The following is a 57,671-nucleotide window of genomic DNA, read 5'->3' as shown; positions in this document are numbered from 1 at the left end:
GCAAAGCGAATGCACCCTGCAAGCGCTGAAAGTCGCCCTGGAAAAAGCCGGCAGCTCGATGGACCGGGTGATGCACCTGACCATCTACCTGACGGACATGGCCGATCGGGCGGCGTTCAACGAAGTCTACAAGCGCTTCTTCGCCAAGCCATGGCCGGTGCGGGCGGCAGTGGGCGTGGCGTCCCTGGCCGTAGACGGCATGCGCGTCGAAGTCACCGCCATGGCCGCAAAAGCCTGAACCTGTGGGAGCGGGCTTGCCCGCGATGACGGTGTGTCAGTCAAAGCTATATTCACTGAACCACCGCCATCGCGGGCAAGCCCGCTCCCACAGGGAATGTCATTGGCTCCAGCGCCCTGTGGTAGGTGCCCCCCCAGCGTTTCACAGCTACAATGCGCGCCTCAACCGTGACAAGCCTGACTAAAAAAACTATGTCCTTGCCCAAGCATCACCTTGAATTGCTCAGCCCTGCCCGCGATGTCGCCATCGCGCGCGAGGCGATCCTGCATGGCGCCGACGCCATCTACATCGGCGGCCCGAGCTTCGGCGCCCGCCACAATGCGTGCAACGACGTGAGCGACATCGCCTCGCTGGTGGAATTCGCCCGCCGTTACCACGCCCGCGTGTTCACCACGATCAACACGATTCTGCATGACAACGAGCTGGAACCCGCGCGCAAGCTGATCCATCAGCTCTACGACGCCGGCGTCGATGCGTTGATCGTGCAAGACCTGGGCGTGATGGAGCTGGATATCCCGCCCATCGAGCTGCACGCCAGCACCCAGACCGACATCCGCACCCTGGGCCGCGCGAAGTTTCTCGACCAGGCCGGCTTCTCCCAGCTGGTATTGGCCCGTGAGCTGAACCTGCAAGAGATCCGCGCCATCGCCGACGAAACCGATGCCGCCATCGAGTTCTTTATCCACGGCGCCCTGTGCGTGGCGTTCTCCGGGCAGTGCAATATCTCCCACGCGCAGAACGGCCGCAGCGCCAACCGTGGCGATTGCTCCCAGGCCTGCCGCCTGCCGTACACCTTGAAAGATGACCAGGGCCGCGTCGTGGCCTTTGAAAAGCACCTGCTGTCGATGAAAGACAACAACCAGAGCGCCAACATTCGCGCCCTGGTCGAGGCCGGCGTGCGTTCGTTCAAGATCGAAGGCCGCTACAAGGACATGGGCTACGTGAAGAACATCACGTCCTACTACCGCCAGCGCCTCGATGACGTGCTGGAAGACCGCCCGGACCTGGCCCGCGCCTCCAGCGGGCGCACCGTGCACTTCTTCCTGCCCGACCCGGAAAAAACCTTCCACCGGGGCAGCACCGACTATTTCGTCACCGACCGCAAGGTCGATATCGGCGCCTTCGACACTCCGACCTTCACCGGCCTGCCGGTGGGTGTGGTGGAAAAAGCCGGGAAACGCGACTTGCAGGTGGTCACCCATGAGCCGCTGTCCAACGGCGATGGCCTCAATGTGCTGGTCAAACGCGAAGTCGTAGGTTTCCGCGCCAACATTGCCGAGCCCAAGGGCGAGTTCGAGGAAGACGGCGAGAAGCGCTACCGCTACCGCGTCGAGCCGAACGAAATGCCGGCCGGCCTGCACCAGCTGCGCCCGAACCACCCGCTGAACCGCAACCTGGACCACAACTGGCAACAGGCGCTGCTCAAGACCTCATCCGAACGCCGTATCGGCCTGACCTGGGCCGCGCGCCTGCGGGAAGAACAGCTGGAAGTCACCGCCACCAGCGAAGAAGGCATCAGCACCAGCGTCACCCTGCCCGGCCCGTTCGGCGTGGCCAACAAACCGGAACAGGCGCTCGACACCCTGCGCGACCTGCTCGGCCAACTGGGCACCACCGAATACCACGCCACCGACATCCAGCTGGATGCGCCGCAGGCGTTCTTCATCCCCAACTCGCAGCTCAAGGCCTTGCGCCGCGAAGTGATCGAAGCGCTGACCGCCGCCCGTGTGGCCGCGCACCCGCGTGGTGGGCGCAAAGCCGAAACCACGCCGCCGCCGGTGTACCCGGAAGCGCACCTGTCGTTCCTGGCCAACGTCTACAACCAGAAGGCCCGCGACTTCTACTACCGTCACGGCGTGAAGCTGATCGACGCCGCCTTCGAAGCCCACGAAGAAACCGGCGAAGTGCCGGTGATGATCACCAAGCACTGCCTGCGTTTCTCGTTCAACCTGTGCCCGAAACAGGCCAAGGGTGTCACGGGGGTGAAGACCAAGGTCGCGCCGATGCAGTTGATCCATGGCGATGAAGTGCTGACCCTGAAGTTCGACTGCAAACCCTGCGAGATGCACGTGGTGGGCAAGATCAAGGGGCATATCCTCGGCCTGCCGCAACCGGGCAGCGCCGTGGAGCACTTCAACCCGGAAAACATCATTTTCCAGGGTACGCACTAGCCCTCCGGGAGCGGGGCCACCACCAGCCCCGCTGCAACCCGGCCGCCGCCAGCAGAATCGCCACCACCCCCAGCCACTGTTGCCAACCCAGGCGATGCCCGAAGGCGATCCAATCGACGAAGATCGCCGCAATCGGGTAGATAAATGACAAGGCGCCGGTCAATGCGGTCGGCAGTTTCTGGATCGCGCCGTACAGCAACACATACATCACCCCGGTGTGCACCACGCCCAGGGTCACCAGCGCCGCCCAGGCAGTGGGCGCCACGGGCACGCTGCCCCATGGCACCAGAGGCGCCAGCAACACCGCACCCGTCGCTACCTGGATCAGCGCCATCAGGTGGGGCGGCACGGCCTTCAAGCGCTTGATGATCAGTGCGGCAATCGCATACAGAAACGCCGCGCCCGACGCCAACGCGATCCCCGCCAGGTAATCCCCACCGCTCTGCTGCGAGCCATGGGCGGTGACAATCGCCAGCATCCCGATAAACGCCACGCTCAACCAGGTGATTTTTTGCACGGTGATCTTCTCGCCGAGAAACACCGCCGCCAGCATCACCAACATGAACGGCTGCACGTTGTACACCGCCGTGCTGATGGCGATGGACGCGTGGGAATAGGATTCGAACAGCAGCAACCAGTTGCCGACAATCGCCACGCCACTGAGCATTGCCAACCCGAGCTTGGCCCAGTTCAGCAGGTCCAGGCGCAGGTAACCCAGCAAGGCGCACACCAGCAACAGGCTCAGCCCGCCGATCACGCAGCGCCAGAACACCACTTCGATTACCGACACGCCTGACACCAGCACAAACCAGCCGATGGTCCCCGAAATCAGCATGGCGGCGACCATTTCCCACGAACCACGACGGATGGATGTATCCACGATTGTTGCTCCTCAAGTGAGGCTCAATTATGGCAATCTGCTGGGCAACGCTTCCAGCGACTAAAAAAGGCCAGAAGGCCGAATCACCTTTTCTTATTAGGCAAATACCATGATCGACAGCATCGACCAGCAACTGATCGCCGCCTTGATGGACGATTCGCGCCTGTCCCTCAAGGCCCTGGCAGGCATCACCGGGCTGTCGTCGCCCAGCGTCGGCGAACGCCTGCGCCGCCTCGAAGAGCGCGGCGTGCTGACCCACTACACCGTGGACATCGACGCCAAGCACTTCGGCTACCTGCTGCAAGCCATCGTGCGCATCCGCCCCTTGCCCGGGAAGCTGCAGGAGGTTGAGCGCCAGATCCAGGCCATCCCCGAGTTCACCGAGTGCGACAAGGTCACTGGCGATGACTGCTTTATCGCGCGCCTGCATGTGCGCACCATGGAGCAACTGGACACCCTGCTCGACCGGCTCAATGTCAATGCCGAGACCAACACGGCCATCGTCAAGAAAACCCCGGTGAAACGGCGCTTGCCACCGTTGGGTGGAGGGGATTGAGGATCGAGGTGAGCCCATCGCAGGCAAGCCAGCTCCCACAGTTGATCGGGTTCACACGGTCAAGATGTGGGAGCTGGCTTGCCTGCGATGGCGGCAGCGAGGCTTGCGCGCGAAATTCTATCCAATTGAGGGTTTATCACTGAAACCAAGACATCAAAACGCCACAATCTCTGCTACTGTCAAACCACCTCATCTCCTCCTCGTCGCCTCACCGCGATCTTCTGTGAGCATGCTCTGCGCCCTCGTCGGCTGACGATGGCGGGCCTGAACCTCATGGAATGACCCAGCGATGGACACACCGTTACCCGGCCCCGCGCAATCACGCGCCGAAAAGATCGTCGAGTTCAAACGCCAGAAAACCCTGCTCAAGGCCGGCGCCCTGCAGGATGCGATTTTCAACAGCGCGTACTTTTCCAGCATCGCCACCGATGAAAAAGGCGTGATCCAGATCTTCAATGTCGGCGCCGAACGCATGCTCGGCTACGCCGCCTTTGATGTGGTCAACCGCATCACCCCGGCCGACATCTCCGACCCCGTCGAGCTGATCACCCGCGCCGCCGCCCTCAGCCAGGAACTCGACACGCCCATTACACCGGGCTTCGAAGCCCTGGTGTTCAAGGCCTCGCGGGGCATCGAGGACATCTACGAGCTGACCTATATCCGCCAGGACGGCAGTCGCCTGTCCGCGATGGTCTCGGTGACCGCCCTGCGCAACCGCCATGACACGATCATCGGCTACCTGCTGATCGGCACCGACAACACCGCGCGCAAGCAGGAAGAAGCCGAGCGCAAAGGCTTCGAACGCGCCCTGGAAGAAAAGAACCTGGAGCTGGAACACGCCAGCCACATGAAGTCCGAGTTCCTCGCCACCATGTCCCACGAACTGCGCACGCCATTGAATGCGGTGATCGGTTTTTCCGAAGCGCTCAAGGATGGGTTGGTGGGCGATATGACCGAGACCCAGCGCGAATACATCGGCGATATTTTCACCAGCGGCCAGCACTTGCTGTCGTTGATCAACGACATTCTCGACCTGTCCAAGGTCGAGGCCGGGATGATGGAGCTGGAACTGGAAGCGGCCGAGCTGCCGGGGTTGTTGGCCAACAGCTTGCTGATCGTGCGGGAGAAGGCGGCGTTGCAACGGATCCAGTTGAAGCTCGACAGCCCCGACGACTTTGGCCCCCTGGCGCTGGACCTGCGCAAGACCAAGCAAATCATCTACAACCTGCTGGCCAACGCAGTGAAATTCAGCGAGCACGGCAGTTGCGTGACCCTGGCAGTGCGCGAGGTCAAGGCTGATCAAGTGGGCAAGATCCCCGGTGATTGGCCGGTGCGCGGCTTTGACGTACAGCCCGGCGCGCATCAGGCCTTTTTGCAGTTCAGCGTCAGCGACACCGGCCTGGGCATCGCCGCCGACGACATGGGCAAGCTGTTCAAGGCGTTCAGCCAGATCGACAGCAGCCTGGCGCGCAAATTCGAAGGCACCGGCCTGGGGCTGGCGATGGTCAAGCAGTTGGCCGACCTGCATGGCGGCAGCGTCGCCGTGGCCAGCCGCGAAGGCCTCGGCGCACGGTTTGTGGTGTGGCTGCCGGTGCGGCGGACCACCCACCTGGAGGGCCCATGGCCGATATCCTGATCGTCGAAGACAACGAAGCCAACATGCGCCTGGCGCGCTTGCTGCTGACCAATGCCGGGCACTGCGTGCGCTGGGCCGCCGATGCGGAAAGCGGCCTGACCCTGGCCCGCGAACACCAGCCCGCGCTGATCCTGATGGACATCCAGTTGCCGGGCATGGACGGCCTGGCGGCCACCGCCCTGCTCAAGCACGACCCGCTCACCGCACACATCCCGGTGATCGCCCTGACCGCCATGGCGATGAAGGAAGACCGGGAAAAGACCCGCCTGGCCGGCTGCGACGCCTATGTGACCAAGCCCTTGCGCTACAAGGAGCTGTATCAGGTGATCGATGCGCTGCTTGACACCCCCCACTCAGATGAGTCCCCACTATGGCCACGCTGCTGATCGTCGATGATGAACCCCAGGTACGCAAGCTGCTGGAAACGCTGTTGCAATACGAGGGCTACCACACCCTTAGCGTCGGCTCCGGCGAGGAAGCCCTGGCCCTGGTGGCAGAACAACCGCCCGACCTGATCCTGCTGGACATCATGATGCCCGGCATGGACGGTTATGCCGTGGCCAACCAGCTCAAGGACAACCCGGCCACGGCGAACATCCCGATCATCATGCTCTCGGCGCTGAGTGAACCCAGTGCGCGCCTCAGTGGCCTGCAAACCGGGGCCGAAGAGTTCATCAGCAAGCCCGTGGAGCGCGTGGAATTGTGGCTGCGGGTGCGCAACCTGCTGCGCCTGAAGTCCTATGGCGACCAGTTGAAAAGCCACAGCCTGATGCTGGAACAGCAACTGCGCGAGCGCGGCAGCGAAACCGCAAAGATGAATGTGCACGACCTGGCATTGCTCGACCTGGAAAATGCCTTGCGCCAGGCCGTGACGGCGCGTGAATTCACCTTGCACTACCAACCCAAGCTGGAGTTGGCCAACGGCCGGATCAGTGGCGTGGAAGCGCTGCTGCGCTGGGAACGCCCCGGCTATGGTGCGGTGTCGCCGGGGATATTTGTGCCGATCCTTGGAGCGCTTGGGGTTGATCGTCACCGTGGGGCGCTGGGTGATCGAACAGGCGTGCCTGCAGATCGCGCGATGGCAACGTTCGGGCATCGGCGCGATGGAGGTGTCGGTGAACGTGTCCGGCCATCAATTGATCGAAGGTGACCTGATCACCGATATCGGCCAGCTATTGGCCGACGCCGGGGTGGAACCCCACTGGCTGGAGGTTGAACTCACCGAAAGCTCCTTGATGGAAAACACCCCGCACACCATCACCAGCCTGCAACGCCTGCGAGCGATGGGGGTGAAGATCGCCATTGATGACTTTGGTACCGGCTACTCCAGCCTCGCTTATCTGCGGCGCTTTCCCCTCGACACCTTGAAGATCGATATCGCGTTTATCCGCGAAGTCACCAGCAACCCTCAGGACGCAGCGATTGCCCGCACCATCATCGAACTGGCCCACAGCCTGGGCCTGCGTGCGGTGGCCGAAGGGGTGGAAACGCCAGCGCAGTTGGCGTTTTTGAAAGAGGCCGGCTGTGATCAGCTGCAGGGGTACCTGTTCAGCCAGCCGCTGCCGGTGGCGGCGCTGGAGCGATGGTTCTGGAGAAGGCGCGGCGTCTAGCCAGGGATCACGTCGACCTGGATATGAGCGGCAACGAAAAACAAACCCGTGACTGGGATCATCAATCGCGCATTTGACACTCAGATTTATCCGAGAGGCGACCAATGAATGCCTCAGCGATAAACCTGCCAATCACATGATGAGCGACGAGCGATGATCCATTCAAACAGTGCGATTTTTCACCACACAATCCCGCCCGTACATTCCACCCCACAGCGCCGCGCCACTGATACGCCGCCCCAGGCCACCTCCTCGCTCGTGGACATCCCCGCCAATTCGACCTTCGGACAATGGTGGAACCAACTGAGGCAAGCGTTTCAGTCCCCTGACGTCCAGCAGTGGATGCAAGACAGGGGCATGAACCCCAACTCGATAAAAATCGACCCGACGTCCGGCCAGATCAAGTTCACGGTTAACGCAGGCCCTGGGCAACGGATCCATACCGTGGGCCTCGACGACCCAGGCTGGGCAGCCGTCAGTGGCCTGATCCTGAATGCCGCCCGTGTCATCGTGGCCGACGGTACGTTCACAACGTTTTCCCCGCCGTTGTCAGCCTCTGCCAATAGCGTTCCGTTCAAATTGATGGACCATTTCTACAGGGCATCGCCACTCTTTTCAGCGCAAAACGAGCGCCGCAGTGAGGAATGGTTAGCCGAACAACAGGCGCAACTGGCCGATATCCGCAATCGCTACCAGGCGGCTTTCGATTTGCGGCACCTGGCAGACTTTGTCAGAGAAGGCACTCGGGATGAGTCTGATATCTCCCACGAGTTGAACACCCGTGTTGTCTATGTAGACCGCGCAGGCACTTACCTACCGGCCAACGCCGGCGACCACAACAGCGTGAGCGTGAAGCAATTCATCGAAGACCATGGCTGGCGCCTGCCCACCAACCGCAATCAATTGGACAATCTCGTCAGCGCTCTACTGACGCCCTCCCCCAAGGCACCCGCCAACGGCAACTACGGCGGTGCACGCGCATGGCCCGTGCCGCTGGATAGCGAGAGTGCGCGACAACTGAGCGCCGATATCCTGCAGGGCAAGATCGGCGCGATTGACCTCCACCCCTCCACGAGCGTGTTGGAATACTTGCTCGATGGCGCACAGGTGCTTGCTTCACACACCGCTGATCCCAGGCGTCTGATCGATCGTCTGATCGCGTCGCCCAAGGGCCAGGCATTAGGCCAGGCCATTCAGGCGCAATTCGCAGCGCGATCGCTCAAAGGCAGTCCCAACGACTGGTTGCTGGCGGCCCTGACCCTGGACGCGTCCAACCCGGCAGAGGCCACCCCGCGAACCGGGCCAACGGTTATCGCGGGTTACACGTTGTTATCCCCACAGAATGCAGCCAAGACCGCCACGACGGTCTTGAGGGAGTTGACGGCCGAGCTGGCCAAGGCCGGCAAGGGTTCGTCGCTTGAGCAGGCGGCGATTCAAGCCACGCTGATGTTGTCCAGCCGAGCACCGGAGTTTCTGGTCAAGGACATTCCGCAGGATCTGACCGTGGGCACCCACAGCTGGGTCAGCTTCACCACCGCTGTCGCCCGTATCGAAGCACTCGCCCCTGGAGCGACATCGACAATGACCTACGCCCAAGTGATGCTCCAGGCGAGCATCGCGCCGGTATCCGAAGCGGAACAACGCATCGAGTTTGTCGCCCAGGACGCAGCGATCAAGGCGTGGGCAGCCGCCAATGGCATGCCCTATCCGACCACCGACGCCGCGTTGAAACGCGTGCGCGAGGCGTTCTCAACACAAGTCGACGAACTCCATAAGGCCTCCCAGGCCTCCACGGCAGCGATGCCGACCGCCAAGGGCATGGCAGTGGAGCAGCTGAAAAAGGCTCTGCCGGATCTGGACCCGAAGCTCTTCGAAGAAAAAAGCATCAGCGTCCAACCCGCCAACCGATATTTTCCGGGGCCCTATTCGATACTGGATTTGTACATGGATGGCCGCGGGATTCCGAAGGCACCTGATGCTGCCGACAACTGGGGGGAAACGGGCAGAAGCCTAGTGCGACATTTCTCATTTGGCGTGGTGGACTTACCCGATGACGGCCGGCCGGGTGCGTGGGTTTCGTCTTCGGCGGCAGTAGACATCAACGCCGTCATGCAAACGCTTGAACAATTGCCGCGGCTGTCCGAGGCATTCGATACAGCGTTTTCGACCTATTCCGAGGCGATCAAGACAGCCACTGCAGCGCACATCAAACACATGGTATCGAAACTGCCCTTGGCGGATCGTCAGAACTTCGAGTTCGGGAAAATCACCATCGCCAAGGAAGTCCATTATGAATGGGGCGGCGTCACCGTCAGTGAGCGCAACAAAACCACCGAAGGTTGCCTGCACATCAAGATCGAGCGCGATGGCCAGCTCCACAACTATCAACTGGACCGCCTGAGCGGAACCATCACCCAACGTCCAGACCTGGGCGACTTCAAGACCGGGCAGCCTTATTACAAGGAGTCGCGGCCCTTTAACGAATTCAAGGTGGTCACCCCCAAGGGCAAATACCCGGCCGGGCTGGCCGACGAGGCCAAAGGCGCGACCGGTATCCCTGACAGCTTCGCCAGCGCGAGAACCGCCTACCTTGCCGACGCTGTCCTCGAAGACATGGATCTGCCCGGGGTGAAAAGATCGGCCCAGGGGCAAACCACCTTTGATACCGAGGTACCCACCCATGAAAAGGTGGGGGAATTCGCCCTCAACCTCATTCCATTCAGGTCGGCGATCGTCAACTTCCAAAAGGGCAACCTTGCCCAGGGGCTGGGGGATTTGTCGTGGGATATCTTCGGCTTCCTCGTCGGCTTCGGCGCGGGGGTCAAAGGCGCGAAAGCATTGGCCAGCGGGGCATCCGCACTGGCCAAGCTCGGAAACACCCTCAAGATCGTCGGACGCGCCGCAGTGGGGGCGCTCAACCCGGTGGGCGGGGTCGATGATCTGGCGCGTGGCGTGGTAAGTGGCACGGCCCGCGTGGCCAAGGCCGGGTACAGGGGCGTCAAGCATCTGAGGACCTACCGCAATGTCGACCTGCTCAAGTTGGCCAAAAGGCCGGACATCGCCGAAGGCACCTACAAGACCCTCAACAGCAGCATTGAAAGCAAAGCCCTGGGCAAATTCGACGAGGCGTCAGGCAAGTGGTACGCCGTAGACCCACGCACCCAGCAAACCTATGGCAAACCGCTGGACGACTTCGTCGCCGACGCCCCGGGCGCCGCCACTTCCGACAGCTTGCAAGCGATCGGCAGCGCGGATGGAGTGGCAAGCGCCAGCCGGCAACACGGCCTGGCGGCCAGTGGAAAGTTCAAGGATGGGCAAGAAGCGGTCGAAGGCACCGCGGTCATGTTCCAGGGCAATTGGCACCGCTACGACCCAATCAAGAAACAACCCTTCGCCTCGCCCCTGAAAGACTTCACGCCCAGCCGGATTGCCGTCGGCGGTGAGGTCAGGCCCCTGGACACGACACTACTGGGATATGAAGCCAAGTACATTGCCTCGGATGAACTCGCGACCAAGGGGTTGCAAGGCAATGTGTATGTGGGCGGCAGCCAGAAGGAATATGTGAAGATCGACGGCCTGCTGTATGAGTCCCGGCTCAAGGACGGCCAGCGCATCATCCGACACCCCACGGGCGCCGGCCCCGATATTCCCGTCCGGGATCTGGGGGCTTCGGGATGGGAGCCCTCAAGCCGGTCCACCCGTTTGCTCGGTGGCGCAAGCGACGCCACTTCGCCCTGGAAACTGACGGACAGCACCTATGTGGTGCCGATGGACGACATCAATGCGGTGGAAAACTCGACGACGCCGTTCAGGCTGAACTACTTGGGCGTGGATCATGACGTCATCTTCGACAGTGCGGCGGGGGCCTGGAAAGAGGCCAATCTTGCCACCGGGGTCGATTCGTTCAATCACCAATACTTCTGGCGAGCCGACAAGGGCAAATGGGCGCGAGGGCCGTACAGCGATTTCCTGAAAGCCAAAAAAACGGAGGCGCATCATTATGCGTTTGTGGATGTCATGCCCGCGTCAGCGTTGAAAATCCCGAGCGATGCAAAACCGATCCCCAAGAACATCCATTATTTCTGGGCGGGTCAGGACATACCTTCCAAGCTGGCGGACAACATCGTCAACAACGCTTCCCAGGCCCCCGGGTACACCTCCATCCTGCACGTGGATGCTGACACACCAGCCCTTTTTCAACAGATAAAACAGAAAATGGAACGCAAGGTCCAGGGTATCGAGGTGAGGAACCTTCAAGAAGATGACGTCTTCAAGCAATTGAAAAACGACGAAATGTACGATTACTTCCGACAGGGGCAAGGGAAAAACCTGGCCGCCGCCTCAGATGTTGCGCGCTACCCCATTACCAATAAATACGGGGGGTTCTATCTCGATACCGATGATGTGATTCAGGCAAAAGTCGGCGCCGAAGTGGTGAATGCAGGCGCCAATGATGTGCTGCTCAACCGGATGGTTAGCCACAGCCTCAGCGACAACACGCTTTTCTACAACACCAGTAATTTCGGCACGCAGGCCAACAACCCGATCATCACCGCCATGATCACTGAAATGAAAAAGCGTTTCGCGGCCAACAAAGACTATTTCACGGCCAACCGCCCCACTGCGACCAGGTACGACAACGGTGACGTGCGCTACACACCTGAGTTCAATACCTACGAACGCAAGATTTTTGAAACGGTCGGCCCCACGTTATTCAACGACAACCTTAAGCTCAAGCGACCGGACATGTACGACTTGGGCTTCGACGGGCTGACCAGGGAGTACAAGGTGGTCGACTCAAAACTCGTACCGCACGGCACCATAGTCAACCTTGAAAACGATGTTCGCCGGTCATACATCGGCAGCGGCATCGTCCCCCCCGACACACTGGGTAAGCAGCTGGAAACGCTGAAGCAGCATTACTTGCCGCTTCAGCACCGGTTCAAGGTCGATATTGGCGCTGAGCACTCCTGGATCGATTCCTGATCCAGGCGGCCTTCCTTTAGCGGCACCTCGGCATCATCCATAAGCGAGCCCGGGTCTTCGTTGCCCGGGTCGTTGAGTTCCTCGTCCGGTTCGTCCTCACCTTCGTCTGACATGATCTGCACCTCTATGAACCCGGGTTATCCACCTGGATATAAAACGCATACGCCCCCAGCAACAACCAGAACACCATGAATAGCCACGGCGCACGCATTGAGAATAGCAGTGACTTGCGATAGCCCTTGTGGGACGACTCGGTCTCGCAGAACAGTGGCGAATCGTCATACGCCAGGCCCATCACCGGTTCGCTGCGCAGCAATTCACTTTGCTTGTAGTGCCAGTGGTCGATGATGTCGTACGCCGCACGAATCCCCGGCCAGGCATTCAGCGAGCTGAGGATGCCGAGCAAGACCAGGAACACCGGCACTACCAGGGTGAACAGCTTGCCCCACTCGGGGTTGAGGTTGCCCATGCCCGAAACAAAGGCGATGACCAGGAAGGATTGTGCGGTGAGGTAGGCGTCGGTGCGGTTGGCCAGGATGCTGGTTTCGTACTGGATCTCGCGGCGGTAGAAGTCCAGGCGGTCCTTGGGCGAGCCGAAGATCTTGGCATTGTGTTCACTGTGGTCGGTCAGGGCCGTTTCCGGGGACTGAGGCGAGATGATTCTGGGCACGGCGGTGCTCCAAGAAGATTCGAGAGACGTTAGAAGAACGGGCGGGATGTGAAGTTCAAGTTTGTTCACGCACCAATTTGAAGCGGCACACGCCCCCAACTGTGGCGAGGGCGCTTGCTCCCGCTGGAGTGCGCAGCGCTCCCCAGCTTTTGGGGCCGCTGCGCAGCCCAGCGGGAGCAAGCGCCCTCGCCACAACAAGCGCCCTCTACACAACAAGCCCACTCACCGTAGGTTTCGGCACAGGCATTGCTTTAGCCCTTCAGCACTGCCCGCACACAGGAGCGTTCGTTACCCCCCGACCCAGAGCCGACCCCATAAGAAAGTAAGGACCAGGCCCAGTGGCACCCTTAGCCACGGGCTCATAAAAACATGCGTTTTTCAAAGCGGCAGTGCCACCCAAGCGTCCCTCGGCACTGACAAGGTACTGGAATGGCTCGATCTTTCTTCGATGAAATGAATGACGCAAACGGCGTGTGCCGTGCGCATTATCAGGAATTCTCCCGCTGGCTGGCCAACACGCCACCGGAACTGCTGGCCCAGCGTCGCCGCGAAGCCGACTTGCTGTTTCACCGCGCCGGGATCACCTTTACCCTCTATGGCGACGAGCAGGACACCGAGCGCCTGATCCCCTTCGACATCATCCCCCGCAGCATCCCCGCCAGTGAGTGGCGCGTGATCGAACGCGGCTGCATCCAGCGCGTCACCGCCTTGAACATGTTCCTCGCCGACATCTACCACGACAGGCGCATCATCAAGGCCGGGATCATTCCCGCCGACCAGGTGCTGGGCAACGAGGGTTACCAGAAGGCCATGGTCGGCCTCGATCTGCACCGCGACATCTACTCGCATATCTCGGGTGTCGACCTGGTGCGCGACGGCGACGGCACCTACTACGTGCTCGAAGACAACCTGCGCACCCCCAGCGGCGTGAGCTACATGCTCGAAGACCGCAAGATGATGATGCGCCTGTTCCCGGAAGTGTTTGCCAAGCAGCGTATCGCGCCGGTGGACCACTACCCCAACCTGCTGCTCAAGACCCTGAAAAGCTCCAGCCGCCTGGACAACCCCAACGTCGTGGTGCTCACCCCTGGCCGCTTCAACAGCGCGTTTTTCGAACATGCCTTCCTTGCCCGGGAAATGGGCGTGGAACTGGTGGAAGGCGCCGATCTGTTCGTGCACGACCTCAAGGTGTTCATGCGCACCACCGACGGCCCTAAGGCCGTGGACGTGATCTATCGGCGCATCGACGACGCGTTCCTCGACCCGCAGGCGTTCAACCCCGACTCGATGCTCGGCGTGCCCGGCCTGGTCGCCGCCTACTGCGCGGGCAACGTGGTGCTGGCCAATGCCATCGGCACCGGCGTGGCCGACGACAAGTCGATCTACCCCTATGTGCCGGAAATGATCCGCTTCTACCTCGACGAAGAACCGGTGCTGCAAAACGTGCCGACCTTCCAGTGCCGCAAGCCCGATGAGCTGTCCCACGTACTGGCGCACCTGCCGGAACTGGTGGTCAAGGAGACCCAGGGCTCCGGCGGCTACGGCATGCTGGTGGGCCCGGCGTCCAGCGCGGCCGAGATCGAGGACTTCCGCCAACGCATCAAGGCGCGGCCCCACGCGTATATCGCCCAACCCACGTTGAGCCTGTCCACCTGCCCGACCTTTGTCGAAAACGGCATCGCCCCCCGGCATATCGACCTGCGGCCGTTCGTGCTGTCGGGCAAGGAAACCCGCCTGGTGCCCGGTGGCCTCACGCGCGTGGCCTTGCGTGAAGGCTCGCTGATCGTCAACTCGTCGCAAGGCGGCGGAACCAAGGACACCTGGGTGGTGGAGGACTGATTATGTTGAGTAGAACCGCCGCAGATCTGTACTGGATGTCCCGCTACCTGGAGCGCGCCGAGAACCTGGCACGCATGCTCGAAGTCAGCTATTCACTGTCGCTGATGCCCCAATCCGGGCGCAGCGATGGCCTGGATGAACTGGCGATGTCATTGCTCAGCAGCGGCACCCTCGACAGCTACCTGGAACGCCACAAGGAACTGGACGCCGAACGTATGTTGCACTTCTTCGCCCTCGACGAAGAAAACCCGGCAAGCATCTACAACTGCCTGCGCGCCGCCCGCGGCAATGCCCATGCGGTACGCGGGCGCATCACCGCCGACATGTGGGAAAACCTCAACGCCACCTGGCTGGAAATGCGCAGCATCGCCGCCGGCGGCCTGGCGCGTCACGGCATCAGCCACTTCTGTGATTGGGTCAAGCAGCGTTCGCACCTGTTCCGTGGCGCCACCTCGGGGACGATCATGCGCAACGACGCCTACCGGTTTATCCGCCTGGGCACCTTTGTCGAGCGCGCCGACAACACCTTGCGCCTGCTGGACGCACGCTATGAGATGTTTGGCGAAGAGTCGGAGGAAGTCAGCGACGTCTCGGCGCGCGGCTATTACCAGTGGAGCGCCCTGCTCCGCGCGTTGTCGTCGTTCGAGGCGTATACCGAGCTGTACCCGAATGCGCTGAATGCGCGCTCCGTTTCCGAACTGCTGTTGTTGCGCAGCGACGTACCGCGCTCGTTGCATGCGTGTATCGAGGAATTGAGCCATATCCTCGCCGACTTGCCCGGCAGTTATGGGCGCACGGCGCAGCGTCTGGCGGCGGAGTTCGAAGCGCGGCTGCGGTATACGGGGATCGATGAAATCCTCGAGGACGGCCTGCACAGCCGCCTGACGGACTTTATCGACACCGTGCGCGAGCTGGCGCGGGCGATACACAGCTCTTACCTGGAAGTGGTCTAAGAAGTCTGAACCTATAAGCTGGCTTTTGTGGAAACTGGGCTTTTTGTGGGAGCTGGCTTGCCTGCGATGGCATCCCCTCGGTCTTACTGACAGACCGAGGTGTCTGCATCGCAGGCAAGCCAGCTCCCACAGAGGCCAGTTCATACATCAGGCTTTGCGGTGTTACTGGTTTTTCACCAAGGTCGGCTCAGCGCGGTACTGCTCGGGAAACAGCGTTTTCAACTGCGCCACCTTTGGCAAGTCATTGATCACGATGTACGGGTAAGACGGGTTCTCGGTAAGAAAATCCTGATGATAGGCCTCCGCCGGATAGAACGGCTTGCCCATTTCAATCGTGGTTGCGATGGGCTTGTCGAAGGACTTGGCGGCATCCAGCTGCGCGATATAGGCCTGGGCCACCTTCTGCTGTTCGGCATCCTGCGCAAAGATCGCCGAGCGGTACTGCGTGCCGGTATCCGGGCCCTGGCGGTTGAGTTCCGTGGGGTTGTGAGCCACCGAGAAGTAGATCTGCAACAGCTTGCCGTAGCTGATCTTGCTCGGGTCATAGGTAACAGAAACCGCCTCGGCATGGCCGGTATCGCCCGCGCTGACAGACTCGTACTGCGCCGTGCCGGCCGCGCCGCCGTCATAGCCGGAGACTGCGTTTTTCACCCCCTGCACGTGCTGGAAAACCCCTTGTACGCCCCAGAAGCAACCGCCGGCGAAGACCGCCGTTTGCAGGTTGGCCGAGGCTGGCAGGTCCAGGGCGGGGGGTGCGATGACGACGGCATCGTCAGAGGCGCCAAAGGAGAACGCCTGGGCCTGGCCGATAAAGGCAACCAAAGCCAACACTGGTAAACATCTCAACATCTTCATAGATCTCACTCCAGAGCACGGTCAACTGTGGGAGCTGGCTTGCCTGCGATAGCGGTGTATCAGCACCACATAAGGTGGCTGACCTGCCGCCATCGCAGGCAAGCCAGCTCCCACAAAAGCCAGCTCCCACAGTTATAGGGTTGTCGAATCAGCCAAAGGTGAAGGCGTAGGCCGCCACGTTCGGATCGAGGAATTCAATGCTGAAGGTACGGTCCTGCACCTCACCCGGCTGGCGCACCAGTTGATACAGACGCTGCTCCGTCACCGTACCGCTGCCATCCGGCGCCACATCCGTGCCGTGGGCAGCCCCCGGAGCCTTGCCGTCGACGGTGACCTTGAAGCGCACCGGCTTGCCATCCGCGCCGGGCGCCAGCACCAGGTGCAAGTCACGGGCGTGGAAACGGTAGACGATGCGCCCACCGGCCTGCTCCAGCGTGACTTGCTGGCCGCCCACTTTCCATTGGCCTTCCAGGGTCCAGTTGTTCAGCGCCAGTGGGCCGGACTTGACGAAGTTCTCGGCGCGCTGGGCGCCCAGGTAGGTTTCCGGCGACTGCACGGTGTTCAGGTCCGGCGCCTGTTGCACGCCCTTGGCAGCCACGTCGATCAAGCCGCCCGCGACGTTTTGCGCGCCGGCTTCGCGCAACAACTGCTGGATCACCCGCTCCGACTCGGCATAGTCGCCCTCGCCAAAGTGGTGATAGCGAATCTGGCCGTTGGCATCGGCAAAGTAATGCGCCGGCCAGTACTGGTTGTTGAAGGCGCGCCAGATCTTGTAGTTGTTGTCGATGGCCACCGGGTAGGTGATACCCAGGTCCTTCATGGCCTGGGTGACGTTGCCCACATCCCGTTCAAAGGCAAACTCCGGGGCGTGGACGCCAATCACCACCAGGCCCTGGTCGCGGTACTTTTCGGCCCAGGCTTTGACGTAAGGCAGGGTGCGCAGGCAGTTGATACAGGAGTAGGTCCAGAAATCCACCAGCACCACTTTGCCCTTGAGGGCTTCGGCGCTCAGCGGCGGGCTGTTGAGCCATTGCACGGCGCCGTCCAGCGGCGGCAGCGCGCCTTCTATTGGCAGCGTGTCGCTGTGGCTGGCCGCCATCATCATCGCGCCGCCCTGCGGTTTCGCGCTCAGGCGGTCCACCAGGCTTTGCTCCAGGCCACCGGTGGACGCCGTCGACAAGCGCGACAGCACGCCAGTGTCCAGACCCAGCGCAATCGCTGCGACACCCACCAACATCAGCGCACCCAGGCCGCGACGCAGCCACTCACCGGCGCCCAGGGACTTCTTCATCAAGCCAAAGACTTTACCGCCCACCAGCAACGCCAGCGCCAGGGACGTCGCCGCACCGGCGGCGTAGGCCAGCAACAGCAAGGTAGTGCCGATATTGGCGCCCTGCAGCGCGGCGCCGGTCAGCAGCAGGCCCAGGATCGGCCCGGCGCACGGCGCCCAGAGCAAGCCGGTGGCCACGCCGATGAGGAACGAAGCGCCCGCACGCGGCCTGGCGTCGGCCCCGGCGGCTTCCGACAAGCGACTGCCGGCGGCCACCAGCGGCCGCGTCAGGCGTTCCGACAGTTGTGGCAACAGCAGCGTGAGCCCAAACAGCGCCACGCAGAGCAACGCGAGCCAGCGCCCGTATTGATTGACTTGCACCACCCAGCCGCCGCCCACCGCAGCCAGTGTGGCTACCAGGGCAAATGTCACCGCCATCCCCGCCAACAGCGGCAAGCCACTGCGCAAAAACGGCTGCCCGGTGCGAGCGAAGACAAAAGGCAGGACCGGCAGGATGCACGGGCTGACGATGGTCAGCACGCCGCCCAGGTACGCGAGAAGCAGAAGCCACATGGGATAAGACCTTATAAGAAAGAGACATCGGCTTACGCCGCCGTGAACGTCATGGCCGCGCCATTCATGCAATAGCGCAGGCCGGTGGGTTGCGGGCCGTCGTCGAACACGTGCCCTTGGTGGCCGCCGCAACGGCGGCAGTGGATTTCGTTGCGTGCCATGCCGAAGGAGCGGTCGGTACGGCTGGCCACCGCGTTGTCCAGCGGCTGCCAGAAGCTTGGCCAGCCGGTATGGCTGTCGAACTTGGTGGTGGACGAGAACAGCGCCAACGCGCAGCCGGCGCAGGCAAAGGTGCCGGCGCGGTGTTCATCGTTGAGCTTGCTGCTGTAAGGGCGCTCGGTGCCCTCTTCGCGCAGCACGGCGTATTGCTCGGCGCTGAGCAGGCTGCGCCATTCGGCGTCGGTGTGGCTGACTTCGAAAGTCTCAGCCGCCTCGGATTCGCTGACCAGGTTGAGCTGCCTGAGCAAGCCACCGGCGAGGACAGCGACCCCCAGGCCACCGCCGGCCAGCAGGATTTGTCTGCGTGAGTACATAGGTTTCTCCATTCATGGCCCTGTGGCGAGGGAGCTTGCTCCCGCTCGACAGCGCAGCTGGAGCCGGCTTTTGGGGAGCGCTACGCACTCCAGCGGGAGCAAGCTCCCTCGCCACATACAAGCCCTTCCCCAACTGCAATGACGCCATCCTGCCCCCCGGCCGGTCGCCAAATCCTCACGCAGAGTTAAACAATTCGTGATAACTACACTGAGGCAAAAGCCGCACAATGCGCCGACTACAAGCCAAGGTTTCGCTTACATGGATCAGCCCAAACGTGTCCTCGTGGTCGAGGACGATGCCCATATCGCCGACTTGATCTGCCTGCACCTGCGTGACGAGCAGTTTGTCGTGGTGCACAGCGCCGATGGCAACGAGGGCCTGCGCCTGCTGGAGCAAGGCGGCTGGGATGCGCTGATCCTCGACCTGATGCTCCCCGGCGTCGACGGCCTGGAGATCTGCCGGCGCGCCCGCGCCATGACGCGCTACACGCCGATCATCATCACCAGTGCGCGTTCCAGTGAGTTGCACCGCATCCTCGGCCTGGAGCTGGGCGCCGACGATTACCTGGCCAAGCCGTTCTCGATGCCGGAGCTGGTGGCGCGGGTCAAGGCGCTGCTGCGCCGGGTGGACGCCATGGCACGCAACCTGAAGATGGACGCCGGCAGCCTCGACCTCGGCCAGTTGTTCATCAACCCGCTGACCCGCGACGTGACCCTGCAAGGCCAGCGCCTGGACCTCACGCCCCGTGAGTTCGACCTGCTGTATTTCTTCGCGCGCCAGCCGGGGCAAGGTGTTTTCGCGCATGGACTTGCTCAACGCCGTGTGGGGCTATAGCCATGAGGGCTATGAACACACGGTGAACACCCACATCAACCGCCTGCGCGCCAAGGTCGAGACCGACCCGGCCAACCCGGCGCGCATCCTCACGGTGTGGGGCCGTGGCTACAAGTTTGCCGAGAGCGCGCCATGAAGCTGACCCTGACCCAGCGCCTGTCGGTGGTGTTTGCCGTGTTGCTGCTGATCTGCAGCGGCACCTCGGCGTGGCTGCAAGTACGCTCCAACCGCATGCACGAGCTGGAAGTGGTGCAGGGCCTGTCCCGCGACCTCGCCGCGCATATTGCCCGTGACACGCAACTGATGGACGCCGATGGCCTCAAGCCCGAGGCCGTGCGCACGCTGTTCAGCCAACTGATGCTGGTGAACCCGAGCGTCGAGGTGTACCTGCTCGACATCAACGGCCGCGTGGTCGGCAACGCCGCGCCCAGCGGGCACTTGTTGCGTGACCGCGTTGACCTCGCGCCGGTACGACGCTTCCTCAGCGGCGCCATGCTGCCGATCCTCGGCGATGACCCGCGCAGCGTCGAGGGGGGCAAGGTGTTCAGCGCTGCGCCGCTCAAGGCCAACGGCAAGCAGACCGGTTTCCTGTATGTGGTGCTGTTGGGTGAGGCCCACGACGTGTTCGACGCCAAGGACGCGACCGGCATGGCGTTGAAGATCGCGCTGTGGTCCATCGGCCTGGTGGCGTTGCTGTGCCTGATGGCGGGCCTGATCGCCTTTGCCTGGATCACCCGCCCGTTGCGCCAATTGACCGACAAGGTCGCGCAATTCGATATCAACGGCGCGCCGAAAACCCCGGAGCCCGCCACCGAGCCACTGCACAGCGGTGACGAAATCGCCGTGCTCGACCACGCCTTCGTGCAGATGGAAAACCGCCTCGGTGAACAGTGGCGCGCCCTCACCCACCAGGACCAGGAACGCCGGGACATGGTCGCCAATATTTCCCATGACCTGCGCACCCCGCTGGCGTCGCTGCACGGCTACCTGGAAACCCTGTCCCTCAAGGATGCCAGCCTCAGCCCCGAAGAGCGCCGGCGCTACCTGGGCATCGCCCTGGACCAGAGCCGCAAGGTCGGCGGCCTCGCTCAATCCCTGCTGGAGCTGGTGCGCCTGGAGCACGGCTTTGTGCAGCCGGTGATCGAAGGATTTTCCCTTCCGGACCTGGTGCAGGACGTGTTCCAGAAATTCGAACTGAGCGCCGAAGCCCGTGCGATCAAGCTCACCGCCACCCTGCCGCCGCAGGTGCCGACGGTGCTGGCCGACCTCGGTTTGATCGAGCGCGTGCTCACCAACTTGCTGGACAACGCCCTGCGTCACACGCCGGTCAACGGCGAAGTCGAAGTGATCCTCGCGCCGGGCGCCGACGGTGTCGCGGTGACGGTCAGCGACAGCGGCCCGGGCATTGATCCCGAGTTGCGTGAAGGCTTGTTCCTGCGCGCCTTCACCATTGGCGGTGCGCGCCGCGATGGCGGCCTGGGGCTGCGCATCGTGCACCGCATCCTGCAATTGCACGGGCGCAGCATCCGCCTGGTGGAGCGCCCCGGGCACGGCGCGACGTTTACTTTCTCCCTAGAAAGGCAAGCATCAAGCCGTTGACCTGTGGCCCTTGCTCGTTCTGGATCCAGTGACCGCAGTTGGCCAACACGTGTTGCTCCAGATCGGGCACAGCCTGCGGCATGCGCTTGAGGGTATGGGCTTCAAACACCCCGACCGGATCGCGGTCGCCAATCAGGAACAGCGTGGGTTGCAGCACCTGCTGGCCGGCCAGGGATTCGGTGCGCTGCCAGTTGCGCGGGAAATTGCGATACCAGTTCAGTGCACCACGAAAGCCCTGTTCGGCGAAGGTGTGCACGTACACATCGAGGTCCGCACGGGTGCACCACGATGGCAATGCGCCGGGGGTGGCAACGCCGTCCAGCAAGCGGGCGTTGGCGGGTTTCTTTTGCAGAAACACATCCTGGTCCTGCATGAACAGGCGCAGGGTGCGTTCGATATCCGCATCCAGCTCCCGCTCGGCAACGCCGGGTTCCTGGAAATACAGGATGTAATTGAAGCGGTCGGCATACAGCTCGCGCATGATTTCAATCACCGGCCGCCGCGCGCGCCCGGCGAACGGCACCGACAACGTGATCAGGCGCGTCACGCGCTCAGGCTCCAGCAACGCCAGGTGCCAGGCCACTACGGCGCCCCAGTCATGGCCGACCATCACCACCTGGGTGTGGCCGAAATGGTCCATGCCCTGCTGGATATCGGCGCACAGGGTCAGCAAGTCGTAATCAGCGATATCGGCGGGTGCACTGGATTGGCCATAACCGCGCATTTGCGGGACAAACACCCGATAACCCGCCGCCACCAGCGCCGGGACCTGAAAACGCCAGGAGTGCCAACACTCCGGGAAGCCGTGCAACAACCAGACCGGCTGCCCATGCTCGGGGCCGGCGATGTGCACGCTCAGCGTAATGCCGTTGACGGGGATCAGTTGCTGGCGCATGGGCGGGCCCTGTGTGAAGGTTTTTACCCAGCGTGGCGGATTGCCGGCGGCGGCGCCAGCATCATTGATACCGGGAATGCCTCACTCCACCGCCCACCAGCGTGGCAGCAGTTGCCGCACCCGCGCCTCGCCGAAGCGGTCGTCGATCAACATCACCACGCCCTCGTCCAGCTGGCTGCGGATCACCCGCCCGGCGGCCTGCACGACTTTTTGCAGGCCCGGATACAGGTAGGTGTAGTCGTAGCCCGCGCCAAAGATCGCGGCCATGCGCAGCTTCATCTGCTCGTTGACCGGGTTCAGTTGCGGCAGGCCCAGGGTGGCAATGAACGCACCGATCAACCGCGCGCCGGGCAGGTCGATGCCTTCGCCAAAGGCGCCGCCGAGCACGGCAAAACCGATGCCTTGGCTGTGTTCGGTGAACTGGTCGAGAAACGCCTGGCGCTCGGCCTCGGCCATGCCCCGTGATTGTTGCCACAGCGGGATCTGCGGGTGGCGCTCGGCGAGCAATTGCGCCACCTGTTGCAGGTAATCGAAGCTGGAGAAAAACGCCAGGTAGTTGCCCGGCCGTTGCGCGAACTGAGCGGCGATGTGCGCGACGATGGGCTCCAGCGAGGCTTGGCGGTGCACGAAGCGGGTGGAGATTGCATCGACAATCCGCACCTGCAATTGCGCAGCCTGGAACGGCGATTCCACGTCGATCCACGCCGTGTCCGCCGGCAGCCCGAGCAAGTCGGCGTAGTAATGCCGTGGGCTGAGGGTCGCGGAAAACAGCACGCTGCTGCGGGCGGCAGTCAAGCGCGGGCGAATGAATTCGGCCGGCACCACATTGCGCAGGCACAGGGTTGAGCTGCTGCGCTTGCCATTGAGCTGGCGCTTGCTGATATCGAAGATGAAGTGCTCGTTAAACAGCTCGGCGACCTTGGTAAATTGCAGCGCCTCAAAGTAAAAGGCTTGCAGCTCACCGCTGAAAGCTTGCGGCTGATCATTAAAATAATCGCCCAGTGCACTGGTACACAGGCTCAGAGCTTGCAGGAGTTTTTCCGGGCGGGCCGCATAGGCCTGGTACGGCGCGAGCTGGTCCTTGTGCAGCGCATTCCATTCGCGGTTGAGGCGTTGCAACGGCTTCTTCAGCGGTTCGGGCGCCGTGTCGCGCAGGGGCTTGAGGCGGTACTGGTCGAGGCTGGCGCTGTACATCGAGCGGGCGCGCTCCACCAGGTTGTGGGCCTCGTCCACCAACACCGCGGCGCGCCACTGGTTGAGCTGGGCGAGGCCGAACAGCATGGCGCCGAAGTCGAAGTAATAGTTGTAGTCGGCAACCACCAGGTCGGCCCAGCGCGCCATTTCCTGGCTCAGGTAATAGGGGCATACGTTGTGGGCCAGGGCGACGTCGCGCAGGCTGCGCTGGTCCAGCAGGCGCACCTGGGCGGCAGCGGCGCGTGCGGCGGGCAGGCGATCGTAGAAGCCTTTGGCCAACGGGCACGAGTCACCGTGGCAGGCTTTGTCGAGGTGTTCGCAGGCTTTGTCGCGGGCCACCAGTTCCAGCACGCGCAGGGGCAAGTCGGGGCTGCTGCGGTGCAGCACGCTGGCGGCGTCGAGGGCGAGCTTGCGCCCCGGGGTCTTGGCGGTGAGGAAGAACACCTTGTCCAGTTGCTGCGGGGCCAGGGCTTTGAGCAGCGGGAAGATCGTGCCAATGGTCTTGCCGATGCCGGTGGGCGCCTGGGCCATCAGGCAGCGGCTGGTGGTGACGGCCTTGTACACCGTCTCGGCGAGCGCGCGTTGGCCCGTACGAAAGCCGGCGTGGGGGAAACCCAGGCTTTGCGCCGCGCGGTTGCGGGCGTCGCGGTGCTGCATTTCCTGCTCGGCCCAGCCGAGGAACAGCGCGCACTGTTGGTTGAAGAACACTTCCAGGTCACTGGCCGCATAACGCTGGTGCAGTAACGTTTCGCCCTCGCCGACAATGTCGAAATACACCAGCGCCACGTCAATGTCGGCCAGCTCCAGTTTCTGGCACAGCAGCCAGCCGTACACCTTGGCCTGGGCCCAGTGCAGTTGGCGATGGTTGGCGGGCTGGGCGTCGAGGTCGCCGCGGTAGGTCTTCACTTCTTCCAGGCGATTGGCATCCGGGTCATAGCCGTCCGCCCTGCCCCGCACCCTGAGCTGTTGGTAGTCGCCCTCCAGGGCCACTTCGTTCTGGTAGTGCGCACTGCGCCGCGAGGCGACGGTGCGATGGCCGGCAATGCCTTCCTGGGCGCTGGGCGACGGGGTAAAGCGCAGGTCGAGGTCGCCGACCTTGGCCGTGAATTCACACAGCGCCCGCACGGCCACGCTGTAGCTCAAAGCGCAGGCTCCGCCCAGCGCACGTAGCAGACGGTGACCGGCATCTGGTGTTGCGCGCAGAACGCCAGCCAGCGCAGTTGGTTGTCTTGCAGGCGGTCGCCGGGGCCCTTGACCTCGATCATGCGGTAGGTGTTTTGTGCGGGCCAGAACTGGATCAGGTCCGGCATACCGGCGCGGTTGGCGCGGATGTCCAGCAGCAGGCGGTCGAACCAATGGCGCAGGTGCGCAGCGGGCAGGCAGGCCAGCGCCTGTTCCAGCAGGTCTGCGCTGAGCAGGTTCCAGAACACGAAGGGGGACTGGATGCCCCATTTGTCCCCGTAGCGTTGGCGGATCGTGGTTTTGTAGCGTTCATCGGCCAGTTGTTCGAAACAGGCGTCGAACAAGGCGGCGCGGCGCGCGTGGAAGTCTTCGCTGTGCAAGTCCACCGGCCCGCGCTGGAACGGGTGGAAAAACGAGCCCGGCAGCGGCGCGAAGATCGCGTCCCAGCACAGCAGGCCAAACAGCGAATTGATCAGGCCGTTCTCGACGTAATGCACCGGCGCCTCGGGCGTGCTCAGGTGCAACTGCACACAGGATTCCACCGACTCCAGCGGTTGTGGCAACGCCAGGTCCAGGCGGCTGACCTCTTGCGGCTTGACCTTGGGCAGCGCCGGCTCCCCGAGCTTGCGCCGCAGGCGTGGCAGCACCCGCAGCAGGTGTTGGTGCTCGGCAGGACTTTCCGGCGCCTGTTGCGCCGTACTCGCCAGTTCCATGGCCTGGGCGTAGTCCTCCTGGCGCTCCAGCACACGGATCAGCCGTGCACGGGCGCCGGGATACGCGCAGGTGCGGTAGATCTGTGCGGCCAGGGCCAACTCGGCGAGGCGCTCGCAATGCTGCCCGAGCTGGAACGCCAGCTTGGCCCGGCGCCGTTCCAGCCAGGGGTTGTCGGTGCTCAGGGTGGCGATGTGCGCCAGTACGTCCGCGACCGGCTCACCGGCCTCGAAGGCTTGCTGGCAAGCATGCAGGAACAGAAAGCCCTGCACGTCATCACGGCTGCGCAAACCCCGGGATTCAGCGCAGATCTCCACCTTTTCGTAGGTGTAGATCCCCAGGTCGGCCAGTACGAACTCGGACCAGTCCTGATACAGGTTGCCGAAGAACATCAGGCGCAGGCGATCGCACAGGTCCATCACGCTGAGGCTGTAGAGCGTATCGGCCAGTTCCGGGCACCAGGTGGCAAAGCTGCGGCTGTCGGGGAATTGCGCCGCCAAGCCTTCCAGCCAATCGGCCTTGTTGCCCTTGGGGTTGTCGATCCAGGGCTTGAACGCCGCGAGGATTTCGCCTTTTTGCAGCAAGGCGAACAGCTCTGCAAAGCTCAGCAGGCATTGATCGTCGATCCATGTCAGCTGCAACAAAGGTGCGGCCGCTGCACGGGTACAACCGATTTCGAGGTAATTGAGCTTGCCCGCACGAAAATGCACACCCTTGCGCATGACCATGCGCACCAGCAAGGCCTGGGAGGCTTGGGGCAAGCTGTCAAATTGCTGAATGAACTGCGATTCGTCGGGGTCGAGCAAGTCGGCATAGCGTTGCCCCAGCCATTGCAGGACCTGACGGAAGTTTTGCAGGTAATAAAGCGGGTCTTCGAGGGGATTGGCCATGGCGCACGGGGGTCAAATACTGGTTATGCATACAGAGTGCCGCCGCTGGTGGCTTGTTGCAATCGGTAATAGATAAATGGCGCACGCAACTTTTTGTATAAAAGTGATCTGATGGGTGAGCCGATGGCGTAAAATTTGTGCCCCGCAGCCCGTGGCGCGGGACTTTTCAGGGTTGATAGGTAAGGGTTATGAGCATGAAGAATTTGGGTCTGCCACTGGTTGCACTCACTTTTCTGGTATTGGCCGGTTGCGCGACGCAAACGGTGGTGACATTGCAAAATGGCACGCAGTATTTGACCCAGGATTTACCGAAAACCGACACCGCCGATGGCTTCTATGAATTCACGGACATTGCTGGCAAGCGCGTGCGGGTGAAGGCGGCTGATGTGGCCACCGTTATCAAGGAAAAGTAATTCTCTGGCGCGGAGTGCAATTCAAAAATGTGGGAGCTGGCTTGCCTGCGATGGCATCACCTCGATTGAACTGAAAAACCGAGGCGTCTGCATCGCAGGCAAGCCAGCTCCCACACAAGTCAGCTCCCACATTGGGATGGCATTCCAGCTTTAGCTGATCACCATCCCCTCCCCTGACCAGCCGCTCACGCCGACCAGCGTCACCGAATCCGAACCGACACTGATCACCGTATCCCCACCGTACTCACGGTATTCCACACTGCCCTGCACCTCCTTGAACACCAGCTTGTCCGTCGGCTGATAGCCAATCACCCGATCCTGGCCAAACTGCCCGCTGAACAGAAACGTGTTGTGCCCGCTGCTGTCACGGATCGTGTCATTGCCCTGGCCGCCCTCGATAAAATCCGCGCCCTTGCCGCCCTGGATCAGGTCGTTGCCGTCGCTGCCGATGATGAAGGTGTTGCCCTTGTGGGGCTCGGCGTTGCGGTTGAGGTCTTGTACCCAGGTTGTTGCACGGGCCGGGTCGGACAGGTTGGCGACGATCACCGTGGAGTCGCGGGTCATCTGCTCGTAGAAACCCGACTCAAGCACACGCGTCAGGCCGTCGCCATAACCGGTCGGCAGATGGGAGATCCAGGTCGGCAGGTTGGCGATGGAAAACGGCAACACATTCCACAGGGTCGAGGCGTAGTGGTCGTTGAAGCTGACGATGTTGTCGGTGGTGGAGGCATGAGGCGTGTCATGCACGCCGAGGGACGACAGGGTGAACGATGAGCCGTCGAGCGCGCGGAACACCGGGTCGTTCTCGTAGCCGATATTGAGCACCTTGTCGCTGCTGCTCTGGGTCGGCGAGGCGTAGGCCACGTAGTTGGCGTCCCTGTAGAAGCCCGACCACTTATTGCCGCTGAGGTCAGCCATGCTGTTGACTGCCAAGCCACCCAGGCTGTGGCCGCTGACCACCACGTCCTTGCCGCTGAGGCCGTGGGCGCCGGCATAGTCGGCCACGTGTTTGAGCAAGGTGCCGAACGCTTCGCCGCTGTAGTTCTTCGCGTAGTCCTTGGGGCCCAGCGCGGCCATCAGGTCGCTGACCAAGTCGCCGATGGAATCGCTGATCAGGCTTTCCCGGGGCCCAGAGGTGCCGCGAAAGCCGATGCCGATTTCCAGCAGCTTGCCGGCGTCATCGTACTTGCCCAGCACCTCGACTTGCGCGCTGGTGTAGCCGGCCTTTTCGCCGAAGAACGTACCCCGCGCATCAACCTTGCCGGCGTAACCCAAGGTGCTCGCACTGATGGGCGTCCAACCGGCTTTCTGCACCGCGTCCAGGGCGGCTTTTTCCGAATCCGGGTTCCACGGGATATCGGGAATCACCCCCTGGGAGTCCGCACCGCCCAGCAGCGCGCTGACCAAGGTCGCCGGCAAGCCCCAGCCCAAACCGTTGTGCTGGTAACCCACGGCAAAGCCGTTATCCAGGTTGTGATAGCTGTACAAGGTGATTGCCATGGCGTCGGCGAACAACGCCTTGGAGCCCTCGGATCCGAGGTTTTTATAGTCAAAGATACCCATCGTAGTGCCTCTCTTTTGTTGGACTTGTCGAGATAGCGGACTAGCGTGCCGCCGGCCCGAACGCCTCATCCACCTTGGCCAGGTCGGTGTCGCGCAGGTTGCCGGCGTAGTAGTGCAATTTGGTCCAGGCCATCAGGTAGTCGTAACGCGCCTGGGCCAGGTCGCGGCGCGTGCTGTAGAGCTGCTGCTCGGCATTGAGGGCATCGAGGTTGACGCGCTCGCCGCCGAGGATGCTTTGTTTGGTCGACACCACCAGCGCTTCGGCCGACGTCAACGCCTTCTGATACGCGCGCAACTTGCTCACCCCCGACAGGCACGCGCTGAACTGGCGGCGCAGTTCGATCAGGGTTTCGCGGGTCTTGCCCTCCAGCTCGTACTCGGCCTGCTCCATGGCCCGGCTGGCCTGGCGGGTGGAGGCGGAAATACCGCCACCGGCATACAACGGCAGGCTGACTTCGACGCCGATGGTGTTGGTGTCGTAACGCTGGTTGTAGGTGTTGCCACTGTCGGACTCCTGCTGGCGCGAGCTGGCGTACGCGGTGACTTTCGGCAGATGCCCGGCGCGGTTGCGCTCCACTTCATACCGCGCCACTTCCAGGGCCTGGCGCTGGGACGCGAGTGTCGGGTTGTTGCTGATTGCCAGTTCATGCCAGGTGTCGTAGTTGGCCGGGGTCAAGGTGAAGGCAGCAAAGCCCTGGTTCAGTGGCGCCAGGTCATCGATGTTGACGCTTGGCACGCCAATCAACGCGCCCAGTTCCCGTAGCGATGCATCCTGCTCATCCAGCGCCTGGATCTCTTCGGCGGTGGCTAGCTCATAACGGGATTCGGCTTCGAGAATGTCCGTGCGCGTGCCCTCGCCCTGTTGGAACAAGTGGCGGTTCTGCTGGAACTGTTGCTCGAACGCCTTCTTCTTGGCGCGGGCAATGTCGATCTGGTCCTGTGCGAACAACGCCTGGGTGTAGTAGGACAACACCCGCACCAGCAACGCCTGACTCTTGTCGCGAAAGCTTTCATCGGCAAACAGCGCCTGGGCCACGCCCTTGCGGTAGTTGGCGTAGGCTTCGTAGTCGAACAACGGCTGTTGCAGGCTGAAGGTGGAGCCGTAGCTGTTGTAGTTGCGGTCATCGTGATAGGTGCCGCCACGGCCGTCGGGCAAGGTGGCCTGGGAGTTGTTGCGGCCCTTGTTGTAGTTGTAGGACAGCTTGGGCAGCAGGCCGGCGCGGCCGATGGTGCGGTTTTCCAGGCCGGCGTCGCGCTCCTTGATCGCGCCAAGGAACACCGGATCGTTGCGCAAGGCTTTTTCGTACACGTCGAACGGCCCCATGGCGGCGTGGGCACTGGTACAGCTCAATAACAAGGCGATAAACACCGGTTTCATGCTTATTCCTCGGTCAACGCGGAGCCGGCGCGATCCAGCAGCGGCTTGAACAGATAATTGAGCAACGAACGCTCGCCGGTGCGCACAAACATCTCGGCGGGCATGCCGGGCTTGATCACCAGGCCGTGGAGTTTCTCCAGCGCCATGTCGCTGACCGTGGTGCGCAGCACGTAATACGGCGCGCCGGTCTTTTCATCGAGCATCTGGTCGGCCGAGATCAGGCTGACTTGGCCCGGCACCCGTGGCGTGCGGCTCTGGTTGAAGGCGGTGAAGAGGATGTCCACCGGCAGTTGGGTGCCGACCTTGTCCACCAGATGCACGGGCAGGCGCCCTTCGACTTCCAGGCGCGTGCCCTGGGGCACGATTTCCAGCAGGGTTTCTCCGGCGCGCACCACCGCGCCCACCGTGTGCACGCTGAGGTTGACCGCAATGCCGTCGGCCGGCGCGTTGATCTGGCTGTGTTGCAGGTCGAAGCCGGCCGAAGTCAGTTGCTGTTCCAGGGTCAGGCTGCGCAGTTGTGCATCGGCCAGTTGGCTGCGCACTTCCTTCTGGTATTCCTCGCTGTGCTGCTGAAGTTTCAGACGCGATTCGAGGATGCCCTGCTCCACTCGCCCGCTTTCGCCGGTGTTCTGCGCCAGGTCCTGCTGCACCTGGGACAGTTGGCGCTGGTACTCCAGCAGCCGGTTGCGCGGGATATAGCCGTTGTCGGCCAAGGGTTGCAGGTTGCCCAGTTGATCGCGCAGGGATTGGGCCTGGGCCGTCAGGTCGCTGCGCGCCCGGCGCATGCCGCCGAGTTGCGCGGTGGCGCCGTCGATATTCGCGCGGATCCCCGCCTGTTCGCGGGAGAAGGCTTCGCGGCGGCTGCTGAACAGTTGGCGCTGGCCTTCCAGGACCAGGGCCAAGGCCGGGTCGGCATCGCCGCTCAGCTCGGCGGGAAAGGTAATGGCGGCGCGGTTGTCTCGCTCGCTCTGCCAACGCGCCACACTGGCCCAGGCCATGCGGTACTGCGCTTGCAGCGATTGCACGTCGGCCTGGTGCTGGGTCTGGTCGAGGCGAAACAGCGGCTGGCCCTGTTTAACGGCCTCGCCTTCACGCACCAGAATCCCGCTGACCACGCCCGGGCTGAGGGTTTGCACGGCCTTGCGCTTGCCCGACACCACCACCGTGCCTTGCACCGGAATACCTTGGTCCAGCGGCGCCAGGCTGGCCCAGAGGAAAAATCCACCGGCACCGAGCACGGTCAGCAGCCAGCCCATGCGCACAAAAAAACGCGCGTCGTGTTCTACGTGAGTCATGCTGGCATCCTCTGTTGAGGCGGTTGTTCGCGCTGCCCGGACAAGGCCCGCAGCACTTCCTGGCTGGGGCCGAACACTTGCAACTGGCCCTCGTTGAGCACCAGCAGCTTGTCGGCCTGGGCCAACGCCGCCGAACGATGGGTGACCAGCACCACGCTGCTGCCCTGGGCTTTCATCTGCACGATGGCGCTGGCCAGCGCGGCTTCGCCCTGGGTATCGAGGTTCGAGTTGGGCTCATCCAGCACGATCAACCGTGGCCCGCCGTACAGCGCGCGGGCCAGGGCCACCCGTTGTTTCTGCCCGCCAGACAAGCCGCCGCCGTTGTCACCCAGCAGCGTGTCGTAGCCTTGGGGCAGGCGCAGGATCAGCTCATGCACCCCGGCTTGCTGCGCGGCCTGCACCACAAGCTGCGGGTCGGCCTCGCGAAACCGCGCGATGTTGTCGGCGATGCTGCCGCTGAACAGTTCGATGTCCTGGGGCAGGTAGCCGATATGCGGGCCGAGGTCGTCGCGGTCCCAGCGATGGATATCCGCACCGTCCAGGCGCACGGTGCCGGCCAGGGTCGGCCATACGCCCACCAGCACGCGGGCCAGGGTGGATTTACCCGAGCCCGAGGCGCCGAGCACACCGAGCACCTCGCCCGCGCCGAGGTCGAAACTGACGTGATGCAGGGTCGTCACCCGCCGCCCCGGTGGGCCTGCGCTGACCTGCTCGAAACTGACCTGGCCCTTGGGCGCCGGCAATTTCATCGGCTCGACGGCTTCGGGGCTCTCGCGCAGCAACGCGTCCAGACGCTGATAGGCCAATTTGGCCGAACTCCACTGTTTCCACACCGCAATCAATTGATCGATGGGGCTGAGCACGCGGCCCATCAGGATCGAACCGGCAATCATCATGCCGGCGGTCATCTCGCCTTTGATCACCAGCAGCGCGCCCAGGCCCAGCACCAAGGATTGCAGGCACAGCCGCAGGGATTTGCTCAGGGCGGTGATTACCGAGCCGGTGTCGCTGGCCCGGTTCTGCAAGCCGAGAAACTGCGAATGCACGGCAAACCACCGCTGACGCAAGGCACCGAGCATGCCCATGGCCTGGATGGTCTCGGCATTGTGCAAATGGCTGGTGGCAAGTTGGGTGGATTGCTGCGAGTAACCGCTGGCTTCGCCCAAGGGTTTTTTCGTCAGGTATTCGTTGAGGCACGCCAGGCCGATCAGCAGCAGTGCGCCGGCCGTGGCCAGCACGCCGAGCCAGACGTTGAACAGGAAGATCACCAGCAGGTAGATGGGAAACCACGGCGCATCAAAAAACGCGAACAGCGCCGGCCCGGTGATGAACTGGCGGATATGGGTCAAATCCCCCAGCGACTGCCCGGCATGCCCCTGGCCGCGCTGCAGGTTGCGTTCGAACGCGGCCTTGTAGACGCGCAGGTTGAAACGCCGCTCCAACTGGCTGCCGATGCGGATCACGATAAAGCTGCGAATCGCCTCCAGCGTGCCAATAAACACAAAGAAACCGACGACCATCAGCGTCAACATCACCAGGGTGGTTTCATTCTGGGAGGACAGCACGCGGTCATACACTTGCAGCATGTAGATCGACGGCACCAGCATCAGCAGGTTAATCAATGCCGTGAAACAGCCAACGCTGAGCAAGACACTCTTGTATTCACCCAGCGCTTTGAATAAAGGCGGCGTGGCCATAGCTTGCGATCTTCCTTGAACCAAATAGCGGGCAATAGTTACCCGCACCCCGAATAACGGAGCGAGCAACTAATAAAATCAAGTTATAGGCTTATAACCGACAACTAAGGCATGCGTTGCAATATCACTTCCGCACCGGAGAGTGTGCGACCTTTATATTCACCGTTTTTCTGCCGATTCAAATGGGTAATGCCCGTGCCGTCGGCATTCATCAGCCAGATGCCGTCCGGCGTCGGCAGCCAAGTCTTGGGGGTGTCGCCCAGCCACTGCTCGGCGCACACGACGTCGCCACGCACGGCGTTGGGTGCCAACAGGTCCAGGGCACACACGTGGTCCTGCTGGTGCAGTTGCCAGTGCCCGGCCAGTTGGGCGCTGCTGGGTAAAACGAGGCTACTCGCCATAACGGGGGCTCCTGCCGAGATGAACATGACCTGCACCACGCAGGCGATAAAGTGGGTAAAACGCTGCATCTTCACGCTCCATCGGGAAACGCGGCGCCGAAACGCCGCGCTGCTACATCACGCCACGATGTCGCTGACGGCGGCCTGGCCCACGGTGGTGACGAGGAAATCCGCCACGCCGTGCCCAGAGAAGTCTACCGCCAAGGTGCCCAGGTTGGTGCCTGCGGCGTAGGTCAATACTGCGTCACCGGCGTGCCCGGTGAACGCATTGACGAACGTCAGGCCTGCGCCTTTGGTGATGCCACTGAGGTCGATCTTGTCCGAACCGGAGGTGAAGTCAAAGATCTTGTCCGCCGCCCCAGGCTTGGAATCGGAACTGGCACCGAACACAAAGGTGTCGTTGCCCGCGCCGCCCCACAGTTGGTCGGCCCCGCCGCCGCCGTAGATGATGTCGTTGCCAGCACCGCCCTTGATCAGGTTGGCCGCGTTGTTGCCGATGATCAGGTCGTTGCCGGCGCCACCGAAGGCATTCTCCACGGTCACGCCCTTGGCAATGGACACGTTGCCCACCAGGCCGCCAACGTCGGAGAACGAGGCTTCATTGAGGTTGATCTTCTGGTTTTGGGTAAAACCGGAGAAGTCCAGGGTGTCGTTGCCACCGCCGTCCCACACCGAGAACACCAGCTTGTCGGCATTGGACGTGGCGCTGAGGAAGTCGCGCCCGGTGTTGGAGTTGAACCCGTACGTGGTGTCGCCGGCACGGGTGTTGTAGTTGGCGCCGTAGAGCTTCTGGATCGCGGCAATGTCATCGATCAGCGGCCCGGAAGCGTAGGCTTCGACCCCGCCTTTACTGAAGTTCTGGTGGGTGTTGCTTTCGCTCCAGTAGCTCATGACGCTGTAGCCGCGCGTGTCCTGTCCATAGGACGCGTCGTTGTAGGTCGGTGCGCCTTCGCCGGCGTTGTAGTCGCCGGGGTGGGCCAGGCCCAGGGTGTGGCCGATTTCGTGGGTCAGGGTCTGCCGGCCATAGTTGTTCAGGTCCGGGGTCTTGTTCGGCGTGTAGCTGCTGTTGGTCAGGTACCACGAGGTTCCGTCGTAGCCTGCGCCGGTGCCGGGCAGGTAAGCGAACGCCGCCGCGCCGTCCTGGCCGCCGCTGTAGTTGCCGAAGGTCATGTGGGCGTCGCCGCCGCTGGCCTTCTCGGTGAAGGTGACGTTCGCCACATCCGCCCAGGACTGCATGGCCAGCGCGGCCTGTGCTTTCTGTTGGGCGCTGAACTGGCTGAAGCCCGAGATGCCATGTTTGTTCATGGTGCTGGACGACGCCGAGGTCAGGAAGGTGTAGGTCAGATCGATCTTGCCGTTGCCGTCAACGTCCCGGTAGGCCGCGCCGTCGCGCAGCAGCTGGGTGGCGGCCTGGTCGACGGTGTAGGACGGTTTGCCATTGACCGTGAGGTTGCCACCACGGTCATACAGATGGCTGAAGCTATCGATTTGCGCGTAAGCGGTGCTGGCTTGCGCCGCCGACACGATAGCCTTGTCTTTAACTTTTGACATAAACGTACTTCCTTGTTTGCAAGTGCATCAGTCTTTGATCGATAGGAACCCCGCGGGCGAGATCGTCCTATCACTCGCCTCTTTTGAAGGCGTAAGAAAACTGACACAACTTGAAATCTTTCGTCTACATCTTTTCCTGCAGGCAAAACAGGCAAACAATTTGCGCAAAGAAGTTGCGTGCCGTATTTGTTGGGCGGACTTGGTTTTGTCCGACAAAAAACAACACCCCCTTATTTAAATATTAAATAGCGCTAAAGCCGCGCAACTTGCGCGGCAGCATTAGTTAATGGATCCAATATATTGACAGGGTGTCATTCGCGACATTAAACGGCCACTAGTTACACTAATAATTGCAGTTGCCCCCTATTACCGGGACACACTCCAGCCGGTTTTATGCAATGCCGCCAACAGCGTGTCGCCATGCAGGCCCGGTACGCGCACGCCGTCGTCGGTGTCCATGTCTTCGCCGGCGAGGATCGCGTTGATGATCGCCTCCTCCACCGCTTCTGCCGCTGCGCTGAACAACGGTGAGATATGGTCGTTGTTGACCATCTGCAACGTGCTGCTCAATGGCAAGCCTTTGCGCCCGTAATCGGCCGCAGGCAAATCCTGGTTGCCGGTGGCAAAGGCTAGGAACAGGTCGCCGCTGGAGTCCTCGGTGCCGCCGCCCGTGCGGGCGATGCCGATGGACGCGCGCTGCGCCAGGCGCGTGCATTGGTGCGGCAACAACGGTGCGTCGGTGGCGATGATCACCACGATGGAGCCCATGCCCGGGGTGCCCCGCTCGGCGAATGGCGAAGGAATGTCCAGCAGCTGGCGGCCCACCGGGTAGCCATCGACCCGCAGCTCCTGGCGCTTGCCGTGGTTGGCCTGCACCAGCACGCCGACGGTCCAGCCGCCCTGCTCCGCCGACAAGCACCGCGACGCGGTGCCGATGCCGCCCTTGAACTCATGGCAGATCATCCCGGTGCCGCCGCCCACGGCGCCTTCCTGCACCGGGCCGGATTCGGCGCTCTCCAGCGCTTCGCGCACATGCTCAGGCCCGACGTGCTGGCCCCAGATATCGTTGAGCAGGCCGTCGTAGGTCTCCATCACCACCGGCATGCACCAATACACCGCCGGGTCCGCCAGGCGCTCGCGCTCCAGGGCGATCAGGGTGTCGCGCACCATGCCGATGCTGTGGGTGTTGGTGATGGCCAGCGGCGTGGTCAGCAACCCCGCTTCGCTGATCCACTCAAGGCCCGTGGCATCGCCGTTGCCATTGAGCACGTGATACCCGGCAAAACACGGCTGTTGCCGCGCCTCGCCGGCGCGTGGCTGCACCACGCTGACGCCGGTGCGCACCTGTTTGCCATGGATGCGGGTCTTGAGCGTGCTGTGGCCGACCCGCACGCCCGGTACGTCGGTGATGGCATTCAGCGCGCCGGGGGTGCCCAGCCCCAAGGTGATACCCAGTTCACGTGCTCGCATAACCACTCCTTACAATTTCTGGTAAGCCGGACTCGACCGGCCACTGATGCAATAGAAAATCACCGACACCGCCAGCAAGCCGGCGATGATCATCACGTCGCGCACGGAGGCCGCAGCCACCAGGGTCGCCAGCAGATACCCGGCACCCAGTACCGCCAGCAAGGCCGGCAATGGCCACAGCGGCATGCGATACGGATGCTCGCGATCGCGCAGCCACACCCGGCTCATCAAGGCGCTCAACGCCACCACCAGGTACACCAGCATGATCAACAATACGGTGAACGAAGTGAGGTCAGCGAGGTTGGAGCTGAAACTGAGCAGCGCCGAAGGCACCGCCAGGAACAGCGTCGCCAGCCACGGCGAATCCCAGCGCGGGTGAATACGCGTAAACAGGGTATTGATACGTGGCGTCCACAGCGCGTCACGGCCACTGCTGAACACCACGCGGCCGATCTGGATGACGATGGCGACGATGGCATTGAACACCGACAGAAAAATCCCCGCACTGACCAGCCGCGACAGGGTTTCATTGCCATGGCTGGTCAGCAGGTAACCGATGGGGTCCGGGCTGCTGATCATCGCACTCAGGGACGGTGCGCCGATCAACAGCGCGGTGATGGGCACCAGTTCGATCACCACCACCAACCCCAGCGACCACAACACCGCCTTGTGCACGCCCTTGCCGCCGCACTTCATGTCTTCGGCCAGCAACACCGCCGGGCCGTAGCCATTGAACGAGAACAGGCCAATGCCCACCGCGCCGATTACCAGGGCCCAGGGCGCCAGGTGCAGCACGCCGTTTTCGACGATCTGCGGCTGGAACAGCACGCTGACCGGCTGCACAGGGTTGCCGAAACCGAGAAACACGATCACCAGCAATGCGGCGACTTCCAACAACAGGCAGGTGCCGGTGATCCAGGCGTTGAGCTTGATATTGAGGATGGCCAGGGCGTAACTGCACACCACAATGACGAGGGCGACGGTTTGTGAGTCGAATTTTGTGCCCAGCGCGTTGTTCAGGTACGTCGCCGCGCCGGTGGCCAATACCGGCGGGATAAACAGCAGCATCACCAACACCGTCAAGAACGTCGCATAACCGGCCATGCCGCCAAACACCCGCTTGGCGTACACATATTCGCCGCCCGCGCTGTTGTGGGCGCGGCCCAGTTCGGCGTAGCAAAAGGCAAACATCAACGCGAGCAACCCGGCCATCACAAACGCCAGGAACACGCCGCTGCCGGCCTGTTGGATGGCAAACGGCGCGATGACAAACACGGAACTGGCGGGCGTAACGGCGGAAACCGTGATGGCCACCACATCGAACACACTCAGCGTGGGTTTAAGCACGCCGTCTGGCACGGGAGAAGCACTCATATCGTTATCCTCTGCTGTTGTTTTTGGTGTGAGGCAGAAACGAAAAATGAAGCCTTGTCGGGATATGTTTCCCGTTGAATGAAAACGACGTTATCCCCTGGGCCGCTGCCAGCCAATTCCCCTATTGGAGTACTCCCCTTGACGTCGCCCGGCAAAAGCCGAAATCTTGGCCGATCTTTTTTCCACGGGAGCCTGCGCTATGAGCCTGTTCAGGGAAATCGGCCTGCACGCTGGCCTGGGCCGCACGGTCGCACACATTGGTACCGAGCGTTTCTGGAAACAGTTGGTGCTGTTGCTGCAACAATGCCTGCCCTTCGATAACGCGTTGGCGATCTTCTATCCCACCGATGGCGCGCCCCTGGCGCTGGAGGAATACGACGCGCAACCCACCAGCAAACCTGCGTCGATGCTGGTCTACCTCAATGGTTTGTATCTGCTCGACCCGTTTTTCCAAGCCTGCCGCGAGGGTTTCAGCAGCGGTGTGTACCGCCTGGAGGAAGTCGCGCCGGATCACTTCCGTCAGAGTGAATACTTCCTCAACTACTTCCACGACAACGTGCTGGAGGACGAGGTGCAATTCATTCTGCAGGTGCCGGGTGCGGGGACGCTGTCACTGTCCCTGGGTATGCAGCGGCGGTTCAGCGTAGAAGAGACCGGACTGCTGACCATGGTGGCCGCCTGGGTATTGCCGCTGATGCAGCAACACTGGCAACAAAGCACCCAGCGCGCACCGGCCATGGACAGCCAGATCCGCGATGCGTTGAGCCACTTCGGTTGCGGCGTGCTCTCGGAGCGCGAACTGGAAATCGCCCGCCTGGTGCTGCGCGGGTTCTCGTCCAAGGCCATGGCCGAGCGCCTGAATATTTCGCCGGACACCGTGAAGGTGCACCGGCGACATTTGTACGCGAAGCTGGATATCTCGTCACAGCCGGAGTTGTTTTCGTTGTTTATCCAGTCGTTGGGGCATGATCTGGAGAAACCTTGATCATCCTGATGTCGGCCCTACAGCTATTGGTTTTTCTTAAAGAACCTGATGTTATTTTCCGACAAATGAACACCATCGACGAAAACCACGAAGTTCTCCCCTTCAGGCGTCAACTTCATCGTCAACACCCCCACTTCTTCGGGCCGCTTATACGTAATTTGAACATCACCTACTTGTTCAGGAAGTCCTTCGGTCATTCTTATCTCTTTGATGCCCTGCGCCTTCAACATCTTGGATAAATCAATTTTGTCATCTTTCGGATTGAAATTGAAAATCCGATCAGGATCACTTGCCAGGGAATCTGTCGCCTGTTCATATTTGAAACTATTGCGCCCCACATTCCCGACCAACTGATCACCACCACCGCCTCCAATAATCGTGGAGTTCTCCCCGCGTTTGGCCTCCAGACGCTCGGCCGCATCGGTACCGCGCAACGTCGGGCGCCCTTTGCCCGGTTCTGAGGGGGTGGTCCAGGTTCCGCCCGAAGGCAAGGGTCCTACTGACGACATATAAGTTACCTTTGATGTGAGCGTTATTCGGTTATTGTCAAAAGCACAAGCAGTAGGGCCGCCTCTCCCGAGCCAATGAAGCGCGGGATATTAATGACTGCAGCAATACTGCTTGCACGTCGACTGAAAAACTCTCACATCATCAACAGTAGTGGCGAGCTAGATTGTTTGACATTGCATTGCAAAAAAAATAACGAAATATCAAAAAACAAGATAACTGGAACTCATCAGCGCCCCATACGAATAGTGTTCCACACCCGCGTCCGAATCCTATCGATATTCAACGGCATCGCCTCCAACGCAAACAACTTGCCCATCATCTCTTCGCTCGGATAGATCTTGGTGTCCGCCTTGATCTCAGGCTCCACCAGGCTGTCAGCCGCACTGTTGCCGTTGGCGTAGTGCACCGAGTTGGTGATGTCGGCCATCACCTTGGGCTCCAGCAAGTAGTTCATGAACGCATAACCGGCTTTTTCGTCCGGGGCGTCGGCGGGCATGGCCACCATGTCAAACCAGATGGCGGCGCCTTCCTTGGGGATCTGGTAGCCGATCTTCACGCCGTTCTTGGCTTCCTTGGCGCGGCTTTCAGCCTGCAGCACGTCGCCGGAGAAACCGACGGCCACGCAGATATCGCCGTTGGCCAGGTCGCCGGTGTATTTCGAGGAGTGAAAGTAAGCCACGTAGGGCCGTACTTTCATCAGCAGCGCTTCGGCTTTTTTGTAGTCCTCGGGGTTCTTGCTGTGCGGCGGCAAGCCGAGGTAGTTGAGGGCAATCGGCAGCAATTCCGGGCCGTTGTCGAGGATGGCCACGCCACATTTGCTGAGTTTCTCCATGTACTCGGGCTTGAAGATCAGGTCCCAGGAGTCCACCGGGGCGTTGTCGCCCAACACGGCCTTGACCTTGTCGATGTTGTAGCCGATGCCGGTGCTGCCCCACAGGTACGGGAAACCGTGGGCATTGCCCGGGTCGTTGTTTTCCAGGGCCTTGAGCAGCACCGGGTTGAGGTTTTTCCAGTTGGGCAACTGGCTCTTGTCGAGTTTTTTCAAGGCGCCGCCCTGGATCTGCCGTGCCATGAAGTGGTTGGATGGAAACACCACGTCATACCCGGAGTTGCCCGTCATCAGCTTGCCGTCGAGGGTTTCGTTGCTGTCATACACGTCGTAGCTGAAACCGATTCCGGTCTGTTTCTGGAAGTTCTTGGTGGTGTCCGGCGCGATGTAGCTGGACCAGTTGTAGATCTTCACCGTCTCGGCGGCCTGGCTGATAGAGGCCACCAACATCAAGGGCAACAGGGCAATGGCTTTCATGGTTCGATTTCCTGGCGGTTTTAGGGCTGTTTTTATGGCAGGCGATCAAGGATCAAAGCGTTACAGAATCAATACGTAGGTCTTGCGCACGGTGTCCTGGATATCCCAGATACCGGTGCTGTTGGCCGGCAACATCAGTGCATCGCCAGCTTCTATGTGGACGACTTCACCGTTGTCGGGGGTGAAGGTGCAGCGACCCTGGATGAAATGGCAAAACTCCTGGGATTTGATCTGCCGCCGCCAGCGACCCGGGGTGCATTCCCAGATGCCGGTTTCGACGCCGTCGTTGCGCTCGACGCTCAGAGTCGAGGCCACGGCGATGGGCTCGCCCAGGGGCACGGCCACTGGCGACGAGTCCGGCAGGTGGGCGTTCAGCGTATCTTTGAATTGAGTGATGCTCATGGGTTTTCCCGTGTGAGTGGAACGGTTTAGTGCATGAAACCTTCCATGAAACCCGCCACGCCGCTCGCCAACGTGCGGCGCCAAGGGGCGCTGTTGGGGTTGGCCAGCACCTGGTCTTCATGGACAAAACTGCGAATGATCGCGTTGTAACCCAGCCAGCGGCACGGCTCGGGCTCCCAGGCCTTGAGCGCGTCGAGGCCACGCTCGCGGATCACCCAGGGTTGCTGGACCAGCGGCGTGTCGTGGCCGAGGATCAGGTCGGCCAGGGTGCGCCCGCCCAGGTGGGTGGCGCCGACGCCCTCCCCGCCATAACCACCGGACAGCGCGATGCCGGTCTTGTGGTCGCAGAGCATGTGCGGTCGGAAATTGCGCGACATGCCGAGGTTGCCGCCCCAGGAATGGGTAATCCGCACGTTCTTGAGCTGTGGGAAAAGCTCACCAAACAGGTAGCGACGCAGCTCCACCTCGCTGTCAGTCAAGTCGAAGTTGTGGCGCAGTTTGCCGGCGAACTGATAGCCGCCACGGGCGCCGAACACCAGGCGATTGTCGGCCGTACGCTGGCCATAGGTGACCTGGCGGCTGCTTTCGCCAAACGCCTGGCCGTGGCTCAAGCCGATTTCGTCCCAGGTGCTGGCGGGCAGCGGCTCGGTGGCGACGATCAGGCTTTGCACCGGCAATTGATAACGCCCCAGGGGCGGCAAGGTATTGGCATAACCCTCGACGGCCGGCACCACCCAGGCAGCGCGCACGCCGGCCTTGGCCGTGCGCACGCTGCCGGATTGCCAGTGGGTGACCCGGGCTGTTCTCGTAAATCTGCACGCCCATGCGTTCAACCACCCGCGCCAGGCCGCGCACCAGCTTGGCCGGGTTGATCGTCGCAACGTGGGGTGCATAGATACCCCCATAGGGCTTGGCAATGCGGATCTGTTCGGCGAGTTGCTGTGGGCCAAGCCAGCGGTAGTCGGACTCCGTGAGGCCCTGGGCGTAGAGTTTGTCCAAATAGCGGCGCAGGCTGCCTTCCTGCTCGGGGTAGCGTGCGGCGCAGTACAGGGCGCCGCCTTTGCGGTAATCGCAGTCGATGCCTTCGCGGGCCAGGACCTGGGCGACTTCATCCGGGATGGCGTGCAACAGGTCAAAGGCAGCGCGCCGTGCTGCGGGCGCCAGGCCTGCCAGCAAACGGTCTTCGCCCAGCAGGTTGCCCATCAGCCAGCCGCCGTTGCGGCCGGACGCGCCGAAGCCGGCGGTTTGCGCCTCGATAATGGCGATATTCAGCCTCAGGCGCCTGGCGTTTCAGGTAGTACGCGGTCCACAGCCCGGTGTAGCCGGCGCCGATGATGGCCACATTGACGTCCAGGTCGTGCTCCAGGGACGGCCGCGCCACCAGCGGGTCGTCCAGCTGGTCCATCCATAAACTGATCTTGCGCCATGCTGGCATGCCCGCTTCCCCTACCTCGTTTCGATAGGGCTGATCCTAGAGCGCGGTGCTAAGGCATGTCTTGCGCGCGTGCACGCAGGGAAATTTGTTTGACGTAGGCCTTGGGTGACTGGCCCGTGTGCTGGCGAAATGCACTGTAGAACGCCGACAACGAATTGAAACCGGCGGCGAACGCGAGGTCATCGACCTTGATGGGGGGCGTGGCGCTGTCCAGTGCCGCGAGCAGATGCTGGAGCCGCGCCTGGTTGACGTAGCGGTAGAAGCTTTGCCCCAGCACCTGGTTCAGCAGGTAGGAGATCTGATTCCTGCTGTAGCCGCATTCCTTGGACACCCGCTGTAGATCCAGCTCGGGGTCCAGATAGGGTTGCTTGCGCTCGAAGTATTGCTGCAAGTCATTGGCCATATGCCCCAGTTGTTGGGGTGACAAGCCCAGGCGGCTGACCGTGGGGCGCAGCGCCTGGGCGGGCTGTTCGTGCACCAGGGACGCGTATTCGTTGACCCGCCAGATCAGCCCGTCGCGCACAGTAATGGCTTCGCTGGTGCGAAATGACACCAGGCCCTGGCCACCGCGCAGGGTGATGCGGTACTGGATAAAGGCTGTGTCGCCATCGGCGCGGATGCGGTCCGTGTGTTCAATCGCTTCGTCCGCCGCCCGTGGCATGCTGGCTTGCAGGTATTCGCGCAGCTCGGGGTAGCGGATGACACGGTTCTGGAAGAAATCGTGGTACTGGATGTCCGGGTGGTAGTAGGACATCACCCCATCAAGGTCGCGATGCCGCCAGCACAAGTGATGGCGCAGCACCCATTCGCGGGTGGCTTGAGTCTGCGGAGAGTCATCGTCTGCGGCGATGTTTGGCATGGGCGGCTCTGCGGCGGGTAAACCGTGGAGATTGCCGGCTTTTGCAGGTGCCGACAATGGCCAATTGGCGATTTTGAGTAATGGCATATTGCCCAGCGACTAGTAGGACATGACCCACGTCAAACTTCAGGAAAACAACCGCCGAACGGAGCGCAAATAGTCACCTTGCGTCTGCGAGCGAATGCTATTTTTAAGCTCTTCACGGCCACGACCAATGACGGTCCTGGTTCCCTGCCGCGAGCAAAAGGAAGCGCTCAATGAACAAGGTAGGCAACATGAACAAAGTGACATTCCCCAACGCCTGCCAGCTGATGCGCTGGCATTTCCATCCAATCGGCTTCGAAGGCAGCATGGACGCTCCCGGCAGTATGGTGGCCCGCCTGTTCGACCGCGCCAGCGGCGAGACGTTGATCGCCATTGCCGGCATTCCCTGCGCCACGGTGATGAATGCCGCGGACGTGGAGCGGATCATCGAGGCGGTGGAGGATGAGCTGGAGTCGTTTGTGCCGCCGCAGTCCTTGCGGGCCTGACCTCAACCCATCAGGCGACGAAAATCCAATGTGGGAGCGGGCTTGCCCGCGATAGCAGTCTGTCAGTCACCGAATAGGGCAACTGATATACCGCTATCGCGGGCAAGCCCGCTCCCACAGGTTTTTGTGGTGCCGGGTTAAGCGCGCTGGTCGTCAAAAAACGCTTTCTTGCCGTCCACCCGCTCCGACGCCTTGGGCACATTCACCGCCTGCCCTTCAGACTTTTCCACATACCAATAGCAATGGCTCACGGCGCGGGTAATGCCCACATACGCCAGGCGCAACACTTCGTCCTTTTGCGCAGTGTCATACGGCTCGCTGTCACCGTCCTTACCCAGCCCCGCCATGCGGTAGACCTGGTTCTTGTAAGGCGAGCTGGTGACATGCTGGCAATCACCAAGCAGAAACACCGCATCCGCCTGTAGGCCCTTGGCACTGTGATAGGTCAGTTGCTTGAGTCTACGCGCGTGGGACGGCAAGCTAGAATCCACATTAACTACTGACTGAATATGCTCTTGAATCAATAACTTATCGCTACTTTTTCGATACAGCATCAGCACCGTTTCGCCGCGCTGGTAGTGTTCCAGCAACTGCCGCCCCAGCGCTGCCTCATCGCGCGCCAGCACCTTGACCGGCACCAGCGCCTTGGGTGCGCCACTGGCCTTGGCCTTTTTGCCGGGAATCGCGGGCGCGGCGCGCACGATATGCTCGGCCGCGTCGATGATGTGCTGGTGGCTGCGGTAGTTCTCACCGAGCATCACACGGGTGGTTGCAGGCGACGGGAATTCCTTGTTGAACTCCATGAAGTACTTCGGCGAGCTGCCGCGCCAGCCGTAGATCGATTGCCAGTCGTCGCCCACACACAACAGCGAAGAGCGCTGCGCCCCGCGCCCGACGTGCATGGCCGGGCCGCGACTGCGGATCTCCCGCAGGCTGGCGCGAAGCCACGAGACGATCTGCGGTGACACGTCCTGGAACTCGTCGATCATCAGGTGGGACAGCGGCCGCAGCAGTGGATCGCTGAGCAGCTTGAGGTTTTCCGGTGTGTTCTCGCCAAACAGCGAGAACATGCGGTTGTAGGTCATGATCGGCGGCGACTGGTCAAGCAGGTGATCTTCCAGGGCCTTCCAGAAAATGCTCAGGGCCTCGAAGAAAAACCGGTCCGGGTCGTCCTTGGCAAAGCTCATTTGGCCGACCGCCGTGGGCACATCCAGCCCGAGGTTCTCGATAAACCCGGCAGCCACCACAAAGCAGTCCAGCAGCGGCGCTGAAGCCAGCTCGCCCTTGACCTTGTAATCAAAGCCCGGCCCGGCGCTGGCATCACCGGCGAGGCTGCTTAAAAGACGCTTTGACGACTCGTAATTGTCTAACCATATCAATGGCTTACGACAGAAAGCTTGAAACAGGGTGCGCTTGACTGCCCACTCCGCGCGTACCGACAACTTTGCATTGGGCCGGCTGACCTGGGCGTTTTCCCGGGAGTCGAAGCCCAGCACCACCCACGCATCCAAATCAGGGATATAGCCGTGGCAATGGAACTGCGCGCCATTGATCTCCACGGTCTGCCGGTTCGGCTCGATGCCCTTGATCGGCCAGGCGCCTGCACGAAACCACAGGTCTTCGACCAGGTCGCAGAGCTCTTCGTCGCGCTTGGCCGCCAGCTCGGTCACCGCTATGCGTTTTTGCACGTCAGGATGATCCCGCTCCAGCTCCTTGAGCTGCAACCCATGCCGGGCCAGCGGCGCGATCAGCTCGCGGAATCGCGGGTGCTGGCCATGCAGTCGGTGATAGCAGGCGTTCATCTGCTGGCGTTGGGCGTCGTTGATACGCAGGTCAAACGGGTTACTGTCGGCGTCTTCAACGCCGGCACTGAGATTCTCGAACGCCTGCAGGCGTTCAAAGCCCGGCAGGCTGCGCACCATCGGCAGGATGCGCGAGTGAAAGGTGCGCACCACCGCCTGGGCCTCTTTGACGCCAAGGGGTTGGCCCCACAGGCTGAGAATCTCCATGAGCTTGTGGATGAAGTCCTTGCGCGACTCACGGGTGAAGGTCACCACGGTCATCGAACTCAGCTCGAACCCCAGATAATGGGTAAGCAGCAGGATACGCAGTACCAGCGAGGTGGATTTGCCCGCCCCCGCACCCGCAATCACCGAGGTGGACGGCGTATCGCTGAAAATCATCTTCCATTGCGCCGCACTTGGCTGGGCATGGGCCGACAGCAGCCGCGCGACATCTGCCTTCATGCGCTTCTTCAATTCGGCAGTCAGCGGCAGGCGCCAATCGTCGAACAGGCTGTCGTCAACGCCGGGCGCACGGTGCTCATCGGGTCGAAAGTCTCGAATCAGCAGGACTTGCCGGCCTTCTTCGATGCCATCGGCCTTGCCTTCGCGATAGCCATACTCGACACCGGCCTCGTGCCCGCTGCGAAAACCATCCGCCTGCCCATGCAACCAGGAAAACCGGTGCTGGGCGCGCAAGCGCGTCAAGCCATGGCCAAACAGGCGCGCGGCGAGGCGCTTGAACAGGGGCATGTCTGCCAGTGGGCGCAGTTCTGGGGGCAAATCAGGGGTGTGTTGCGGCACGCGGACTCCAGCGATGAGGTTGGTTTTGGCGAATGCACCATGGTCGCCGGAATTGGCCCGCAGTTCCAGCCAATTGCTTTGCGGTCATGCAGTTAGGCGATGAAGTGAAAGTCAAAACCCCAACAAATGATCTGCTTTATCGATAGGAATCAGGCAGTTTTTACGCTTTTTATCGATCATGCCCTGCTGGATCATAGGCGCCATCCACAGGAGACGATCATGCTTGAACTTCGACCTTTCAACACGCTGGGCGGCGCCCACCACGGCTGGCTTGACGCCCATCACCACTTTTCGTTTGCCGAATACCATGACCCCCAGCGCATGCACTGGGGCAACCTGCGGGTGTGGAACGACGACATCATCGCGCCCGGCACAGGTTTCCCGCAGCACCCACACCGTGACATGGAAATCATCACCTATGTGCGCGAAGGCGCCATCAGCCATGCCGACAACCTCGGCAACAAAGGCCGTACCGAAGCGGGTGACGTGCAGGTGATGAGCGCGGGCACCGGGATCGCCCACAGCGAATACAACCTGGAGGCGACGCCGACCAAGATTTTCCAGATCTGGATCATCCCGAATGAAGCCGGGCTGCCACCGTCGTGGGGCGCCAAGCCGTTTCCGCAAGAGGGCCGCGACGGGTTTGTGACCTTGGCCAGCGGCAAGGCCGGAGACAATGAAAGCCTGCGCATTCGTGCAGATGCACGCTTGGTGGCGGCCAATCTGAAGGCCGGGGAAAGCGCGGAATACCGGCTGGACAGCGGACGGCGTGCCTACTTGGTACCGGCGACGGGTGTGATTGAAATCAATGGCTTGCGCGCACAAGCTCGGGATGGTGTTGCGGTTGAGGATGAGGCGGTGTTGCGGGTGACTGCAATTGAGGACAGTGAAATCGTGTTGGTCGATCTGGCCTGATACAAAAAAGTGTGGGAGCGGGCTTGCCCGCGATGGCAGTGTGTCAGTCACCCATTTATTGACTGACACGCCGCCATCGCGGGCAAGCCCGCTCCCACATTTGATTGTCCCCACATTTTAGGGCTGTGGCGTTACTCGGAAATAGCGCCGTCCACCAGCACCTGGGCCTCTTCCACCAACTGCTTGAGGTGATCTTCGCCAATAAAGCTCTCGGCGTAGATCTTATAGATGTCCTCGGTACCCGATGGCCGTGCCGCGAACCAGCCGTTTTCAGTCATGACTTTCAAACCGCCAATCGCCTGGTTGTTGCCCGGCGCGTGGCTGAGGATCTGCTGGATGCTTTCCCCGGCCAGCTGCGTGGACGTGACCTGCTCCGGCGAGAGCTTGCCCAGCATGGCTTTCTGCGCCGGGGTGGCCTTGGCGTCGACGCGGATGGCGAACGGTTCGCCCAGGGCATCGGTCAGGCCGCAGTAGATCTGGCTCGGATCCTGGCCTTTGCGCGAGGTCATTTCCGCCGCCAGCAGGGCCGGGATCAGGCCGTCCTTGTCGGTGCTCCAGACGCTGCCGTCCTTGCGCAGGAACGATGCGCCGGCACTTTCTTCACCGCCAAAGCCCAGCGAGCCTTCGAACAAGCCATCGGCAAACCACTTGAAGCCCACCGGCACTTCATACAGGCGACGGCCAATGCGCGCGGCCACACGGTCGATCAAGCCGCTGCTGACCACGGTCTTGCCCACCGCCGCATCGGTGCGCCAGTCGGGACGGTTCTGGAACAGGTAGTCGATGGACACCGCCAGGTAGTTGTTCGGCGCCAACAGGCCGCCGGACGGTGTGACGATGCCATGGCGGTCGTGGTCCGGGTCGCAGGCGAAAGCCACGTCGAAACGTTCCTTGAGGCCGATCAACCCTTGCATGGCGTAGCTGGACGAAGGGTCCATGCGGATCTGGCCGTCCCAGTCCACGCTCATGAAGCGGAAAGTGGAATCCACTTCGGTGTTCACCACGTCCAGGTTCAGGCGGTAGTGCTCGGCAATCGCCGACCAGTAGCGCACCCCTGCTCCGCCCAGCGGGTCCACGCCCAGGCGCAGATCGGCGCTGCGGATGGCGTCCATGTCGATCACGTTGATCAGGTCAGCGACGTAGCTGTTGAGGTAGTCATGGCGATGGGTGGTGTCTGCCTTCAGCGCCTGGGCGTGGGTAATGCGCTTGACCCCGGCCAGCTTATTGGCCAGCAGTTCGTTGGCCTTGGCTTCGATCCACTTGGTCACGTGGGTATCGGCCGGGCCGCCGTTGGGCGGGTTGTACTTGTAGCCACCACTTTGCGGCGGGTTGTGGGACGGCGTGATGACAATGCCGTCAGCCAGGCCACTGGTACGGCCACGGTTGTAGCAGATGATGGCGTGGGAAATGGCCGGCGTCGGCGTGTATTCGTCGCCTTCGGCCAGCATCACGTGGACGCCGTTGGCGGCGAGCACTTCCAACGCGCTGGCGCCGGCCGGCGTCGAGAGCGCATGGGTATCGAGGCCGACGAACAACGGGCCGTTGATGCCCTGTGCTTCACGGTACAGGCAAATGGCCTGGCTGATGGCGAGCACGTGCCATTCGTTGAAGCTCAGCTCGAAGGAGCTGCCACGGTGCCCGGAGGTGCCAAAAGCCACGCGCTGGGTGGAGATCGCTGCATCAGGCTGGCCGGTGTAATAGGCCGTGACCAGTCGCGGGATATCCACCAGCAACTGGGCTGGCGCCGGCTTGCCCGCAAAAGGACTGATTGTCATGCATAAACCTCAGAAAGAAGGATTCGGAAAAAATGGCAGTTTACTGGGAGTTGGACTGCCGCGCGACGGTATCTATCCCACAGGCAAAGTAGAAATTTCGCACATTCGTCCGCTTAACCGACCTGCGCCTGAAGCAATGCGTCGGCCAATACGTCCAAGGCCACGTCCAGGTTCGGATGCCCATTGAATGCATGGCTTACGCGCACATGCTGCTGGTGCAGCCCACTGAGGCTGAACAATTCTCCCGGTGCAATCACCACTTGATGGGCGACCATGCGCTGGAACACCTGGCGCATGTCCACCGAGGCCACCGATTGCAGCCAGAAACTCGCCCCGGCGACCGGCCTTCGGTAGGTCACACGCCCCTCCAGGCGCGCGCCCAGGCGCTGATCCATGGCATCGGCCTGTTCCTGCAGGCGCTGGCGCAACACGCGCAGGTGCTGGTCAAGACGCCCGCTTTGGTACAGCCGCGCGATGGCGCGCTGGCGGATCGACGACAGGCGGAATGAGCGCAACAGGAACTGACGTTGCAGTTCGCTGCTCAAGTGGCGCGACAGCACGTAGCCAAATGGTGCCTCTGCGCCGAGCATTTTTTCGAACGACGAAAACACCACCAGCCGCTCGGGGTTGACCAGGTTGCGCAGTGCTGGCGGGCGCGGGCCGAAGGTCAATTCGCCAAAGGTGTCATTCTCCAGCAGCCAGCAGCCGTGCTGGTCCAGCAGGTGCGCCACATGCAAGCGCTCCGGCATGGACAGGGCAACCCCCGACGGCAGGCTGACCACGGATGACAGCAGTACCACGTGCACCGGTTCGTCGCGCAACAGGCGTTCGAACGTCGTCAGATCCAGGCTGCCGTCAGCCCTCCAGGGCAGCTCGATCACACGCACACCCGCGGCCTGCAACAAGCGCAAGATCAACCAGTCGCAGGGCGACTCGACAATCAACGTGGTGCCCTTGAGGCCCAGGACATCAATCAGGATTTCCAGCACGCCCTGCAGGTCCGCGCCGATATACACCTCATCGGCCTGCCAGCAACGGGTAGGCGATGAGGTGTAACGGGCCGCCAGCGCCGCCCGCAATTCCCAGACACCACAGGGCTGGGACCACGGTTGCAGGTGACGCGGGTAACGGCGTACCAGTTGACGCTCCAACATCAACAAGCTGCCATCCAGCGTTGCCAGCAACGCCGGCTCATCGCCACTGAGCACCACCATTCGTGGACGACGCGCCGCGGCATACAGGCGCTCCAGCAGGTCGCCCGCCGATGCCATCAGCGGGTTGCCCGCCACCGGCCAGGCAAAATAGCCCGATTTGGCCACGGAATAGACCCGGCCCTCCTTCTCCAGGAGCGAATAGGCGTATTGGATGGTCGAGATAGACACGTTCAAGCGTGTCGACAGTTGCCGCAGGGACGGCAGCCTCATCGGGGTTTCGAGGCTGACTTCGTTGATCAGGCTGATCATGTAGCGGTAAACCGCCTGATAGGCAAAGTCCGCCTGCCGCTCACCGCGCAAGTTCATTGCCGCGCACCCCGGCTGCCGCGCCAATACACGCCTTAGCGCCCGGACAGCTGAAAACTGCGCACATCAGCGCGGCTCAACGACTGGAGGCTGCGCTGACTGCTTACGCCGGTGCTGTGATCGATCGATTGGGGGCGCTTGCGGTACAGGTGCTGCAGCAACGGCAGTGGAAGCCCGCTCGTATCGATTGCCCACTGTTGCAGAACCTCCGTCGCCGACTTGCCTTGCAACACCTTGTGCAGCTCCGGCAATGCGACCAGCATGCCGGGATGGCATTGGCGCAGGTAGCTTTCCAGCCGTTCGCCATGGTGAATGAAGGGTGAGTACAGCAGGCACGTCAGTTGCCCTTCTTCCAGGCCGAAGAATTCCTGGGCGTAAGTCGCCGCCAGTACTCGTCCATCCCGGCTGCTGGCCCCCGCAATCAAGTGCTCGGGAATTTGCCGGCGAAACATGTAGCCTTGGGCGTGGCGCACAAATCCTTCAACGCCGTCCTCGTAAGAAAGCTCGCGCAGGCACTGCGCCTGCAATCCACACAGATGAGCCATCAGCAGCGGGTTGGGAAAGTCTGGATGGCTGAAGTGGAAGCCGAGGGGGTCCGGTCTGTGGGCCAGAAACTCCGTGACGAGCGACGTCGAACCGGGGTCCACCTCGCTAAGCAAATCAGCGATACCGATATACGCCAGATGGCGGTGACCGCCCCGCCCCGGGCTCTCGCTGGCCACGTATTGCTCGCCAAAAAGGTCGCGATAACACCCCACGCTCCATTCTTCCATGCGTGCAAACAGCCCGTTGAGCGATAGGGGCTTGCCCGGCGGCATGGCGACCCCGGCCAACAGGGCTTTCTTTTTTAGCCAGGCCAGGTATTGGCCCTGCTTGCGCGGTGAATCACCGCTGACCAACGCGTGCACGCCGCCATTCCAGGTGGTGACACGCTGGTAGAAGTCGCCCAGGGACAGGTAGGTGTCATTGCAGAGCGTGGCGCGAACATCCCCGGAGGTCAGGTGCCCGACCATCAGCATCGCGCGCTGGCTGACTTCCCGCCCTGTGCTTGATGCCGGCCGCTGGTGATTGAAGGGCTGAACCTCCTGGTTTTCCACCATGAGCAGTTCCACCCGCGGGTCGTCATGGAAAAACAGCGCGCTGTACCCCTGATGCAAGGTATCGAGTGTGGTTTGCGTCATGCCTGCGTGACGCAAGGTTGCAACCCGCAGATTGAAGGTCTTGGGCGCACGGCCGGCAATCGACAATTGCGCGGCACGCAGCAGCGCCAATGTATAACTGCTCACTTCGCCGCCGCCATGGGCAACCAGTACCTTGTAATTTCCCACTTGTTCCATTCCGCCTGCCGCGACCACGATTCGCTGGATCAGCAATTGAAGTGCGGTGCGTTCTACGCGCGAAAAGTGCCCAATCAAACGCTGCAGAACTTGCTGATAAACATAGTTCATGGCTTGTTCGTGAATTGCGCTCATAGTTCTACTACCCAAGTTGGAATATCAGTTTCAAGCAAATGCTTATCGACACTTGCCCGACCCATTACATCTATAGGATTGACGTGTATTGCTCGGCGTGATGACAAATGAACACTAGCACCTCGCAACAAAAGCATTGCGAACGGACCGCCGTACAATTGAGCTCCTGGCAGGCTACGAAGCAGGCCATGCACCGGGCTGCAAGCGGGGCGCCGCCAAGCCCAGGAACGCTCCGACAACTTCCTACAGTTTTTTAACTAGATAAAAAGAGAAACGTCCGACGTATATTAATCAGTGGCCTTATCGATTCCCTTGCAAGCCCTGTTCTTTCAGTAACAGGCCTTCGGGCGCACAGGGCAACAAACCCCTTAGTGCGAGCAGCGCACAGCGCCAATGCCAGATAGTCAATCATTGCTCAATCCTTGAGATGACAGTGAAGGCACAATTATCGGCACTCGATCCATGATTAACAGATACAGAAAGTCGCCTGAAACCAGCGCAGATGAAAACGCGACAAGACTTTCTTTTCGCCCATACGACAACGCCGCACTGAAATTCAGTGCGGCGTCAGGGACAAAGGTATTATTTGCGGGGCTTGGCGCCCGAGCAGCGGCTCAACCGTCTAACGGGTTAAGCCCTGCCAAATGGCGCATTTGCCCCATACATTTGGATGCATGCGCATTCATTTGCGAATACTCCTACAGATCAAACAGCTTCAACCTGCAACGCAACGCGTTCCCGACATGGGCATTCATCCATGTAGCGGTGCGCTTCAACGAACTGGCTGAACGCAAACACCGTGGTCTTCAGCGGTACCAGCACGCGGTCGGCGGTCAGTTGGTTGATATCACGCAACGCGCGCTGCAACGCCACTTGGTCCTGGGTGATGCCCAACTCCGGCTTGCCGGTGAAATTGCCGATACAGTGCACAAAGAACTGAATGTTCTTCTGGAACGCTGCACATGCCGGGAATGGCGTCTGGTTGCCACCTTGCAGCCCATACAGCACCAGGCTGCCACGCGGTGCCAATACATCGCCGAGCAACGACATCTGCGGGCCGCCCCCAAACCATCGAACACCACGTCCACGCCGCGGTTGTCGGTGAATTTGTTGATCTGCATGAGCAGGTCCTGCTCTTCGGTGACGATGACCTTTTCCGCGCCGAGGGACAGCAGATACTCACGTTCTGCGCTGTCCTTGGTGGCAGCAATCACTCGCACACCCAGGGCCTTGCCCAGTTGCACAAAGGACGGGCCAGCACAGTGGCTCGCGTCCGTTACCAGGGCAAACTGGCCGGGTTTGACCCGCGCCAGGTCCACATAGGCGAAATAGGCGATCAGCAGCGCGGGGTGTAATGCACGCTGGCTTCGATCGGGCTCAAGACGTCCGGGTAACGGGTCAGGGCCGAACGGGGCAAGACGATCAGCTCGCCATACACCGGGTAATCATTAGGGCTCTCGGCCGGAAAACTGGCGACTTTATCGCCCACTGCCAAGTCATCCACGCCTTCGCCCAGGGCCACGACCACCCCGGCCATCTCATGGCCAAGGCCGGACGGCAGGCGCGCATGGGAAGACGCCAGGTTCTGGCGCCACAGGATGTCGTACCAACTGATGCCGATCGCTTCGACACGCACCTGCACTTCGCCCGGTGCGGGCTGCGCGGCTACATGCTCTTCGCACTTGAGCACCTCGGCCGGACCAAACTTGTGAAAACGGATCGTGCGGGACATCGCAAACCTCGTCAAAGTAACCTCTAATGCCATGAACTCTATCTGGGCTTTCCCGGTAAGACCACAGGTCACCATTAATAGTCGACATGCCTGTCATTGATTCCGCTCCCGAGGAAAAGACCCCGGCTAACGTAGGAAAACTCAATTAGCCGGTGCAGAGTACCAGCCTTTCCCCGTAAGATTCATGCCGGTCATGCTTTTCCAAGCGAATCCAAGGGGTTCTTTCATGGCCGCTCTCGTCAAGCTCGCTGACTCATCCAGGACACAAGATGAACCGTAACGACCTGCGTCGTGTCGACCTTAACCTCTTGATTGTATTCGAAACCTTGATGCATGAACGCAGCGTGACCCGCGCCGCCGAGAAACTCTTCCTCGGCCAGCCGGCGATCAGCGCCGCATTGTCGCGCCTGCGCGGGCTGTTCGATGACCCGCTGTTCGTGCGCACCGGCCGCAGCATGGAACCGTCCGCCCGCGCCGTGGAAATCTTCGCCCTGCTCTCCCCGGCCCTGGACTCGATTTCCACCGCCGTCAGCCGTGCAGCCGACTTCGACCCGGCCACCAGCACCGCCGTATTCCGTATCGGCCTGTCCGACGACGTTGAATTCGCCCTGCTGCCCCAGCTGCTCAAACGCCTGCGCGCCGAAGCGCCCGGCATCGTGCTGGTGGTGCGCCGCGTCAACTACATCCTCATGCCCGGTCTGCTGGCCTCCGGCGAAATCTCCATCGGCGTCAGCTACACCGCCGACCTGCCGGCCAACGCCAAGCGCAAGCTGCTGCGCCGCAGCGTGCCCAAACTGCTGCGCGCCGACAGCGTGCCGGGCAGCCTGAGCCTCGACGACTTCTGCGCCCGCCCCCATGCCCTGGTGTCATTTGCCGGTGACTTGAGCGGGTTTATCGACGAGGAACTGGAAAAACTCGACCGCAAACGCCACGTGGTACTGGCCGTACCGCAGTTCAACGGCCTCGGCACGTTGCTCGCGGGCACGGATATTGTCGCCATCGTGCCGGACTATGCCGCCGAGGCACTGACGGCTGCGGGTGGTTTGCGCGCAGAAGAACCGCCGCTGCCGGTGCGCTCGTTCGAGCTGCATATGGCGTGGCGTGGGTCACAGGATAATGACCCGGGAGAGCGGTGGTTGCGGTCGCGGATTCAGATGTTCTTCGGCGACCCGGACAGCTTGTAGCTGTCGGGCGCCGAACAGCTTCCACGCCCCTCACGTCCCACTCTTCACCTTACTCCAAACCCGCGTCCGTACCCGCTCCAACTTGAGCGGCAGCGGCTCCAGCGGAAACAGCGTATCCAACACCACGTTCGCCGGATAAACCCCAGGATTATCCCGCACCCGCTCATCCAGCAACGCCGTAGCGTCCTTGTTCGCATTGGCATAACTCAGGTAGTTGGACGTCTGCGCAATCACCGGCGGGCGCAGCATATAGTCGATGAACGCCAGCCCCTGCTGGGGGTTCGGTGCATCGTTGAGCAGCACCAGGCTTTCGACCCACACCGGCGCGCCTTCCTTGGGGATGCTGTATTGAATGTGGCGGCCACTGCCGGCGGCATCGGCGGCTTTCTTGGCGTCCATCACGCCGCCGGCCCAGCCGACGACGGCGCAGATGTTGCCATTGGCCAGGTCGGTGATGAAGCGCGATGAGTCGAAGTAGCGGATGTGCGGGCGCAGTTTCAGCAGCAGCGCCTGGGCTTTCTGGTAGTCGTCCGGGTTCTGGCTGTTGTAGGGCAGGCCCAGGTAATGCAGGGCGATGGGGATGATTTCGCCCGGTGCATCGAGCATGGCCACGCCGCAGGTATCCAGCTTGGCGAGGTTTTCCTCTTTGAAGATCAGGTCCCAGGAGTTGACCGGTGCGTCGGCACCGAGGATGGCGCGGACTTTTTCCACGTCGTAGCCGATGCCCGTGGTGCCCCACAGGTAGGGCACCGCGTAGCGATTGCCCGGGTCGTTGCTCTGCACCTTGGCCAGGATGGCCGGGTCAAGGTGGCTGGCGTTGGGCAACTGCGCGCGGTCCAGTTCCTTGAGTACACCCGCCTTGATCAGGTTGGGCAGCAGGTCGCCGGTGGCCACCACCACGTCGTAGCCACTGCGGCCGGCCATGAGTTTGCTCTGCATGACCTCACTGTTGTCGAACACGTCATAGGCGCTGTGTATGCCGGTCTGCGCCTGGAAGGTTTTCAGCGTGTCAGGGGCGATAAAGTCGTACCAGTTGTAGATATTGACCTTCGGTTCTTCTGCCTGGACGCAGGTCAGCGCGCCACTGATCAAGCAGGCCAGGCTCCAGCGTACGTATCGAGTCAGGATCATCGAGCACTCCTGGGCGTTGCCGCCCGATTATTGTTTTGGTTGGGCAGGATTGATCAGCGCAGCAGCAGTTCCCGGCGGCCATCGGCGTGCTGCACGCTCTTGCCGCTCAGGTAGAGGCGGCGATCAGTGAGGTAGTGATAGTCGGCGCGGGCGGCGTGGAGCTGCGTCAGGTCCAGGGTCACGACTTGCCGGGTTTCATCGCGCCCGGCCTCGAACAGCGGGCGACCAAACGGGTCGATGGCGGCGCTGCCACCGGCAAATACCAGGCCGTCGTCGCCCTCGCCGACGCGGTTGACCATCACGCTGAACAGCTGGTTTTCCTGGGCGCGGGCCATGATGGCGGTGCGGTGTACCGGACCATAGGGGTCCATATTGCCGTTGGTGACGATGATCAGCTCGGCCCCCAGCTGAGCCAGGGCGCGGGCGGTTTCCGGCAGTTCGATGTCGTAGCAAATGAGGATGCCGACGCGGACGCCCTTCCACAGCGCCGTGACCAAACGGTCACCCGGGGTGATGTCGCCGCGCTCGGAAGGCCACAGGTGAGTCTTGCGATAACGCAATGCAATGCCCTCGGGCGTGACCAGTACCGAGGTGTTGTAGTGCACGCCGGCATCGCTCTCGACCAGGCCGATGACCACCGCCACATCGCGCTCGCGGACGGCCTGTTGGATGGCACGCAACGCCGTGCCGTCAAGGGGCTGGGCCACCTCGGCCAATTGCTCGCCGGCGACGAAGCCCATCAAATGGGTCTCGGGAAACACCAGCAGGTCGGTGTCCGCGCCACACGTGGCGATGGCTTCGAGGGCGCGTCGCAGGTTATAAGCAGTGTCGCCGTCGCGGCCGGCCAGTTGCATGAGTTCGATCTTCATCGTGGATCCTTGTGCACAGTAAGCTGGCAACGAGTATGGGCCGTACCCCCATGGCACAAAATCACTTCGATGGGGTAACCCCGAATGGGTAGCGAGATGCACCTGACCTTGCAGGACCTGGCCTGGCATGACGCCGTCGGCCGGCTGATCGAGACGCTGGACCGGCCGAATTTCTGGACGTCACTCACGCGCCTGCTCGGGCGCTATGTGCCGATGGACAACTGGGTGGTGTTGATATTCAGCGCCGGGCGCCCGCAGTTGCTGGCCGAGTCGCCGGCGCCGGAAAGCGCCAGCGACTCGCTGTTCCAGGACTATCTCAAGGGCTTGTACTTGCTCGACCCGTTTTACCTGGCCAATCGCGAAGCGCCGCAAAGCGGGTTGTTCCAGCTGGATGACGTCGCACCGGAATGCTTTGAGCAGACGGATTATTACCAGCGCTACTTCCGCCTCAATATCGTCGCCGACGAGATCCACTTCAATGTGCAACTCGACGCGGAGCGCACACTGAGCCTGTCCCTGGGTAGCAGCACCCGCTTCAGCCACGAGCACTTCGCGTTGCTCGGGTTGATCCAACCTTGGGTGGCCGGGCTGATGCGCCAGCGTTGCGCCTTTGAACAGGGCTTCAAGCGCGAACCGGAACCCGCCACAGACTGGCAGGAACGCGTGGACTCCCCCGGCCTGCACATCAGCTCAACCCTGACCAGCCGCGAAACCGAGGTGGCCCAGCTAATGCTCAGCGGCTGCTCGAACAAAGAGATCGCCCGCAAGCTGGCGATCTCGGCCGAGACGGTGAAAGTCCACCGCCGACACCTGTACAACAAGTTGGGGATCAAGTCCCAGTCCGAGCTGTTCCTGTTGTTCCTGCAAGCTCAGGAGTGAGGCGCCCAGCCGACCTGTTTCAGCGCCGCCAGCAGTTGCTCGGGCTTGAGGGCCAGCGCGGTCTTGCCCCGGCCGTGCAGGTCGTTGGCGCCGAGCATGGCGTTGAGGATCGCCTCTTCAACCGCGTCCGCCGCCGCGACAAACAACGCCGAGATATAGTCGTTGTTGACCATCTGCAACGCCGTCGTCGGCGGCCCGGGCTGCCCGAGGTTGGCCACCGGCAACCCGCTGTTGCCCACCGAGAACGCGATGAAAATATCGCCACTGTCATCTTCGGTGCCGCCACCCACCCGTGCCAGGCCGATACTCGCCCGCTGCGCCAGGCGTGTGCATTGGTGCGGCAATAACGGCGCATCCGTCGCCA

General features: G+C 61.8%; 42 protein-coding genes and 4 pseudogenes (2 of these 46 only partly in view). 17 read left to right on the top strand and 29 right to left on the bottom strand.

Going from position 1 to position 57,671, the window contains the following annotated elements; genetic code table 11:
- Positions 1-238: the 3' portion of a RidA family protein gene (locus PSH87_RS13535; protein ID WP_032865054.1), read on the top strand. Its footprint begins 143 nt before the window's first position; 238 of the gene's 381 nt are visible here — the last part of the coding sequence; its start codon lies beyond the left edge, outside the window; the stop codon is at positions 236-238.
- Positions 239-429: 191 nt separating this feature from the next.
- Positions 430-2,409, top strand: coding sequence for a U32 family peptidase (locus PSH87_RS13530; RefSeq protein WP_305434121.1), 1,980 nt, complete (start codon positions 430-432; stop codon positions 2,407-2,409).
- On the opposite strand, the gene PSH87_RS13525 is transcribed toward PSH87_RS13530, so the two are convergent.
- On the bottom strand, positions 2,387-3,289 hold the full coding sequence (locus PSH87_RS13525; protein WP_026136973.1) for a DMT family transporter: 903 nt from the start codon (positions 3,287-3,289) through the stop codon (positions 2,387-2,389). The genes PSH87_RS13530 and PSH87_RS13525 overlap by 23 nt on opposite strands.
- A 109-nt stretch (positions 3,290-3,398) precedes the next feature.
- On the opposite strand from PSH87_RS13525, the gene PSH87_RS13520 reads away from it, so the two are divergent.
- The 5 genes and pseudogenes from PSH87_RS13520 (at position 3,399) to PSH87_RS13500 (ending at position 12,077) form a co-directional block, all read left to right on the top strand.
- Positions 3,399-3,845 carry an Lrp/AsnC family transcriptional regulator gene (locus tag PSH87_RS13520; RefSeq protein WP_017738170.1) on the top strand — a complete coding sequence of 149 codons (447 nt, stop codon included), beginning with the start codon at positions 3,399-3,401 and terminating at the stop codon, positions 3,843-3,845.
- Positions 3,846-4,134: 289 nt separating this feature from the next.
- Positions 4,135-5,481, top strand: coding sequence for a HAMP domain-containing sensor histidine kinase (locus PSH87_RS13515; RefSeq protein WP_017738171.1), 1,347 nt, complete (start codon positions 4,135-4,137; stop codon positions 5,479-5,481).
- A complete protein-coding gene (locus PSH87_RS13510; protein ID WP_017738172.1) occupies positions 5,466-5,867 on the top strand; it encodes a response regulator in 402 nt (133 codons plus the stop codon). Before PSH87_RS13515 ends, PSH87_RS13510 begins: the two co-directional genes overlap by 16 nt.
- A pseudogene (locus PSH87_RS13505) lies at positions 5,852-7,091 on the top strand (EAL domain-containing protein). Before PSH87_RS13510 ends, PSH87_RS13505 begins: the two are co-directional and overlap by 16 nt.
- Before the next feature lie 153 nt (positions 7,092-7,244).
- Positions 7,245-12,077: a TcdA/TcdB catalytic glycosyltransferase domain-containing protein gene (locus PSH87_RS13500; protein ID WP_305434118.1), complete on the top strand. Its 4,833-nt coding sequence runs from the start codon at positions 7,245-7,247 to the stop codon at positions 12,075-12,077.
- Between the two features lie 124 nt (positions 12,078-12,201).
- Here the strand turns inward: PSH87_RS13500 and PSH87_RS13495 are convergent, their stop codons facing one another.
- Positions 12,202-12,747 carry a hypothetical protein gene (locus tag PSH87_RS13495; RefSeq protein WP_017738175.1) on the bottom strand — a complete coding sequence of 182 codons (546 nt, stop codon included), beginning with the start codon at positions 12,745-12,747 and terminating at the stop codon, positions 12,202-12,204.
- Between the two features lie 429 nt (positions 12,748-13,176).
- On the opposite strand from PSH87_RS13495, the gene PSH87_RS13490 reads away from it, so the two are divergent.
- Positions 13,177-14,586 carry a circularly permuted type 2 ATP-grasp protein gene (locus PSH87_RS13490; RefSeq protein WP_026136974.1) on the top strand — a complete coding sequence of 470 codons (1,410 nt, stop codon included), beginning with the start codon at positions 13,177-13,179 and terminating at the stop codon, positions 14,584-14,586.
- Between the two features lie 2 nt (positions 14,587-14,588).
- Positions 14,589-15,539: an alpha-E domain-containing protein gene (locus PSH87_RS13485; protein WP_124524790.1), complete on the top strand. Its 951-nt coding sequence runs from the start codon at positions 14,589-14,591 to the stop codon at positions 15,537-15,539.
- A 162-nt stretch (positions 15,540-15,701) separates the two neighbouring features.
- Here the strand turns inward: PSH87_RS13485 and msrA are convergent, their stop codons facing one another.
- The 3 genes from msrA to msrB form a co-directional block, all read right to left on the bottom strand.
- On the bottom strand, positions 15,702-16,394 hold the full coding sequence (msrA, locus tag PSH87_RS13480) for a peptide-methionine (S)-S-oxide reductase MsrA (RefSeq protein WP_305434114.1): 693 nt from the start codon (positions 16,392-16,394) through the stop codon (positions 15,702-15,704).
- A gap of 148 nt (positions 16,395-16,542) precedes the next feature.
- Positions 16,543-18,237, bottom strand: a complete 1,695-nt coding sequence (locus PSH87_RS13475) for a cytochrome c biogenesis protein DipZ (protein ID WP_305434112.1) — start codon at positions 18,235-18,237, stop codon at positions 16,543-16,545.
- A 32-nt stretch (positions 18,238-18,269) separates the two neighbouring features.
- On the bottom strand, positions 18,270-18,770 hold the full coding sequence (msrB, locus tag PSH87_RS13470; RefSeq protein ID WP_305434110.1) for a peptide-methionine (R)-S-oxide reductase MsrB: 501 nt from the start codon (positions 18,768-18,770) through the stop codon (positions 18,270-18,272).
- Positions 18,771-19,029: 259 nt separating this feature from the next.
- On the opposite strand from msrB, the pseudogene PSH87_RS13465 reads away from it, so the two are divergent.
- Both PSH87_RS13465 and PSH87_RS13460 read left to right on the top strand, forming a co-directional pair.
- A pseudogene (locus PSH87_RS13465) lies at positions 19,030-19,741 on the top strand (response regulator transcription factor).
- Positions 19,738-21,204, top strand: coding sequence for a HAMP domain-containing sensor histidine kinase (locus tag PSH87_RS13460; protein ID WP_305434108.1), 1,467 nt, complete (start codon positions 19,738-19,740; stop codon positions 21,202-21,204). The pseudogene PSH87_RS13465 and the gene PSH87_RS13460 overlap by 4 nt, the downstream one beginning before the upstream one ends.
- On the opposite strand, the gene PSH87_RS13455 is transcribed toward PSH87_RS13460, so the two are convergent.
- From PSH87_RS13455 to PSH87_RS13445, 3 genes are all read right to left on the bottom strand, one after another.
- Positions 21,167-22,099 (bottom strand): alpha/beta fold hydrolase, encoded by a 933-nt coding sequence (locus tag PSH87_RS13455; protein ID WP_305434106.1) that lies wholly within the window; start codon positions 22,097-22,099, stop codon positions 21,167-21,169. The genes PSH87_RS13460 and PSH87_RS13455 overlap by 38 nt on opposite strands.
- 81 nt (positions 22,100-22,180) lie before the next feature.
- On the bottom strand, positions 22,181-24,436 hold the full coding sequence (locus PSH87_RS13450; protein WP_305434105.1) for an ATP-dependent DNA helicase: 2,256 nt from the start codon (positions 24,434-24,436) through the stop codon (positions 22,181-22,183).
- Entirely contained in the window at positions 24,433-26,076 is a 1,644-nt protein-coding gene (locus tag PSH87_RS13445) for a VRR-NUC domain-containing protein (RefSeq protein WP_305434103.1), read from the bottom strand. Before PSH87_RS13445 ends, PSH87_RS13450 begins: the two co-directional genes overlap by 4 nt.
- Positions 26,077-26,264: 188 nt before the next feature.
- Between PSH87_RS13445 and PSH87_RS13440 the strand changes: the two genes are divergently transcribed.
- On the top strand, positions 26,265-26,489 hold the full coding sequence (locus tag PSH87_RS13440; RefSeq protein ID WP_017739275.1) for a YgdI/YgdR family lipoprotein: 225 nt from the start codon (positions 26,265-26,267) through the stop codon (positions 26,487-26,489).
- Positions 26,490-26,639: 150 nt separating this feature from the next.
- On the opposite strand, the gene PSH87_RS13435 is transcribed toward PSH87_RS13440, so the two are convergent.
- The 8 genes from PSH87_RS13435 to PSH87_RS13400 form a co-directional block, all read right to left on the bottom strand.
- Complete coding sequence (locus PSH87_RS13435) at positions 26,640-28,052, bottom strand: lipase (RefSeq protein WP_305434101.1); 1,413 nt, start codon at positions 28,050-28,052, stop codon at positions 26,640-26,642.
- A gap of 40 nt (positions 28,053-28,092) precedes the next feature.
- Entirely contained in the window at positions 28,093-29,430 is a 1,338-nt protein-coding gene (locus tag PSH87_RS13430) for a TolC family outer membrane protein (RefSeq protein WP_305434099.1), read from the bottom strand.
- Positions 29,431-29,432: 2 nt separating this feature from the next.
- Positions 29,433-30,725: an HlyD family type I secretion periplasmic adaptor subunit gene (locus PSH87_RS13425; protein ID WP_305434098.1), complete on the bottom strand. Its 1,293-nt coding sequence runs from the start codon at positions 30,723-30,725 to the stop codon at positions 29,433-29,435.
- A complete protein-coding gene (locus PSH87_RS13420; RefSeq protein ID WP_305434096.1) occupies positions 30,722-32,422 on the bottom strand; it encodes a type I secretion system permease/ATPase in 1,701 nt (566 codons plus the stop codon). The genes PSH87_RS13425 and PSH87_RS13420 overlap by 4 nt, the downstream gene beginning before the upstream one ends.
- A 104-nt stretch (positions 32,423-32,526) precedes the next feature.
- Positions 32,527-32,892, bottom strand: a complete 366-nt coding sequence (locus PSH87_RS13415; RefSeq protein WP_017739280.1) for an AprI/Inh family metalloprotease inhibitor — start codon at positions 32,890-32,892, stop codon at positions 32,527-32,529.
- A gap of 48 nt (positions 32,893-32,940) precedes the next feature.
- Positions 32,941-34,374 (bottom strand): serralysin family metalloprotease, encoded by a 1,434-nt coding sequence (locus PSH87_RS13410; RefSeq protein ID WP_305434094.1) that lies wholly within the window; start codon positions 34,372-34,374, stop codon positions 32,941-32,943.
- Positions 34,375-34,740: 366 nt separating this feature from the next.
- On the bottom strand, positions 34,741-35,844 hold the full coding sequence (locus tag PSH87_RS13405; RefSeq protein WP_305434092.1) for a P1 family peptidase: 1,104 nt from the start codon (positions 35,842-35,844) through the stop codon (positions 34,741-34,743).
- A 9-nt stretch (positions 35,845-35,853) separates the two neighbouring features.
- Entirely contained in the window at positions 35,854-37,218 is a 1,365-nt protein-coding gene (locus tag PSH87_RS13400) for an APC family permease (protein WP_305434091.1), read from the bottom strand.
- Positions 37,219-37,417: 199 nt separating this feature from the next.
- On the opposite strand from PSH87_RS13400, the gene PSH87_RS13395 reads away from it, so the two are divergent.
- Positions 37,418-38,203: a helix-turn-helix transcriptional regulator gene (locus PSH87_RS13395; protein WP_305434089.1), complete on the top strand. Its 786-nt coding sequence runs from the start codon at positions 37,418-37,420 to the stop codon at positions 38,201-38,203.
- A gap of 23 nt (positions 38,204-38,226) precedes the next feature.
- On the opposite strand, the gene PSH87_RS13390 is transcribed toward PSH87_RS13395, so the two are convergent.
- The 5 genes and pseudogenes from PSH87_RS13390 to PSH87_RS13370 form a co-directional block, all read right to left on the bottom strand.
- The gene (locus PSH87_RS13390) at positions 38,227-38,712 is read right to left on the bottom strand and encodes a M10 family metallopeptidase C-terminal domain-containing protein (protein ID WP_305434087.1); all 486 of its coding nucleotides are present in this window, start codon (positions 38,710-38,712) and stop codon (positions 38,227-38,229) included.
- A 227-nt stretch (positions 38,713-38,939) separates the two neighbouring features.
- Positions 38,940-40,019 (bottom strand): polyamine ABC transporter substrate-binding protein, encoded by a 1,080-nt coding sequence (locus PSH87_RS13385; protein WP_017739287.1) that lies wholly within the window; start codon positions 40,017-40,019, stop codon positions 38,940-38,942.
- A 60-nt stretch (positions 40,020-40,079) separates the two neighbouring features.
- Positions 40,080-40,421 (bottom strand): cupin domain-containing protein, encoded by a 342-nt coding sequence (locus PSH87_RS13380; RefSeq protein ID WP_305434085.1) that lies wholly within the window; start codon positions 40,419-40,421, stop codon positions 40,080-40,082.
- Positions 40,422-40,447: 26 nt separating this feature from the next.
- A pseudogene (locus PSH87_RS13375) lies at positions 40,448-41,856 on the bottom strand (NAD(P)/FAD-dependent oxidoreductase).
- A 49-nt stretch (positions 41,857-41,905) separates the two neighbouring features.
- A complete protein-coding gene (locus PSH87_RS13370; protein ID WP_305434083.1) occupies positions 41,906-42,715 on the bottom strand; it encodes an AraC family transcriptional regulator in 810 nt (269 codons plus the stop codon).
- Between the two features lie 257 nt (positions 42,716-42,972).
- Between PSH87_RS13370 and PSH87_RS13365 the strand changes: the two genes are divergently transcribed.
- Positions 42,973-43,245: a DUF1652 domain-containing protein gene (locus tag PSH87_RS13365; protein WP_017739291.1), complete on the top strand. Its 273-nt coding sequence runs from the start codon at positions 42,973-42,975 to the stop codon at positions 43,243-43,245.
- A gap of 137 nt (positions 43,246-43,382) precedes the next feature.
- On the opposite strand, the gene PSH87_RS13360 is transcribed toward PSH87_RS13365, so the two are convergent.
- Positions 43,383-45,830, bottom strand: a complete 2,448-nt coding sequence (locus PSH87_RS13360; protein WP_305434082.1) for a UvrD-helicase domain-containing protein — start codon at positions 45,828-45,830, stop codon at positions 43,383-43,385.
- A gap of 219 nt (positions 45,831-46,049) precedes the next feature.
- On the opposite strand from PSH87_RS13360, the gene PSH87_RS13355 reads away from it, so the two are divergent.
- A complete protein-coding gene (locus PSH87_RS13355; protein ID WP_305434080.1) occupies positions 46,050-46,745 on the top strand; it encodes a pirin family protein in 696 nt (231 codons plus the stop codon).
- A 131-nt stretch (positions 46,746-46,876) separates the two neighbouring features.
- Here PSH87_RS13355 and pgm read toward each other — a convergent pair whose 3' ends face one another.
- The 4 genes and pseudogenes from pgm to PSH87_RS13335 form a co-directional block, all read right to left on the bottom strand.
- Positions 46,877-48,520: a phosphoglucomutase (alpha-D-glucose-1,6-bisphosphate-dependent) gene (gene pgm / locus PSH87_RS13350; protein ID WP_305434079.1), complete on the bottom strand. Its 1,644-nt coding sequence runs from the start codon at positions 48,518-48,520 to the stop codon at positions 46,877-46,879.
- Positions 48,521-48,633: 113 nt separating this feature from the next.
- Positions 48,634-50,040 (bottom strand): PLP-dependent aminotransferase family protein, encoded by a 1,407-nt coding sequence (locus tag PSH87_RS13345; RefSeq protein ID WP_305434077.1) that lies wholly within the window; start codon positions 50,038-50,040, stop codon positions 48,634-48,636.
- Positions 50,041-50,075: 35 nt separating this feature from the next.
- Positions 50,076-51,512, bottom strand: a complete 1,437-nt coding sequence (locus PSH87_RS13340) for a hypothetical protein (RefSeq protein ID WP_305434076.1) — start codon at positions 51,510-51,512, stop codon at positions 50,076-50,078.
- Between the two features lie 705 nt (positions 51,513-52,217).
- A pseudogene (locus PSH87_RS13335) lies at positions 52,218-53,244 on the bottom strand (zinc-dependent alcohol dehydrogenase family protein).
- 269 nt (positions 53,245-53,513) lie between these two features.
- Between PSH87_RS13335 and PSH87_RS13330 the strand changes: the two are divergent.
- Positions 53,514-54,428 (top strand): LysR family transcriptional regulator, encoded by a 915-nt coding sequence (locus PSH87_RS13330; RefSeq protein WP_017739298.1) that lies wholly within the window; start codon positions 53,514-53,516, stop codon positions 54,426-54,428.
- Positions 54,429-54,458: 30 nt separating this feature from the next.
- Here PSH87_RS13330 and PSH87_RS13325 read toward each other — a convergent pair whose 3' ends face one another.
- Both PSH87_RS13325 and PSH87_RS13320 read right to left on the bottom strand, forming a co-directional pair.
- Positions 54,459-55,559 carry an extracellular solute-binding protein gene (locus PSH87_RS13325; protein ID WP_305434074.1) on the bottom strand — a complete coding sequence of 367 codons (1,101 nt, stop codon included), beginning with the start codon at positions 55,557-55,559 and terminating at the stop codon, positions 54,459-54,461.
- A 53-nt stretch (positions 55,560-55,612) separates the two neighbouring features.
- Positions 55,613-56,428: a carbon-nitrogen hydrolase family protein gene (locus PSH87_RS13320; RefSeq protein WP_305434070.1), complete on the bottom strand. Its 816-nt coding sequence runs from the start codon at positions 56,426-56,428 to the stop codon at positions 55,613-55,615.
- Positions 56,429-56,524: 96 nt separating this feature from the next.
- Here PSH87_RS13320 and PSH87_RS13315 point away from each other — a divergent pair, with 96 nt between their 5' ends.
- Complete coding sequence (locus tag PSH87_RS13315; protein ID WP_026137127.1) at positions 56,525-57,307, top strand: helix-turn-helix transcriptional regulator; 783 nt, start codon at positions 56,525-56,527, stop codon at positions 57,305-57,307.
- Here PSH87_RS13315 and PSH87_RS13310 read toward each other — a convergent pair.
- Positions 57,298-57,671: the 3' portion of a P1 family peptidase gene (locus PSH87_RS13310; protein ID WP_305434068.1), read on the bottom strand. The gene runs 730 nt beyond the window's last position; only the last 374 of its 1,104 coding nucleotides appear in the window; its start codon lies off the right edge, out of view; the stop codon is at positions 57,298-57,300. The two genes, PSH87_RS13315 and PSH87_RS13310, sit on opposite strands and share 10 nt — an antisense overlap.

Source organism: Pseudomonas sp. FP453 (assembly GCF_030687495.1).
Taxonomy (GTDB): Bacteria; Pseudomonadota; Gammaproteobacteria; order Pseudomonadales; family Pseudomonadaceae; genus Aquipseudomonas.
The sequence above is the reverse complement of the archived record's forward strand: the minus strand, read 5'-3'. Positions and strand labels throughout refer to the sequence as shown.

What these genes read in the sequence shown, in the direction of transcription:
- msrB (WP_305434110.1), bottom strand. Translation starts at nt 18,770, where the DNA reads ATGTACTCACGCAGACAAATCCTGCTGGCCGGCGGTGGCCTGGGGGTC.
- PSH87_RS13390 (WP_305434087.1), bottom strand. Translation starts at nt 38,712, where the DNA reads ATGTCGTCAGTAGGACCCTTGCCTTCGGGCGGAACCTGGACCACCCCC.
- msrA (WP_305434114.1), bottom strand. Translation starts at nt 16,394, where the DNA reads ATGAAGATGTTGAGATGTTTACCAGTGTTGGCTTTGGTTGCCTTTATC.
- PSH87_RS13530 (WP_305434121.1), top strand. Translation starts at nt 430, where the DNA reads ATGTCCTTGCCCAAGCATCACCTTGAATTGCTCAGCCCTGCCCGCGAT.
- PSH87_RS13435 (WP_305434101.1), bottom strand. Translation starts at nt 28,052, where the DNA reads ATGGGTATCTTTGACTATAAAAACCTCGGATCCGAGGGCTCCAAGGCG.
- PSH87_RS13400 (WP_305434091.1), bottom strand. Translation starts at nt 37,218, where the DNA reads ATGAGTGCTTCTCCCGTGCCAGACGGCGTGCTTAAACCCACGCTGAGT.
- PSH87_RS13385 (WP_017739287.1), bottom strand. Translation starts at nt 40,019, where the DNA reads ATGAAAGCCATTGCCCTGTTGCCCTTGATGTTGGTGGCCTCTATCAGC.
- PSH87_RS13405 (WP_305434092.1), bottom strand. Translation starts at nt 35,844, where the DNA reads ATGCGAGCACGTGAACTGGGTATCACCTTGGGGCTGGGCACCCCCGGC.
- PSH87_RS13340 (WP_305434076.1), bottom strand. Translation starts at nt 51,512, where the DNA reads ATGAGCGCAATTCACGAACAAGCCATGAACTATGTTTATCAGCAAGTT.
- PSH87_RS13330 (WP_017739298.1), top strand. Translation starts at nt 53,514, where the DNA reads ATGAACCGTAACGACCTGCGTCGTGTCGACCTTAACCTCTTGATTGTA.
- PSH87_RS13455 (WP_305434106.1), bottom strand. Translation starts at nt 22,099, where the DNA reads ATGCGCCAGCAACTGATCCCCGTCAACGGCATTACGCTGAGCGTGCAC.
- PSH87_RS13430 (WP_305434099.1), bottom strand. Translation starts at nt 29,430, where the DNA reads ATGAAACCGGTGTTTATCGCCTTGTTATTGAGCTGTACCAGTGCCCAC.
- PSH87_RS13445 (WP_305434103.1), bottom strand. Translation starts at nt 26,076, where the DNA reads ATGGCCAATCCCCTCGAAGACCCGCTTTATTACCTGCAAAACTTCCGT.
- PSH87_RS13500 (WP_305434118.1), top strand. Translation starts at nt 7,245, where the DNA reads ATGATCCATTCAAACAGTGCGATTTTTCACCACACAATCCCGCCCGTA.
- PSH87_RS13460 (WP_305434108.1), top strand. Translation starts at nt 19,738, where the DNA reads ATGAAGCTGACCCTGACCCAGCGCCTGTCGGTGGTGTTTGCCGTGTTG.
- PSH87_RS13380 (WP_305434085.1), bottom strand. Translation starts at nt 40,421, where the DNA reads ATGAGCATCACTCAATTCAAAGATACGCTGAACGCCCACCTGCCGGAC.
- PSH87_RS13475 (WP_305434112.1), bottom strand. Translation starts at nt 18,237, where the DNA reads ATGTGGCTTCTGCTTCTCGCGTACCTGGGCGGCGTGCTGACCATCGTC.
- PSH87_RS13315 (WP_026137127.1), top strand. Translation starts at nt 56,525, where the DNA reads ATGCACCTGACCTTGCAGGACCTGGCCTGGCATGACGCCGTCGGCCGG.
- pgm (WP_305434079.1), bottom strand. Translation starts at nt 48,520, where the DNA reads ATGACAATCAGTCCTTTTGCGGGCAAGCCGGCGCCAGCCCAGTTGCTG.
- PSH87_RS13415 (WP_017739280.1), bottom strand. Translation starts at nt 32,892, where the DNA reads ATGCAGCGTTTTACCCACTTTATCGCCTGCGTGGTGCAGGTCATGTTC.
- PSH87_RS13515 (WP_017738171.1), top strand. Translation starts at nt 4,135, where the DNA reads ATGGACACACCGTTACCCGGCCCCGCGCAATCACGCGCCGAAAAGATC.
- PSH87_RS13420 (WP_305434096.1), bottom strand. Translation starts at nt 32,422, where the DNA reads ATGGCCACGCCGCCTTTATTCAAAGCGCTGGGTGAATACAAGAGTGTC.
- PSH87_RS13345 (WP_305434077.1), bottom strand. Translation starts at nt 50,040, where the DNA reads ATGAACTTGCGCGGTGAGCGGCAGGCGGACTTTGCCTATCAGGCGGTT.
- PSH87_RS13490 (WP_026136974.1), top strand. Translation starts at nt 13,177, where the DNA reads ATGGCTCGATCTTTCTTCGATGAAATGAATGACGCAAACGGCGTGTGC.
- PSH87_RS13425 (WP_305434098.1), bottom strand. Translation starts at nt 30,725, where the DNA reads ATGACTCACGTAGAACACGACGCGCGTTTTTTTGTGCGCATGGGCTGG.
- PSH87_RS13320 (WP_305434070.1), bottom strand. Translation starts at nt 56,428, where the DNA reads ATGAAGATCGAACTCATGCAACTGGCCGGCCGCGACGGCGACACTGCT.
- PSH87_RS13370 (WP_305434083.1), bottom strand. Translation starts at nt 42,715, where the DNA reads ATGCCAAACATCGCCGCAGACGATGACTCTCCGCAGACTCAAGCCACC.
- PSH87_RS13325 (WP_305434074.1), bottom strand. Translation starts at nt 55,559, where the DNA reads ATGATCCTGACTCGATACGTACGCTGGAGCCTGGCCTGCTTGATCAGT.
- PSH87_RS13485 (WP_124524790.1), top strand. Translation starts at nt 14,589, where the DNA reads ATGTTGAGTAGAACCGCCGCAGATCTGTACTGGATGTCCCGCTACCTG.
- PSH87_RS13365 (WP_017739291.1), top strand. Translation starts at nt 42,973, where the DNA reads ATGAACAAGGTAGGCAACATGAACAAAGTGACATTCCCCAACGCCTGC.
- PSH87_RS13410 (WP_305434094.1), bottom strand. Translation starts at nt 34,374, where the DNA reads ATGTCAAAAGTTAAAGACAAGGCTATCGTGTCGGCGGCGCAAGCCAGC.
- PSH87_RS13510 (WP_017738172.1), top strand. Translation starts at nt 5,466, where the DNA reads ATGGCCGATATCCTGATCGTCGAAGACAACGAAGCCAACATGCGCCTG.
- PSH87_RS13440 (WP_017739275.1), top strand. Translation starts at nt 26,265, where the DNA reads ATGAGCATGAAGAATTTGGGTCTGCCACTGGTTGCACTCACTTTTCTG.
- PSH87_RS13355 (WP_305434080.1), top strand. Translation starts at nt 46,050, where the DNA reads ATGCTTGAACTTCGACCTTTCAACACGCTGGGCGGCGCCCACCACGGC.
- PSH87_RS13395 (WP_305434089.1), top strand. Translation starts at nt 37,418, where the DNA reads ATGAGCCTGTTCAGGGAAATCGGCCTGCACGCTGGCCTGGGCCGCACG.
- PSH87_RS13520 (WP_017738170.1), top strand. Translation starts at nt 3,399, where the DNA reads ATGATCGACAGCATCGACCAGCAACTGATCGCCGCCTTGATGGACGAT.